At 33.7% G+C, this 55,830-nt stretch carries 67 protein-coding genes (2 of these 67 running past the window's edge); 46 read left to right on the forward strand and 21 right to left on the reverse strand.

Going from position 1 to position 55,830, the window contains the following annotated elements; genetic code table 11:
• The 10 genes in view from tkt to bcp are tightly spaced (at most 60 nt apart) and all read left to right on the forward strand, a layout consistent with a single transcriptional unit that may run on beyond the window.
• Positions 1–241, forward strand: partial view of a transketolase gene (gene tkt, locus FJR48_RS01520; RefSeq protein ID WP_277872384.1) — the end only. It extends 1,712 nt beyond the left edge of the window; 241 of the gene's 1,953 nt are visible here — the last part of the coding sequence; its start codon lies off the left edge, out of view; its stop codon occupies positions 239–241.
• 38 nt (positions 242–279) lie between these two features.
• The gene (locus FJR48_RS01525; RefSeq protein WP_152306416.1) at positions 280–957 is read left to right on the forward strand and encodes a Crp/Fnr family transcriptional regulator; all 678 of its coding nucleotides are present in this window, start codon (positions 280–282) and stop codon (positions 955–957) included.
• A gap of 60 nt (positions 958–1,017) precedes the next feature.
• Positions 1,018–1,878 carry a menaquinone biosynthesis prenyltransferase MqnP gene (mqnP, locus tag FJR48_RS01530; RefSeq protein ID WP_152306417.1) on the forward strand — a complete coding sequence of 287 codons (861 nt, stop codon included), beginning with the start codon at positions 1,018–1,020 and terminating at the stop codon, positions 1,876–1,878.
• Positions 1,875–2,402: a hypothetical protein gene (locus FJR48_RS01535; protein WP_152306418.1), complete on the forward strand. Its 528-nt coding sequence runs from the start codon at positions 1,875–1,877 to the stop codon at positions 2,400–2,402. The genes mqnP and FJR48_RS01535 overlap by 4 nt, the downstream gene beginning before the upstream one ends.
• Positions 2,402–2,929 carry a DUF6115 domain-containing protein gene (locus FJR48_RS01540; RefSeq protein ID WP_152306419.1) on the forward strand — a complete coding sequence of 176 codons (528 nt, stop codon included), beginning with the start codon at positions 2,402–2,404 and terminating at the stop codon, positions 2,927–2,929. Before FJR48_RS01535 ends, FJR48_RS01540 begins: the two co-directional genes overlap by 1 nt.
• Positions 2,930–2,949: 20 nt before the next feature.
• Positions 2,950–4,122, forward strand: coding sequence for an FtsW/RodA/SpoVE family cell cycle protein (locus FJR48_RS01545; protein WP_152306420.1), 1,173 nt, complete (start codon positions 2,950–2,952; stop codon positions 4,120–4,122).
• On the forward strand, positions 4,119–5,141 hold the full coding sequence (gene murG, locus FJR48_RS01550) for an undecaprenyldiphospho-muramoylpentapeptide beta-N-acetylglucosaminyltransferase (RefSeq protein WP_152306421.1): 1,023 nt from the start codon (positions 4,119–4,121) through the stop codon (positions 5,139–5,141). The genes FJR48_RS01545 and murG overlap by 4 nt, the downstream gene beginning before the upstream one ends.
• Complete coding sequence (locus FJR48_RS01555; RefSeq protein WP_152306422.1) at positions 5,134–5,733, forward strand: DedA family protein; 600 nt, start codon at positions 5,134–5,136, stop codon at positions 5,731–5,733. The genes murG and FJR48_RS01555 overlap by 8 nt, the downstream gene beginning before the upstream one ends.
• A 5-nt stretch (positions 5,734–5,738) precedes the next feature.
• Positions 5,739–6,194, forward strand: coding sequence for a DUF420 domain-containing protein (locus FJR48_RS01560; protein ID WP_152306423.1), 456 nt, complete (start codon positions 5,739–5,741; stop codon positions 6,192–6,194).
• Between the two features lie 21 nt (positions 6,195–6,215).
• The gene (bcp, locus tag FJR48_RS01565; RefSeq protein ID WP_152306424.1) at positions 6,216–6,683 is read left to right on the forward strand and encodes a thioredoxin-dependent thiol peroxidase; all 468 of its coding nucleotides are present in this window, start codon (positions 6,216–6,218) and stop codon (positions 6,681–6,683) included.
• On the opposite strand, the gene FJR48_RS01570 is transcribed toward bcp, so the two are convergent.
• Positions 6,680–8,263 (reverse strand): DUF3373 family protein, encoded by a 1,584-nt coding sequence (locus FJR48_RS01570; protein ID WP_152306425.1) that lies wholly within the window; start codon positions 8,261–8,263, stop codon positions 6,680–6,682. The genes bcp and FJR48_RS01570 overlap by 4 nt on opposite strands.
• 330 nt (positions 8,264–8,593) lie before the next feature.
• Here FJR48_RS01570 and rpsB point away from each other — a divergent pair, with 330 nt between their 5' ends.
• The 10 genes from rpsB (at position 8,594) to FJR48_RS01620 (ending at position 18,302) form a co-directional block, all read left to right on the forward strand.
• On the forward strand, positions 8,594–9,391 hold the full coding sequence (gene rpsB / locus FJR48_RS01575; protein WP_152306426.1) for a 30S ribosomal protein S2: 798 nt from the start codon (positions 8,594–8,596) through the stop codon (positions 9,389–9,391).
• A gap of 2 nt (positions 9,392–9,393) precedes the next feature.
• Positions 9,394–10,449, forward strand: a complete 1,056-nt coding sequence (tsf, locus tag FJR48_RS01580; protein ID WP_188108599.1) for a translation elongation factor Ts — start codon at positions 9,394–9,396, stop codon at positions 10,447–10,449.
• Positions 10,450–10,527: 78 nt separating this feature from the next.
• Positions 10,528–11,172: an ABC transporter ATP-binding protein gene (locus tag FJR48_RS01585; RefSeq protein ID WP_152306428.1), complete on the forward strand. Its 645-nt coding sequence runs from the start codon at positions 10,528–10,530 to the stop codon at positions 11,170–11,172.
• Between the two features lies 1 nt (position 11,173).
• A complete protein-coding gene (gene fliR / locus FJR48_RS01590; RefSeq protein WP_152306429.1) occupies positions 11,174–11,938 on the forward strand; it encodes a flagellar biosynthetic protein FliR in 765 nt (254 codons plus the stop codon).
• A gap of 36 nt (positions 11,939–11,974) precedes the next feature.
• Positions 11,975–13,564: a DNA topoisomerase IV gene (locus FJR48_RS01595; RefSeq protein ID WP_152306430.1), complete on the forward strand. Its 1,590-nt coding sequence runs from the start codon at positions 11,975–11,977 to the stop codon at positions 13,562–13,564.
• A complete protein-coding gene (gene gmk / locus FJR48_RS01600) occupies positions 13,554–14,174 on the forward strand; it encodes a guanylate kinase (protein WP_152306431.1) in 621 nt (206 codons plus the stop codon). Before FJR48_RS01595 ends, gmk begins: the two co-directional genes overlap by 11 nt.
• An 88-nt stretch (positions 14,175–14,262) precedes the next feature.
• Entirely contained in the window at positions 14,263–14,496 is a 234-nt protein-coding gene (locus tag FJR48_RS01605; RefSeq protein ID WP_152306432.1) for a Sec-independent protein translocase subunit TatA/TatB, read from the forward strand.
• 3 nt (positions 14,497–14,499) lie between these two features.
• Positions 14,500–16,116, forward strand: a complete 1,617-nt coding sequence (gene argS, locus FJR48_RS01610) for an arginine--tRNA ligase (RefSeq protein WP_152306433.1) — start codon at positions 14,500–14,502, stop codon at positions 16,114–16,116.
• Between the two features lie 92 nt (positions 16,117–16,208).
• Positions 16,209–17,315 carry a multiheme c-type cytochrome gene (locus FJR48_RS01615; protein ID WP_152306434.1) on the forward strand — a complete coding sequence of 369 codons (1,107 nt, stop codon included), beginning with the start codon at positions 16,209–16,211 and terminating at the stop codon, positions 17,313–17,315.
• Positions 17,316–17,321: 6 nt separating this feature from the next.
• Positions 17,322–18,302 carry a DUF438 domain-containing protein gene (locus tag FJR48_RS01620; protein ID WP_152306435.1) on the forward strand — a complete coding sequence of 327 codons (981 nt, stop codon included), beginning with the start codon at positions 17,322–17,324 and terminating at the stop codon, positions 18,300–18,302.
• A gap of 2 nt (positions 18,303–18,304) precedes the next feature.
• Here FJR48_RS01620 and FJR48_RS01625 read toward each other — a convergent pair whose 3' ends face one another.
• From FJR48_RS01625 to ahbA, 4 genes are read right to left on the reverse strand one after another with little or no spacing between them, the layout of a single operon-like run.
• Positions 18,305–18,598, reverse strand: coding sequence for a hypothetical protein (locus tag FJR48_RS01625; protein ID WP_152306436.1), 294 nt, complete (start codon positions 18,596–18,598; stop codon positions 18,305–18,307).
• Positions 18,595–18,756: a hypothetical protein gene (locus FJR48_RS12140; protein WP_188108600.1), complete on the reverse strand. Its 162-nt coding sequence runs from the start codon at positions 18,754–18,756 to the stop codon at positions 18,595–18,597. The genes FJR48_RS01625 and FJR48_RS12140 overlap by 4 nt, the downstream gene beginning before the upstream one ends.
• On the reverse strand, positions 18,753–19,148 hold the full coding sequence (locus FJR48_RS01630; protein WP_152306437.1) for a hypothetical protein: 396 nt from the start codon (positions 19,146–19,148) through the stop codon (positions 18,753–18,755). The genes FJR48_RS12140 and FJR48_RS01630 overlap by 4 nt, the downstream gene beginning before the upstream one ends.
• Before the next feature lie 8 nt (positions 19,149–19,156).
• On the reverse strand, positions 19,157–20,155 hold the full coding sequence (gene ahbA, locus FJR48_RS01635; RefSeq protein ID WP_152306438.1) for a siroheme decarboxylase subunit alpha: 999 nt from the start codon (positions 20,153–20,155) through the stop codon (positions 19,157–19,159).
• A 142-nt stretch (positions 20,156–20,297) separates the two neighbouring features.
• Between ahbA and FJR48_RS01640 the strand changes: the two genes are divergently transcribed.
• Both FJR48_RS01640 and FJR48_RS01645 read left to right on the forward strand, forming a co-directional pair.
• Positions 20,298–20,876 (forward strand): precorrin-2 dehydrogenase/sirohydrochlorin ferrochelatase family protein, encoded by a 579-nt coding sequence (locus FJR48_RS01640; protein WP_152306439.1) that lies wholly within the window; start codon positions 20,298–20,300, stop codon positions 20,874–20,876.
• On the forward strand, positions 20,866–21,243 hold the full coding sequence (locus FJR48_RS01645) for a hypothetical protein (RefSeq protein WP_152306440.1): 378 nt from the start codon (positions 20,866–20,868) through the stop codon (positions 21,241–21,243). Before FJR48_RS01640 ends, FJR48_RS01645 begins: the two co-directional genes overlap by 11 nt.
• A 5-nt stretch (positions 21,244–21,248) precedes the next feature.
• Here FJR48_RS01645 and FJR48_RS01650 read toward each other — a convergent pair whose 3' ends face one another.
• The 5 genes from FJR48_RS01650 to FJR48_RS01670 all read right to left on the reverse strand — a co-directional run bounded on the left by FJR48_RS01650 (position 21,249) and on the right by FJR48_RS01670 (position 25,321).
• The gene (locus FJR48_RS01650) at positions 21,249–22,484 is read right to left on the reverse strand and encodes a hypothetical protein (RefSeq protein WP_152306441.1); all 1,236 of its coding nucleotides are present in this window, start codon (positions 22,482–22,484) and stop codon (positions 21,249–21,251) included.
• Positions 22,485–22,491: 7 nt separating this feature from the next.
• Positions 22,492–22,833, reverse strand: coding sequence for a hypothetical protein (locus FJR48_RS01655; RefSeq protein ID WP_152306442.1), 342 nt, complete (start codon positions 22,831–22,833; stop codon positions 22,492–22,494).
• 24 nt (positions 22,834–22,857) lie between these two features.
• The gene (locus FJR48_RS01660) at positions 22,858–23,163 is read right to left on the reverse strand and encodes a metal-sulfur cluster assembly factor (protein WP_152306443.1); all 306 of its coding nucleotides are present in this window, start codon (positions 23,161–23,163) and stop codon (positions 22,858–22,860) included.
• A gap of 63 nt (positions 23,164–23,226) precedes the next feature.
• The gene (locus FJR48_RS01665) at positions 23,227–24,432 is read right to left on the reverse strand and encodes an MFS transporter (protein WP_152306444.1); all 1,206 of its coding nucleotides are present in this window, start codon (positions 24,430–24,432) and stop codon (positions 23,227–23,229) included.
• Positions 24,425–25,321 (reverse strand): glycosyl transferase, encoded by an 897-nt coding sequence (locus FJR48_RS01670; protein ID WP_152306445.1) that lies wholly within the window; start codon positions 25,319–25,321, stop codon positions 24,425–24,427. The genes FJR48_RS01665 and FJR48_RS01670 overlap by 8 nt, the downstream gene beginning before the upstream one ends.
• A gap of 101 nt (positions 25,322–25,422) precedes the next feature.
• Here FJR48_RS01670 and FJR48_RS01675 point away from each other — a divergent pair, with 101 nt between their 5' ends.
• Complete coding sequence (locus FJR48_RS01675; protein WP_152306446.1) at positions 25,423–26,052, forward strand: Crp/Fnr family transcriptional regulator; 630 nt, start codon at positions 25,423–25,425, stop codon at positions 26,050–26,052.
• Positions 26,053–26,113: 61 nt separating this feature from the next.
• On the opposite strand, the gene FJR48_RS01680 is transcribed toward FJR48_RS01675, so the two are convergent.
• Positions 26,114–26,515, reverse strand: coding sequence for a hypothetical protein (locus FJR48_RS01680; RefSeq protein WP_152306447.1), 402 nt, complete (start codon positions 26,513–26,515; stop codon positions 26,114–26,116).
• 519 nt (positions 26,516–27,034) lie between these two features.
• Here FJR48_RS01680 and FJR48_RS01690 point away from each other — a divergent pair.
• From FJR48_RS01690 to FJR48_RS01735, 11 genes are all read left to right on the forward strand, one after another.
• Positions 27,035–27,361, forward strand: a complete 327-nt coding sequence (locus tag FJR48_RS01690) for a hypothetical protein (RefSeq protein ID WP_152306449.1) — start codon at positions 27,035–27,037, stop codon at positions 27,359–27,361.
• Positions 27,362–27,399: 38 nt separating this feature from the next.
• Positions 27,400–28,053, forward strand: a complete 654-nt coding sequence (locus FJR48_RS01695; protein WP_152306450.1) for a c-type cytochrome — start codon at positions 27,400–27,402, stop codon at positions 28,051–28,053.
• Positions 28,043–29,464: a cbb3-type cytochrome c oxidase subunit I gene (locus FJR48_RS01700; protein WP_152306451.1), complete on the forward strand. Its 1,422-nt coding sequence runs from the start codon at positions 28,043–28,045 to the stop codon at positions 29,462–29,464. The genes FJR48_RS01695 and FJR48_RS01700 overlap by 11 nt, the downstream gene beginning before the upstream one ends.
• Before the next feature lie 11 nt (positions 29,465–29,475).
• Positions 29,476–29,628, forward strand: a complete 153-nt coding sequence (locus FJR48_RS12145) for a hypothetical protein (protein WP_188108601.1) — start codon at positions 29,476–29,478, stop codon at positions 29,626–29,628.
• 68 nt (positions 29,629–29,696) lie between these two features.
• A complete protein-coding gene (locus FJR48_RS01705) occupies positions 29,697–31,337 on the forward strand; it encodes a nitrite reductase (protein WP_152306452.1) in 1,641 nt (546 codons plus the stop codon).
• 215 nt (positions 31,338–31,552) lie between these two features.
• On the forward strand, positions 31,553–31,858 hold the full coding sequence (locus FJR48_RS01710; protein ID WP_152306453.1) for a c-type cytochrome: 306 nt from the start codon (positions 31,553–31,555) through the stop codon (positions 31,856–31,858).
• Positions 31,858–32,976: a radical SAM/SPASM domain-containing protein gene (locus FJR48_RS01715; protein WP_152306454.1), complete on the forward strand. Its 1,119-nt coding sequence runs from the start codon at positions 31,858–31,860 to the stop codon at positions 32,974–32,976. Before FJR48_RS01710 ends, FJR48_RS01715 begins: the two co-directional genes overlap by 1 nt.
• 4 nt (positions 32,977–32,980) lie before the next feature.
• The gene (locus FJR48_RS01720) at positions 32,981–34,114 is read left to right on the forward strand and encodes a cytochrome D1 domain-containing protein (protein ID WP_188108602.1); all 1,134 of its coding nucleotides are present in this window, start codon (positions 32,981–32,983) and stop codon (positions 34,112–34,114) included.
• Positions 34,114–34,857, forward strand: coding sequence for a uroporphyrinogen-III C-methyltransferase (cobA, locus tag FJR48_RS01725; protein ID WP_152306456.1), 744 nt, complete (start codon positions 34,114–34,116; stop codon positions 34,855–34,857). Before FJR48_RS01720 ends, cobA begins: the two co-directional genes overlap by 1 nt.
• A complete protein-coding gene (locus FJR48_RS01730) occupies positions 34,844–36,346 on the forward strand; it encodes an oxygen-binding di-iron domain-containing protein (RefSeq protein WP_241856081.1) in 1,503 nt (500 codons plus the stop codon). Before cobA ends, FJR48_RS01730 begins: the two co-directional genes overlap by 14 nt.
• A gap of 13 nt (positions 36,347–36,359) precedes the next feature.
• A complete protein-coding gene (locus FJR48_RS01735; protein WP_152306457.1) occupies positions 36,360–37,049 on the forward strand; it encodes a response regulator transcription factor in 690 nt (229 codons plus the stop codon).
• On the opposite strand, the gene FJR48_RS01740 is transcribed toward FJR48_RS01735, so the two are convergent.
• Genes FJR48_RS01740 through FJR48_RS01750 form a run of 3 tightly spaced genes read right to left on the reverse strand, consistent with a single transcriptional unit; the run spans position 37,046 to position 39,589 of the window.
• Positions 37,046–38,161 carry a multiheme c-type cytochrome gene (locus FJR48_RS01740; RefSeq protein WP_152306458.1) on the reverse strand — a complete coding sequence of 372 codons (1,116 nt, stop codon included), beginning with the start codon at positions 38,159–38,161 and terminating at the stop codon, positions 37,046–37,048. The genes FJR48_RS01735 and FJR48_RS01740 overlap by 4 nt on opposite strands.
• 40 nt (positions 38,162–38,201) lie before the next feature.
• The gene (locus FJR48_RS01745) at positions 38,202–38,900 is read right to left on the reverse strand and encodes a tetratricopeptide repeat protein (protein WP_152306459.1); all 699 of its coding nucleotides are present in this window, start codon (positions 38,898–38,900) and stop codon (positions 38,202–38,204) included.
• Positions 38,897–39,589, reverse strand: a complete 693-nt coding sequence (locus FJR48_RS01750; protein ID WP_152306460.1) for a L,D-transpeptidase family protein — start codon at positions 39,587–39,589, stop codon at positions 38,897–38,899. The genes FJR48_RS01745 and FJR48_RS01750 overlap by 4 nt, the downstream gene beginning before the upstream one ends.
• A 53-nt stretch (positions 39,590–39,642) precedes the next feature.
• On the opposite strand from FJR48_RS01750, the gene FJR48_RS01755 reads away from it, so the two are divergent.
• From FJR48_RS01755 to fusA, 5 genes are all read left to right on the forward strand, one after another.
• The gene (locus FJR48_RS01755; protein WP_152306461.1) at positions 39,643–40,266 is read left to right on the forward strand and encodes an N-acetyltransferase; all 624 of its coding nucleotides are present in this window, start codon (positions 39,643–39,645) and stop codon (positions 40,264–40,266) included.
• Positions 40,267–40,316: 50 nt separating this feature from the next.
• The gene (locus FJR48_RS01760; RefSeq protein ID WP_241856082.1) at positions 40,317–41,636 is read left to right on the forward strand and encodes a Na+/H+ antiporter NhaC family protein; all 1,320 of its coding nucleotides are present in this window, start codon (positions 40,317–40,319) and stop codon (positions 41,634–41,636) included.
• A gap of 126 nt (positions 41,637–41,762) precedes the next feature.
• Positions 41,763–42,137, forward strand: a complete 375-nt coding sequence (rpsL, locus tag FJR48_RS01765; RefSeq protein ID WP_152306462.1) for a 30S ribosomal protein S12 — start codon at positions 41,763–41,765, stop codon at positions 42,135–42,137.
• Between the two features lie 85 nt (positions 42,138–42,222).
• Positions 42,223–42,690: a 30S ribosomal protein S7 gene (gene rpsG, locus FJR48_RS01770; protein WP_152306463.1), complete on the forward strand. Its 468-nt coding sequence runs from the start codon at positions 42,223–42,225 to the stop codon at positions 42,688–42,690.
• 12 nt (positions 42,691–42,702) lie between these two features.
• Positions 42,703–44,793, forward strand: coding sequence for an elongation factor G (gene fusA, locus FJR48_RS01775; protein ID WP_152306464.1), 2,091 nt, complete (start codon positions 42,703–42,705; stop codon positions 44,791–44,793).
• A gap of 60 nt (positions 44,794–44,853) precedes the next feature.
• Here fusA and FJR48_RS01780 read toward each other — a convergent pair whose 3' ends face one another.
• Positions 44,854–45,081 (reverse strand): hypothetical protein, encoded by a 228-nt coding sequence (locus tag FJR48_RS01780; RefSeq protein ID WP_152306465.1) that lies wholly within the window; start codon positions 45,079–45,081, stop codon positions 44,854–44,856.
• Positions 45,082–45,153: 72 nt separating this feature from the next.
• Here FJR48_RS01780 and FJR48_RS01785 point away from each other — a divergent pair, with 72 nt between their 5' ends.
• The gene (locus tag FJR48_RS01785) at positions 45,154–45,813 is read left to right on the forward strand and encodes a hypothetical protein (RefSeq protein WP_152306466.1); all 660 of its coding nucleotides are present in this window, start codon (positions 45,154–45,156) and stop codon (positions 45,811–45,813) included.
• Here the strand turns inward: FJR48_RS01785 and FJR48_RS01790 are convergent.
• Complete coding sequence (locus tag FJR48_RS01790; protein WP_152306467.1) at positions 45,800–46,513, reverse strand: arginyltransferase; 714 nt, start codon at positions 46,511–46,513, stop codon at positions 45,800–45,802. The two genes, FJR48_RS01785 and FJR48_RS01790, sit on opposite strands and share 14 nt — an antisense overlap.
• 164 nt (positions 46,514–46,677) lie before the next feature.
• On the opposite strand from FJR48_RS01790, the gene FJR48_RS01795 reads away from it, so the two are divergent.
• Both FJR48_RS01795 and FJR48_RS01800 read left to right on the forward strand, forming a co-directional pair.
• Positions 46,678–47,610, forward strand: a complete 933-nt coding sequence (locus tag FJR48_RS01795) for an HD-GYP domain-containing protein (protein WP_152306468.1) — start codon at positions 46,678–46,680, stop codon at positions 47,608–47,610.
• A gap of 9 nt (positions 47,611–47,619) precedes the next feature.
• Entirely contained in the window at positions 47,620–47,949 is a 330-nt protein-coding gene (locus tag FJR48_RS01800; protein WP_152306469.1) for a hypothetical protein, read from the forward strand.
• Between the two features lie 40 nt (positions 47,950–47,989).
• Here FJR48_RS01800 and prfB read toward each other — a convergent pair whose 3' ends face one another.
• Positions 47,990–49,087, reverse strand: a complete 1,098-nt coding sequence (gene prfB / locus FJR48_RS01805; protein WP_152306470.1) for a peptide chain release factor 2 — start codon at positions 49,085–49,087, stop codon at positions 47,990–47,992.
• A gap of 65 nt (positions 49,088–49,152) precedes the next feature.
• Between prfB and panC the strand changes: the two genes are divergently transcribed.
• Positions 49,153–49,974, forward strand: a complete 822-nt coding sequence (panC, locus tag FJR48_RS01810; protein WP_152306471.1) for a pantoate--beta-alanine ligase — start codon at positions 49,153–49,155, stop codon at positions 49,972–49,974.
• Here the strand turns inward: panC and FJR48_RS01815 are convergent.
• The 4 genes from FJR48_RS01815 to flgB are packed head-to-tail and all read right to left on the reverse strand — an operon-like array spanning position 49,951 to position 52,989.
• Positions 49,951–51,756: a peptidoglycan D,D-transpeptidase FtsI family protein gene (locus FJR48_RS01815; RefSeq protein WP_241856083.1), complete on the reverse strand. Its 1,806-nt coding sequence runs from the start codon at positions 51,754–51,756 to the stop codon at positions 49,951–49,953. The genes panC and FJR48_RS01815 overlap by 24 nt on opposite strands.
• On the reverse strand, positions 51,722–52,033 hold the full coding sequence (fliE, locus tag FJR48_RS01820) for a flagellar hook-basal body complex protein FliE (protein ID WP_152306472.1): 312 nt from the start codon (positions 52,031–52,033) through the stop codon (positions 51,722–51,724). The genes FJR48_RS01815 and fliE overlap by 35 nt, the downstream gene beginning before the upstream one ends.
• Before the next feature lie 10 nt (positions 52,034–52,043).
• Complete coding sequence (flgC, locus tag FJR48_RS01825) at positions 52,044–52,538, reverse strand: flagellar basal body rod protein FlgC (protein ID WP_152306473.1); 495 nt, start codon at positions 52,536–52,538, stop codon at positions 52,044–52,046.
• 19 nt (positions 52,539–52,557) lie between these two features.
• Positions 52,558–52,989, reverse strand: coding sequence for a flagellar basal body rod protein FlgB (gene flgB, locus FJR48_RS01830; RefSeq protein WP_152306474.1), 432 nt, complete (start codon positions 52,987–52,989; stop codon positions 52,558–52,560).
• A 228-nt stretch (positions 52,990–53,217) separates the two neighbouring features.
• Here flgB and FJR48_RS01835 point away from each other — a divergent pair, with 228 nt between their 5' ends.
• The 3 genes from FJR48_RS01835 to FJR48_RS01845 form a co-directional block, all read left to right on the forward strand.
• Positions 53,218–53,652: a pilin gene (locus FJR48_RS01835; protein WP_430739320.1), complete on the forward strand. Its 435-nt coding sequence runs from the start codon at positions 53,218–53,220 to the stop codon at positions 53,650–53,652.
• Between the two features lie 168 nt (positions 53,653–53,820).
• The gene (locus FJR48_RS12425; protein ID WP_152306476.1) at positions 53,821–54,273 is read left to right on the forward strand and encodes a type II secretion system protein; all 453 of its coding nucleotides are present in this window, start codon (positions 53,821–53,823) and stop codon (positions 54,271–54,273) included.
• A gap of 6 nt (positions 54,274–54,279) precedes the next feature.
• Positions 54,280–55,830: the 5' portion of a primosomal protein N' gene (locus tag FJR48_RS01845; RefSeq protein ID WP_152306477.1), read on the forward strand. It continues 294 nt past the right edge of the window; the window shows 1,551 of its 1,845 coding nt (coding positions 1–1,551); the start codon lies at positions 54,280–54,282; its stop codon lies beyond the right edge, outside the window.

Genomic DNA, 55,830 nt, shown 5'->3' on the forward strand with positions numbered 1-55,830 from the left:
TGTAAACGTTGTATCTGTTCCTTGTTTTGATTTACTTATAGAACAAGATAAATCATATATAGACTCAATTATCCAAGAAGGTACTAAAAAAGTAGCTATTGAAGCGGCTCGCGGTATGGAGTGGTACAGACTTGCGGATGAGGTTATCGGGATGGATAGCTTTGGTGCATCTGCTCCTGCAGGAGAGTTATTTAAGAAATTCGGTTTCTCTGTAGATAGTGTTGTAGAAAAAATAAAATAATTTTCTCTTAAAGTTTTAACAAACAGGAGGGTTAGCTTATGTCTGAACAAAATGTAGTTCACGGTATCGTAAAAGATGAAGAGCTGACCCTTAACTTACCCGACTTAGTCTCCAAGAAAAAACTCATTAAATACCAACGCGGTGAAATGGCTTTTGACAGTTATGACACAATGAATTATTTTTATTTTGTAATGAGCGGAAAAATAAAAATATCTCAAATAAATTCAAAAAATGCAAAAGAACAAACTATAAATATTTTAACACGCGGTGATATGTTTGATACCGTAACATTACTTGATGGAAAAGAGCATGATTATATCTCTACCGTAATTGAAGAGAGTGAGGTTGTTGAAGTTCCAATAGCACATGTTAGGGAGTTAATAGAGAATGACAGTGCATTTAAGAGTTTCTTTTTTCCATATTTGGCAAAACAGATGCGCCAAATTGAAGACTTGGCGGTTGATTTATCTTTATATGACGTATATAACCGTTTACTTAGACTGATCGGAAGAAATATAGACAAAACGAAAAACGTAACAAAACTAAATTTAATTGATAATTTGTCACATGAAGAGTTGGCTTCTTTAGTCGGAAGTGTCAGAAAAGTGGTGAACAGAAATCTTCAAAAACTAAAAGAAGAGGGTGTAATAGAACTCTCGAGAAAACATATAAAGTTAAAAAATCTACAAGATTTATTAGAAAAATTAAAGTATTAGTTTTAAAGTTTAATCAATCTTTGGATAAAATATCTAAAATAGTATTTTATAGGAATTTATTTGCAAAAGTACATAGACAAAATAAAAGATTTTAACGAACTGGTAATGTTTGAGCACTCTATATTTTCATTGCCGTTTATTTTTATAGCTATGGTCGTGGCTGCGGATGGATGGTTTGGCTTTACGCTTCTTATTTTTGGAGTTTTAGCAGCTGTTAGTGCAAGAAACTTTGCAATGGGATTAAACCGTTTTGCAGACCGTGATATAGATGCAGATAATCCTAGAACCGAGAGTCGTCCGAGTGTGGATGGACGTATAGATGCGAGTAGCATCTTAATCTTCATAGCTGTAAATGCTTTTGTTTTTGTAGCGGTAGCTTATATGATAAACTCTCTGGCATTTTGGTTAAGTTTTCCTATTTTATTTGTGCTTGGCAGTTATTCATATTTTAAACGTTTTTCATCTTTGGCACATATTATTTTAGGTATATCTTTGGGACTTGCTCCAATCGCCGGTGTAATAGCCGTAAGTGCAGAGATAACTCCTTGGTCGGTTTTACTATCACTCGGTGTAATATTTTGGGTTGCGGGATTTGATTTGTTATACTCACTTCAAGATATAGAGTTTGATATACAAAATAACCTGCATTCTATCCCTTCAAAATACGGCTCGGATGCTACACTTTTTATATCTTCAATTTTTCACGGTTTAAGTGTTGTGTTTTGGGCAATGTTCGTATGGGTAGCATCACTTGGTGTTTTTGCATGGACGGCAGTAGTCCTTAGTGCTTTTATGCTTGGGTATGAGCACCATTTGGTGAGGAAAGATTTTACAAAGATAGATAGAGCTTTTTTTACGGTAAATGGATATCTTGGCATTTTCTTTTTTATTTTAGTAGTAATGGATAGGTTGGCAGTATGAGTGTGCGTTTAATTCCCGCTCCGATAAGTTTGGAGTTTTCAAAATTATCAGACGAAAAAAAAGAAGAGTATGCAAGAGAGTTCCAACAACTAAGTGACAGTGATGAAGATCCGATAAGCCAATGGCTGAAACTCGCAAAAGCCAGAGGTGAGACTCGCGATACGGATGATGTACTTTTAAATCTTATGGTTGAATTGCACAGAAAGATTGATAAGTTGGAGATGACCATAAAAGGCGATAAACCAAAAAGAATTGAACTTGACGTATCTGCAGATATCGACTCTATAGGGCATGAACATTTTCATATAAAAGAGCCTGTTTTAGAAAAAGGCTTAGAGTATTACGGTCGTATAACTATGCCTGTGCATCCAAAAAGAGATGTTGCGGTATATTTTAAAGCAGTAGATAACTCCTTAGCCGAAATTATTCAAATACATGAGAGAGATGCAAAAGAGTGGAGTTCATATCTGGCTGCCCGTGAACGTGTACTTATCCGTGAAGCAAAACAAAAGAAGGACTCTTGATGCCATCAGAGCTTTTAGAGTATTTTCAGTTAGAATATATCGTAGTGATTATGGCGGGAATTATCCTTTATCTGCTTTATTATGTTTACTCTAAGGATGCACTCTACAATAGAAATATCCACTCTATTGCATCTGTTGTAGAAGAGTTAAACAGAGAAATTTTTTATTTGAAAAAAAATACTAAAGAGTTAGAAGTTAAGAGTAAAGTGAATTCAAAGCACATGAGTGATGAAGAGATTTATCAAGAGATAGAGCGAAGCGTGTATGACTTAGTCCACCCTTTGTCTCAGGCACTTAAGCAGATGCAAGAGAGTGTAGATATGATTGAAGCTCAGGTTGATACTCGCGTATCAAACTTAGAGAGCGGTGTTAAACAGATATCGATTCCCGGTTCAATCCATGCAAATGATGACACAAAAGTAATCTCACTTTATAAACAAGGTGTTAATATTGAAACCATATCCAAAGAGTTGCATATTTCAAAAGCGGAAGTTGAATTTGTATTAAAAATTAATGAGATAAAGTAACAGTGTTATGGGTATGAATCTTGGCAGATAGAAAACTTTTTACATTAGTAGTAATTCTAATCGGTATTAGTATTATTTTAGCCTATAGTCTGTCTGCTTATACAACTATACTTTTTGGAGTCGGTGAATTTCATTTTGCGATTAGACAAAGTATTTTCGGTTTTATAAGTATATTGACTATTTGGAGTATAGCTCAGCTAAATCCCGATAAGCATCTGACACCTCTTGGATTTACACTTTTTTTTGGTTCTATTATTTTAATGATAGCTATGCCGTTTTTGCCCGAGTCTTTGGTTTCGGCAGTCGGAGGTGCTAAGAGATGGATTAAAATTTTAGGTTTCTCAATTGCACCAGTAGAATTTTTTAAAATAGGTTTTATATATTTTTTGGCATGGAGTTTTACGAGAAAACTAGGACATCACGACGGTATGGGACTTACAAACGAGTTTAAACGTTTTGCTCCTTATGCTTTAGTATTTATAGGTGTTATGTTTATTATTGCATTTGTTCAAAACGACTTGGGTCAAGTTGTAGTTTTAGGACTTACTTTACTGTTTATGTTAATGTTTGCAGGTAGTAGTTTTAGATTTTTCCTTACCTTACTCCTTGGGGCATTGATATTTTTCTTGCTTTTTATTTTTACGGCCGAGCACAGAATTTTACGTATAAAATCATGGTGGGCATCGGCACAAGATACCGTTCTTTCATTTTTGCCCGATATATTGGCAAACGAGTTAAGAGTTCCTACAGATGTCGTGCCATACCAGATAGGGCATTCACTAAATGCTATACACAACGGCGGTTTATTTGGAGTAGGTCTTGCAAACGGTACTTTTAAACTTGGATTTTTATCTGAGGTCCATACCGATTTTGTATTGGCGGGACTTGCCGAAGAATTTGGTTTTGCAGGGGTAGTTTTTGTTGTTTTTATCTTTATGTGGATAATAAAACGTATATTTACAATAGCAAATCGCTCAGATGATTCTCGTATCTATCTTTTTTCACTGGGAATAGGTCTTATGCTTAGTTTTGCATTTTTGGTAAATGCTTACGGGATTAGTGGGATTACGCCTATTAAAGGTATATCTGTTCCGTTTTTAAGTTACGGCGGTAGTGCGATACTCGCTTCCTCTATCGGGATAGGTATGATTTTAATGGCAAGTAAAAAAGTAAATCTGGAGAAAAAACTGTGAAGTTGTGTATAACCGGCGGTGGAACGGGAGGGCATCTTGTGATAGCGGAGGCTTTAGTAGAAGCTGCCGTTAAAGAAGGGCATCAGGCTATTTTTATAGGGTCACTAAAAGGTCAAGACAGAAAATATTTTGAGTCTAATTCCAAGTTTTCTCATGTTTATTTTTTAGATACAACGGGTGTAGTTAACCAAAAAGGATTTGGAAAACTAAAAGCATTATATAAAGTATTTTTAGCCTTTTTAAAATCTCGTAAGATATTAAAACAGCATAACATAGATGCTACATACAGTGTAGGCGGTTTTTCCGCAGCACCTGCATCTTTTGCGACTCTCAGTATGTTTAAACCTTTATTTATACATGAACAAAATGCAATTGAGGGTAGATTAAACTCTTTGTTAAAACCATATGCAAAACGTTTTATATCTGCGTATGACAGTGCATCTATTATACAAGGATATCCGGTGAAAGATGTATTTTTCAAAAATGCACGTGTAAGAGATGAGCTAAAAACAATTATATTTATGGGTGGAAGTCAAGGTGCTAAAGCGATAAACGATTTGGCACTCAGTGTAGCAGAGGAGCTTAAAAATAAGGGCATCTATATTATACATCAAGCAGGCGAAACAGATTTTGATAGGGTAAAAAACGAGTATGAAAAGCTAGGGGTAGATGCAGAACTTTATGCTTTTACGAAAGAATTGCCGAGTTTAATTACAAAAGCTGATTTGGCAGTAAGCCGAGCAGGTGCTTCTACACTTTGGGAGCTAACGGCATCAGGATGTCCCGCTTTATATGTGCCGTATCCATATGCAGCAAAAGATCACCAGTTTTATAATGCTTCATTTATTGTTGAGAATGATTTGGGTTGGTGTGAGCGAGAGGGTGAAGGTCTTAAAACTAAACTCTTACATATTTTAAAAGAGCCTTTAAAAGAAAAAAGTCAGACACTTTTACAATACTCACATAAAGATGTGGCAAAAAAAATGATAGACGATGTTTTCAGGGTATTAAATGATTAGGGAATTAGCACAAGATTTAGTTGATTTAATCTTTGATTGGGGGTATCTAGGGATATTTTTACTAATGGCAGTCGAGTCGTCGTTTATACCGTTTCCTAGTGAAATAATTATGGTTCCTGCCGGTTTTTTGGCAGCCGAGGGCAGGATGAGTATATCTATGGTAATGTTAAGCGGAGTGGGCGGAAGTTTACTTGGTGCATTTATAAATTACTACTTGGCACTTCTGCTGGGTAGAAAAATATTGCAAAAATACGGTAAATATTTTTTTATTAAAGAGAGTGCCCTCTCTAAAATGGATAAGTTTTTTGAATCACACGGAGCAATATCAACTTTTACGGGAAGATTATTACCGGGCATCCGTCAGCTGATATCGATACCTGCGGGATTAAGCCGTATGAATATAGCCGTTTTTTCTGTTTATACAGCTTTAGGTGCAGGAATTTGGGCGTTAATATTGACTTTGCTTGGATATTTCATAGGTCAAAATCAAGAGTTGATTAGCCTATATCTTAAGCAAATTACTTATATTATCCTAATCAGCTTAGGTATAATAGGATTTATGTATTATAAGTATCAAAAAAATAAAGGATAATTTAGATGAATTATATGTTTGAAAATGGTTTTTTAGGCACAAGAGCTCCGTTTTTTATGGACTTTGTAACAATTATTGTAGCTTTTTTACCATTTTTAATGATGGTTGCAATACTTTTTGCAAAAAGAAAAAAATATAAAATACACCAACTAGCTCAATACACGTTGTTTGTAACATCTTTAATAGTAGTTACATATTTTGAGATGGGTGTTAGAATCGGTGGCGGCTTTGATGCTTTTATGAAGGGAAGCAGTGTATCGCACAATTATGCATTTATAGTATTAATAGCCCATATTATAATAGCAACTATTACACTTTTTGTCTGGGTAATGGCTATTACAAGAGCAAAAAAATATTTAAGAGAAAACAGGCATGTGAAAATAGGTAAAATAACTTTTAGCGGAGTGGTTCTAACCTCTTTAAGCGGGATATGGGTTTATCTGCTTTTATTCGTATATTAATTATAAAAAGGAAAGTTAATAATGTTGAAAATCGATGAAAAAATGCCGGAGTTTTGTCTTCCAAATCAAGATGATGTAGAGATATGTTCTCGTGATTTAAAAGGAAAGTGGATGGTTTTGTACTTTTATCCAAAAGACAATACTCCGGGTTGTACTACTGAAGCGTGTGAATTTACACAAGCTTTGCCTGATTTTAGTGACTTGGATGCAATTATTTTAGGCGTAAGTGCCGACTCTACAAAAAAACATCGTAATTTTATAGAGAAAAAAGATTTAGGTATTACACTGTTAAGTGATGAAGATACCTCAATGATGCAAAAATTCGGTGTATGGCAACTAAAGAAAAACTATGGAAAAGAGTATATGGGGATTGTGCGTTCAACATATATTATAAATCCCGAAGGAATAGTAAAAGCGGTTTTTGAAAATGTACGTGTAAAAGACCATGTTGCCAAAGTGAAAGAAGAGCTAAAAGCTCTTCAGGGTTAATACGAATATCTTATGTAAAATCTAATGTCTTGTGCTTTATCCACAATCATCGGTAGCATAGCTTGTGACGCGGCATCTCCTGCCGCAGCTGCCGTTTTAATCTTGTCTATCTCCATAGATGCTCCGCTTGTTGCTCCAAAGAAACCGTTGCTTCCGGTATATTTGTAATCTATATATGTAGCACGTATTTGCATACTTAAGTATTTTTCTACAAGATATTCCGTAAAATAAGCTTCATAAGCATTACCGCGAGCAGCAACTTTAGAACCGATATTTGTATCTTCAGCATATGTAATACTTCTAAAATATCTGCTTCCGTGGTTAAACTCCAAGCCCCAATTTCCGTCTTTGCTTATAAGAGAAGGAAATTGAGCCCCAATCCAGTAAGAATAACCTGTTTTGGAATCTCCTGTTTGTGTAGCTCCGTTTTCATCCGTTGCACCGTAAAGCATACGTTTATTGTCTTTTGGATCGGTTTTAGTGTAAGCTCCACTTATAAAAAAAGTACTCTCGTCTAAAAAATCACTCCACTCATTTCCGATACCTTTAAATAAAAGATTAGCCGTAAAGCTATGCATACCCCCGACCGTATCAAAGCCTAGAGTTTGATCTGTTGGGCTTACGGAATCTATAAGGTTATTGGCATAATAGTATTGCGTATTTAATGAATACTGACCGCTATTGAAAGGAACAAAGATAAGGCCGAGCAAATCAATTTCAGGTATATCGGTAGTCTCGGCATACGGCGCATATGAAAATTTAGGTGCTGCATTGCTTAAACCGCGACCTGCACAAAACTTTACATATGTACCCCACTCTTTTGAGAGAGTAAATTTTGAACTTAATCCGTCAAATTCAACATTTACCGTATGAGCCATAGGGGATGAACTTATATCGTTATCGCGGTAGTTTATAAGATGACCGTTTGTAGATGGACGACGACCTATACTGAATGTCCAAGGTACGTCTAAAGATGCAAAAGTATCATTTTTATAAAAAAAGTAAGCATTTTTAAGTCTCATATTTCCATCATATGCATTTTCGTTTGTAACCCAGTCAAAATTTTCATACGATGATGAAGCAGGATTGGATGCACCGCTTCTAGCTCCGTATGCTTTTTGATATGCAACTTGGGCACGAAAACTTAGTTCATTGTTTGCTTTCCAAAACATATTTATCCATAAGCGGTTAGTCATAAGAGCATCGTTTTTGGCTTTACTTTTATCAGCCATCGTATATTTGATATTATCTAAAGTAAAACGATAATCTGCCCCAAATTTTAGGCGATTACCGCTTGTAGCTTTATTTAGTTGGGAGATTTTAGAATCAAAGAATTCTAATGTTTCTTCTAAATCGTCATCTTCCTCTTCTATTGAAATAGCTTCTTCTTCATCTGTATCTTTTTCAGCCATTTGTGCTTCAGGCTCAGAATTCTTTTCTTTTTTTAGAGTTGCTACTTCTTGTTTTAGCATCTGCATCTCTTTTTGCATAGCTTCAAATTTTTCATACATGGATTGTGCGTAAACATTCGTACTTAGTAAAGTAGCAGTTACAAGAGATATAACGAGTGGCTTTTTCATTTATTTACCTTTATGAAAAAAGTATTATGTAATATAATACTTTTTTATACTTCATAGCAAACTATACAAAAAAAATATAAAAATAATTTTAAATTGTGATAAAAATGTAATAAAAGCTATAAATATATATAAATCAAGCTTTAATTAAATGTTTTTTTAGTATAATTGCGCGATTTTTCTTCTGCAAAGCACAAGGAAATATTAAACAGATTGTGTCAAAAAGCTAGTGCAACTCTCTATTTTTAGAAAGACCTGTCCGACATTTTCAAAGAAAACTAGTAAAAATTCTGGCTCCGCAAAAAGAAGACGGAAGCCTTTAAAGGACCTTATATGGTAACTATGAAAGACCTATTGGAGTGTGGTGTACACTTCGGACACCAAACTCGTCGTTGGAACCCAAAAATGAAAAAATACATTTTCGGTGTTCGTAAAAATATCTATATTATCGATTTACAAAAAACTTTACGTTATTTCCGTAACACATACCAAATCGTTGTAGATGCAGCAGCTGAAGGACAAACTGTTCTTTTCGTTGGTACAAAAAAACAAGCTCGCGTTTCAGTTCGTGATGCAGCTATCGCTTGTGGTATGCCGTATGTAGATAACAGATGGTTAGGCGGTATGCTTACTAACTTTCCAACTATTCAAAAATCTATTCGTAAACTTGATGCTATCACGGAGATGCAAGAAAACGGTCAAATCGATCTTTTAACTAAAAAAGAAGCTTTAATGCTTTCTCGTACAAAAGAGAAATTAGAGCAGTATTTCGGTGGTATCCGTGATATGAAAAGATTACCTGATATGATGTTTGTTGTAGATGCCGTTAAAGAGCACACTGCAGTTTTAGAAGCAAACAAACTAGGAATCAAAGTTGTAGCTCCACTAGATACTAACTGTGACCCTGACGTAATCGATTATCCAATTCCGGGTAATGATGATGCTATCCGTTCAATTCAACTATTTTGTAAAGAGATGGCTGAAGCTATAAATGAAGGTAAAGCATTACGTGATGGTCAAAGTGAAGATGCTGAAGCTAAAATAGAAGAAGCACAAGCGGAAGTAGCGGCAGAAGAAGCTCCGGCTGAAGAAGAAGCTGCTAAAACAGAAGAAACTACAGAGGAAGCATAATCATGGCAGTTACAGCAGCACAAGTAAAAGAATTACGCGCAGCTACTGATGCGCCGATGATGGATTGTAAAAAAGCATTAGTTGAAAATGACGGAGACATGGCAAAAGCGACTGAGTGGCTAAAAGAGCGTGGTATCGCTAAAGCTGCTAAAAAAGCTTCTGAGCGTGTTGCAGCTGAAGGTCTTGTCGGACTTAAAATTGCTGATGATTTTTCAAAAGCTACCGTAGTTGAGATTAACTCTGAAACTGACTTCGTTGCAAAAAATGAAGGTTTCCAAAACCTTGTTCTTAAAACTACTGAAGAAGTATATTCAAACAATCCTGCTGATGTAGATACAGTTATGTCAACAGAATTCGGTAGATACTTCACAGAAGAAACAGCTAAAATCGGTGAGAAAATCGAACTTCGTCGTTTTGGTACATTGGAAGCTGAAGATGATACTATTGCGATGAACGGTTATGTTCACTCAAACAACCGTATCGCAGTTATCGTTAAAGCTAAATGTGATTCAGCTAAAACTGCTGAAGGTATGAGAGACGTTATGAAACAAGTTGCAATGCACGCATCTGCAATGAAACCTCAAACTCTTTCATTTAAAGATTTTGACCCTGCGTTTGTAGAGTCTGAAACAAAAGGTAGAATCGAAGCTATCAAAAAAGAAAACGAAGAGTTATCACGTTTAGGTAAGACTCTTAAAAATGTTCCTACATACGTTTCAATGATGCAACTTACTGATGAAGTTATAGCTCAAGCAGAAGAAGATATCAAAGCTACGTTAAAAGAGCAGGGTAAACCTGAGCAAATTTGGGACAAAATCGTTCCTGGTTCATTAGCTCGTTTTATCGATGACAATACTACTTTAGATAAAGAGCAAGCTTTACTTGATCAAACTTATGTACTAGATGATAAAAAAACTGTAGCAGAAGCTGTTGAGGCACATGCAAAAGCTCTTGGCGGAACTGCTGAGATTGTTGATTTTATCCGTCTTGAAGTTGGTGAAGGTATCGAAAAAGCTACTGATGATTTCGCGGCAGAAGTTGCTGCACAAATGGGTTAATGCCCTTAATTAGACTTTCTAATTTCTTTTAAGGCTGGGACTTCGGTTCTAGCCTTTTTTTTTTGCTATAATTCATGCATGAATTTATTAAAAGCAAATAACCTTTCGCATTCTTTCGATACTGAACTTTTTTCAAACGTTTCATTGAACTTAGATGCAAAGCAAAGCATGGCTATTATAGGTTTAAGCGGAAGCGGAAAATCCACTCTGTTAAATATACTCTCGACATTATTAGTACCAAGTGAAGGGGAAGTTTATCTTTTTGGTAAAAACGTAACCTCAATGAAAGAAAAAGAGTTGGAACGTGTTAAGAGAAAAGACCTTGGGCTTGTATTTCAGCAACACTATCTTTTTCGCGGTTTTTCGGTTGAAGAAAATCTTGAAATATCTGCAATTTTATCTGATGAGGATATTGATAAAAAGTTATTAAAGAGATTAGGGGTAGAAAATACGCTACAACAAAAAGTTACAGAACTCTCAGGCGGACAACAGCAACGCATCTCCATCGCCAGAGTTTTAACAAAAAAACCTAAAATTCTTTTTGTGGATGAACCTACGGGAAACTTAGATAACGTAACAGGAGATGAAGTTAAAAAAATCTTTTTTGACTATATAGATGAAGAAGAAGCCGGAATGGTGCTCGTTACGCACAATGAAGAGTTTGCAATGGATTGCAATATAGTATATAAACTACAAAACAAAGAGTTAGTTAGGGTTAAGTAAGATGTCCTGGGCGCAAGTTTTCACTCAAGATTACGTAGTCGGTTTTATACTTTTATTTTTTAGATTTGCCGCTATGTTTATGGCAGCGCCTATATTTTCACACCAAAATATTCCTCAAAGTATAAAAGCGGCTTTAGCTTTTGTATTTGCAATCGTATTTTACTCATCAATGCCCCCGTTGGATATTCCGTTAAATATTTTAAGTGTAATAATTGCAATACTTAGCGAGGTATTATTTGGTTTAGCCATAGGGGTAGTCCTTCAAGTGGCTTATAACGTTATAACATTTGCAGGTGGGCAGATATCGTTTATGATGGGCTTTTCCATGGCAAGTGCTATTGACCCTCAGACCGGTGTTTCGATGCCTATAATTTCACAGTTTTTATCTCTTCTTGCACTTATGGTTCTTTTATCTATAGATATGCATCATTGGTTGCTTTTATTTATAAATGATTCATTATCTCAAATTCCACTCGGCGGATTTTTAATGCAGGAAAATTTATTTAGATATACGATTGAAGCATCTTCAAAAATGTTTTTGGTCGGATTTATCATAGCATTTCCTATTATAGCTCTTACATTTTTACAAGATGTTATTTTTGGGATGCTTATGAAAACAATGCCGCAGTTTAATCTTCTTGTAATCGGGTTTCCTATTAAAATCGCATTTGCGTTTATAGTATTAATAGCGATACTTACTTCTACGATGTTAGTATTTAAAAGTCATGTTCAAGAAGCTTTTAACTATCTGGAGATACTTTTTTAGGTTTTTTTTGATACAATAACTACAAAGGAAAAAGTCTTGAAAATTTTACTCTTAAATGATAATCCGGTTGTAAATAAATTAGTAACTTTAAGTGCTCAAAAAACTTCTGATGAAGTAGAAATAGTCGCAAATATTGAAGAAATATCTGCAGGCTCATATGATTTAGTTGTTGTTGATGATAGTATGTTTAGCCAAGAGTTGATGCAGGAACTAAAAGAAAAAATCACATATACTAAATCTTTATATATTTTTGCAAAAGACGGACAAGCAGAAGAAGGTTTTACTTCTACGCTTAAAAAACCTTTTTTACCTACGGATATGGTAGAACTTTTCTCAAACTTAGGTCGTGATGAGGAAGTTGAAGAAGACGATAATGAACTTGATGAAATTGAAGAAGATGAAGAGATAAACCTGGATGAAGAAGACGCAATAAATGATGATTTAGAGCTAGACAGTATTGAAGATGACGGTTTAGACAAAGAAGATATGGAAGAACTTGATGCAGAGCTAGATTTAGATGATATTGAAGTTGAAGATTCACAAGAGCTTGATGCAGATTTGGATTTAAATGATTTGGAAGATGAAGACTCCGAAGATGATGAATTAAATCTAGACGATTTGGATGAGGAAGAAGATTTAGAATCTATTTTAGATAAAGATGAACTTCAAGAGGTACAAAATCTTTTGGAAGAAAATGAAGAAGATATTGAAGATGAAGATAAAACTCTCGATGAAGATTTAGACTTGGACGAATTGGATTTAGATGAAAAAGAAAATGCCGAGAGTGACGAAGAGTTAGACTTAGACGATATAGAAAGTTTTGAGGATGAAGGCTCGGAAACAGAGAGTGATGAGGCAGAGGAAGAAGATTTAGAACTAGATGAAGAGTTAAGTTTAGAAGATGAAGAAGTAGATGCTGAAAGTAACGAAGAATTAGATTTAGATGATATTGAAGATGCAGATAATACTCACGATGAAGAGTTAGACTTAGACGATATAGAAAGTTTTGAAGATGAAGGCTCAGAAATAGAGAATGATGAGGCAGAGGAAGAAGATTTAGAACTAGATGAAGAATTAAGTTTAGAAGATGAACATGATTTAAATTTGGATGATATTGAAGATGCAGATAATACTCACGATGAAGAGTTAGATTTGGATGATACAGAAGGTTTTGAGGATGAAAACTTAGAAACTGATAGTGATGAAGCAGAAGAAGATTTAGAACTAGATGAAGAATTAAGTTTAGAAGATGAGAGTATTTTAGGGGATGAAAATTTAGAAGAACTTATAGAATCAGCTGAAGAGGAATTAACGGAAGAGGAGTTAAATTCCGAAATAGATATGGACGAATTTGCTTCTTTAACTGCAGATAGTTTAAGAATGGCAGTCGGAGAGATGAACGAGGATGACTTAGAAGCAGAAGAAGCACCAAGCGATATAGAAACGACTTTAGATGAAGAAGAACCTGAAATTCCTGCAAATACTAATATAGAAGCAAATAATGATGGTGTAGAATCACTTAAAAAACTTCTAAAAGCTTTAACCAATGAAGACGTAGCCGCTTCAATGAAGGGTATGAAAATTAATATAAATATAGAATTAGGCGGCGATAAAAGTGAATCATAAAAGTGGTGCTATATTAGTACTTTCAGGCCCAAGCGGGGCAGGTAAAAGTACACTTTTAAATGAGATAATTAATGATGTAGGGGAGTGTTATTTTTCTATTTCAACTACAACCCGTCCTATGCGCGAAGGGGAAATAGACGGTGTTCATTATCATTTTGTAGATGAAAAAGAGTTCGAAAAAGATATAGAAGAAGAGATGTTTTTAGAATATGCCCATGTCCACGGTAACTACTACGGTACATCCATAAAACCGGTAAAAGAAGCTTTAAAAGACGGTAAACTTGTTATATTTGATATAGATGTGCAAGGTAATACCGTTGTAACTAACAGACTTGGGGATATTACAACCTCCGTTTTTATTTCTCCACCTACACTCTCAGAGTTAAAGCATCGCTTAGAGGCTAGACAAACAGACTCACAAGAAGTTATAGACAGACGTATAAAGATGGCTAAAAGAGAGATCCAACGTATAAGTGAATATGATTTTTTGATAGTTAACGATGATTTAGATAAAGCAGCTCAAATTTTAAGAACGATTGCTAAAGCGGCAAGATTAAAAATAGCAGGTAATGAGATAAACGAATTTGCTCAAATGTGGGAAGATATTTAACAAACTCGTAATATAATACACGATAAGAGTATTTACAGCAAAAAAAAGATATACTCACAGAATTTAATTTTAAAACAAGGAAACAACTATGGGAATGCCTAGTGGAACAGAACTACTTATAATTTTTGGAATAATTGTATTGTTATTTGGTGCGAAAAAAATACCTGACCTAGCTAAAGGTCTTGGAAAAGGTATCAAAAACTTCAAAGCAGAGATGAAAGACGACTCTACGGAAGTTGCATCAAATGAACCTAAAAAAGTTGAGGGTTCAGAAGAGGACTCGACATCTACAGAAGCTCCAAAAAATACTACACAAGCGTAAGCCTTGAAACAACGTGTACAATCATATCTTCACGACAAGTTAGGTCGTGAAGTAGTTTTAGAAAAACCGCGTGACCGTTCTTTTGGTCATTTTGCCACCCCAATCGCTTTTTCACTTGCTAAAGAATTAAGAAAATCACCGATGGTTATTGCTGAAGAGCTTGCTTCTTCTTTTGATGAGAGTAATGAAGTTTTTTCAAAAGTTGAATCTGTAAAAGGTTATTTGAATTTTCGTTTGAGTGAAGATTTTTTAAACGAATATGGTTCGTGGGCTTTGGATAACTCTCAAATGTTTGGAACTGATGAGAAAAAAGAAAAAATCCTTTTAGAGTTCGTTAGTGCAAATCCGACAGGACCGCTTCATATAGGACATGCCCGTGGAGCAGTTTACGGTGATACGCTTTATCGTTTGGCAAAACATTTAGGTTATGATATCACGGCTGAGTATTATGTAAACGATGCCGGTAACCAAATAGACTTACTGGGTCTATCTATCCAACTATATGCAAAAGAAAACATACTAAAGCAAGAGGTTGAATATCCAGAGAGTTATTATCGTGGCGAGTATCTAGATGCATTGGCTCGTGATGCTATAAAAAAATTCGGCGAAGAAATAATCACGGATGAATCTCGTCAAAAAGAGCTCGCTATTTGGGCAAAAGACGGAGTAATGGAGATTGTTACAAAAACTTTAGCCGATACAAATATCTTTTTTGATACTTTTGTAAATGAGTCCTCTTTGTATGATGACTGGGACAGAGTTATGTCTAAAATGGCAAACAACGATGCAAATGCCATTTATGAAAAAGATGAGAAAATCTGGCTGGCATCTGAAGTTAAGGGTGATGATAACGACAGAGTTGTAGTTCGTGAAGACAAACGTCCAACTTATCTTGCGGGAGACATAGTTTACCATAACCAAAAATTTGAGCGCGGGTATGATCACTATATAAATATATGGGGTGCTGACCACCATGGGTATATTCCGCGTGTGAATGCAGCTATCGAATATCTTGGATACGATTCAAATAAATTAGAGGTACTGCTTTCTCAGATGGTTAGTCTGTTAAAAGACGGTGAGCCGTATAAGATGAGTAAACGTGCAGGTAACGTTATACTTATGAGTGATATAGTAGATGAGATAGGTGCAGATGCATTACGTTTTATCTTTGCATCTAAAAAGAGCGACACCTCTTTGGAATTTGATGTAGAATCACTAAAAAAACAAGATAGCTCAAACCCTATCTTTTATATACAGTATGCTCATGCGCGCATCAAAACTATAATCTCAAAAAGTGATTTAAGTGAAGATGATATCATGGCTGCGTCACTTAAAGGTTTTGATGAACAGGCAGATACCCTGCTATTTGATGCATTATTGCTTCCTGAGGTAATCGAAGATGCATTCAGCTCACGTCAAGTTCAAAAACTGCCTGATTATCTACAGTCTTTAGCGGCATCTCTACATAAATTTTATTATGATGTTCGTATAATAGGGCGTGAAGATGAAGCAAAACTGCTTAAACTTTTGATGGTAGTTGCACTCTCTATTAAAACAGGTCTATCTTTAATGGGCATAGAAGCAAAAGATAGAATGTTTAAAGATGACGAAGCTAATTAATAAGAGGTTTTTTGTCCTCTTATTGATACAAATCAAGTAAAAATATTTATTCTTAGATAGAATTCAACCTATATCAAAAATAAGGTTTAGGTATGAAAGTTTTACTTTATATTTTATCTATTACTACAATTCTTTTTGCATCTACACACGATACGGCTGCATGTAAAAAATGTCATCCGTTAATAGCACAAGAGTTTGAGAACTCAATGCATAAAAAATCATCTATATATGATGACAAAATTCATAAAGCCGTATGGGATAAACACCCCGCATCTGCCAAAGGTAATTATAAATGTGCAAAATGCCATACTCCAAACGCTAAAGAAGCTAAGGCTCAAAAAGAGGGTATTTCATGTATAAGTTGCCATACTATTTCAAATGTAGAAAAACACGCCCAATCAAATAAAAATATTTATTCCGGTGAGAAAAAGAAGTTTTACTCTGCTGAGATTGGTAGAGAAAATGAAAAAGTAATTTATAAAAAAGAGAGTTCACTTTTTGGTATGAACGTTACAACTACGGGTTCTGCATACCATGATCTGGATTATACAAATGAAAATTTTTATAACGCAAATGTATGTATGGGTTGTCATTCACATAAACAAAATTCACATGAGTTTTCAGTATGTACAACAGAAGAAGAGGGTGCTAAGGATAAAAAAACAAACTGTATAACTTGTCATATGCCAAAAGTTGACGGCTCGGCTACAACGGTTCGTATAAGCAAACAACACTCTTTTCACGGATTTGCAGGTGCTCACACAAAACCTCAAATGCTTAAAAAATACGTAGAATTCGGATTTGAAAAAAATTCAAACAGTTTTGAAATTATTGTGCATAATAAAGCTCCGCATAACTTGATGACACATCCTCTAAGGGTTGTACAATTAAGAGTAAATCATATTAGAGATGCAAAATCTACGGCATTGAAAACCCAAACTTTTGTAAAAGTAATCGGTACCGAAGGTAAACCTTCTATGCCTTGGTTGGCTACCGAAGTTGTTAAAGATACCATGATTAAAGCTAATGAAAAACGTAAAGTAAAATATGATAAAAAATTAAAAAGCGGTGATACGGTAGAAGTTATACTTGGATACTATATAGTAAATCCAAAAGCTGTTGAAAAGTTAAATTTACAAGATGACAAAGCAGCTACCGAATTCAAAATTTTAAAAAGTCAAAATATAAATATAGAGTAGGCAATAATGAGTGAATACTTAGGAAATAACCCATATTCAAATTTACCGGAGGGTCATCCGGTCAGAGTTTATTTAGAAGAAAATCAGTATATCAGAGAACTAATATCGGCTATTAATTCACTCGATATAGGAGCTGAATATGAAGAATTTGAGAAACTTTTTGAGAAACTTTGCTTAGTTGAAAAACATTTTGCAAGAAAAGAGAATCAGCTTTTTCCATATTTGGAAAAATACGGTTGGACATCGCCGTCTCAAAATATGTGGGCATTTCACGATGATATACGTGCAATTATAAAAGTAACCAGGACTCTTGTAAAAAATAAAGAATTTCAAACTCTTATGATGTCGTTGCAAAATCTTTTTAGAAATCTAGATCATATAATGCAGGTTGAAGAGGGAAGACTTTTACCAAATGCACTAAATATGTTAGAAGATGATGACTGGTTGGAGATGTATGAAGGTGATGAAGAGATAGGTTGGATGTTTGATACTCCGCCAACTCCATATCCTGCAAAAAGTGAAGAGTATGTGCATCCATCACAAGACACTAAAAAAAGAAAACTACCTTTTTCACTTGATGGAAGAATTGATTTAGACCAAGGTCATATGTTGCCTGAACAAATAAATCTGCTTTTAAAGTTTATGCCTGTAGATATTACCTATGTAGATGAAAATGATATAGTGATTTTTTATAATCGCGGGGATAACAGGGTGTTTCCTAGAAGTGCAGGAATAATAGGACGTGAAGTAAAATTCTGCCATCCGCCAAAAAGTGTGGATCAAGTGCTTATGATATTAAGAGAGTTTAAAGCCGGACGTCGTGACGAAGCTGAGTTTTGGATAGAGTTTAAAGGCAGATTTATACATATAAGATATTTTGCTATCAGGGATGATGAGGGAACATACAAAGGTGTTATAGAAGTATCTCAGGATGTTACGGATATAAGGGCTCTAAAAGGTCAGCAAAGACTACTAGACTGGGAATAACCCTATTTTTTAGGGTTGTTTTTTTGATAACTCTGCATAATGCCCAGCATCTCATAGATTGAAATTTCTTCACCTGCTTCTTTAATTAGTGCATCGGTATCCGGAAATTGACCTTGAATCTTTTTTATATCTTCATAACCTTTAGGTTTAATCTCACTCATAGCCATATTAATGCCGCCTGCCCACATTAAAATTATCATTATCCAGACAATTTTTTTAGCATTTGCATATACACCAATAAAATGAAAAATAATACTCAAAATAAAAGCTGCAAAAAGTATAATACTTAAGCTCATTTATTTAACCTTTCTCCTCTTGGTTTCATTTTTACATCTACATCTTCAAACATTTTATCTCCAAAGCTTTTAACACCTAAAGTTCCGCCTATCATTAAAATGATAACAAGAGTAAGAAAAATAAGTGCAACGCCAAAACGTTTTAAAAAAGCAATCATTTAGTTACTTCCGGTACATCATCCAATATATGTTCTATACATCTTGAAGTGTGAAAGCTCCTTGTATGATTATCCGAAACAAATTCATCGCCTTCAAGTCTCCATTCTAATTCTTTAGATATCAAAACCGAACGAGATATGGTTCTTTGCATTTTGTTTTCACAAATTACTGTTTCACCGTTATTAAATATCTCTTTAACACCGGCCATTCTTTTAGTAGTTATATAGAAGTGAGAACCTATCATTATAATTAAAAATCCACTTACCAAAATCATTCCACGTTTAAATGCAACACGCGGTACAAAATCTCTAGTTGTTACAAAAGCCGTAACAGCGAGTATAAAAAGACCTATTACTATATATGCAATTTCTAGCTCAAAAAAAAGTTCCATTTTTATCCTTATTTATATTTTTCTTCCCAAGCTTCAAAAGCCGGTGTAAAGTATTCTATACGAACCTTTTTAAATTCACGTGAACTATAAAGAGGCATATATGATCGGTTCTCTATCTCCTTAGACATCTCTTCTATGATAGAGTTTGTTTCATCCGTAGTTTTGCCGTGAACCATGGTAAAAAGATTATATGGCCAATTTTGGTATTTAGGACGAAGGTAACAGTGGCTTACTGCGGAGAATGCAGCAGCTTTTTCTCCGATATCTTCACCTTTTTTACCTTCATCTACATCCCATACAACCATGGCATTAGCGTTAAAGCCAGCTTTACGGTGATTTAATATAGATGCAAAACGTCTCATTATACCCGCATCTTGAAGCTCTTGCAATACTTCAAAAAATCTATCATATGATATATTTAGTTGATCTACTATATTTTTAAAAGGCTCACCGGTAATTTCTATATCATATTGAGCCATGCGGATAATATCGTGATGCAAAGGTGTTAGCTCTATATCTTTATGTACTACTTTTTTAACTTCTTCTTTTTTCTCGTCTTTTCCGGTTGTATTTAGTTTTACGTTGATTTTAAACAGTTTAAGTGTAGGAAGCATAATATAATCATCTGCATTTGTTAGTTTAGCTAACACTTCGAGAGTCTTTTCTAATCCGAATTTGCTATCAGGTGCAACTGCCAATGTGAACCAAATATTAAAATCATGGTTTCTCTCATAATTATGTGAAATACCAGGATGAGAATTTATAATTTTAACGGCAGAATTGATAAGTTCAGGTTTAACTTTAAATGCTACCAGAGACGACTTATATCCTAGCCTCTTGGTGTCAAATATAGCAGATGTTTGACGAATAATTTTATTCTTTTTTTCTTCCTTTAGGATGTTTAAAACTTCATCTTCACTTATACCGAGTTCATCTGCTATTACTGCAAACGGTTTAGCAACCAATGGAAATTTTTTTTGAATCCTTGATAGTATTTCATCTTTCATTAAAAGCCTTATTGTAATTTATATTTAAAGTTTTATTATTATACATTATGATTGTAATCAAAATTAAAATATAAGCCATTGATACAAATCAATTATATAATTTATCAGAATATGCTATTATACTAAAAAAAGAAGGTTGCTTGTGGCATATTTTCCTGCGTTTTTTAAATTAGACAATAAAAAAATTTTAATAGTCGGCGGTGGTTATATCGCTTATGAAAAATTAGATCATCTATTAGACTTCACAAAAGATATTTCCGTAATCGCATTGGAACTCTCCGCTGATATGAAAAAATTAATTGAAACAAATAATTTAAGTTACGAACAACGTGCTTATAAAGTAGGAGATATTAAAGATTTTGCAGTTGTTATCGTTGCAGTAGATGATATACCTCTTCAAGCAGATATATTTAAAGAGTCTAAAAAATATAACTGTTTATGTAATGCAGTCGATTCGGTAGATTATTGCGACTTTATTTTCCCTTCTTATATCAAAAAAGACGATTTAACCATAGCAGTATCTACTTCAGGTGCATCTCCTGCTATGGCAAAACGCATCAGGATGTATCTTGAAGATACAATCCCAGACAGTGTAGGCGAGTTTTTAAAAGAGATGAAAAAGTTACGTAGCACACTTCCTAAAGGAAAAGAAAGAATGAAGATGCTTGATGAAAAAGCAAAAAAATATATACAAGGTTGGAAAAATGGTAATGAATCCTAAAAAAGGTTTAATGTTTGGACTGTTATTTGGATTTTTAGTTTTGGGATTTTTGGCTATGCAAAGAGCAACCCCGGAGGCTAAAGAGGATAGAATATATAAAGCTGTAATAAAATACAGTCCATATCAACTTGAAAAAAGACTCGGTGGTTTAACTATTATAAATACTGTAACAGGGACAAAAGAAAAACCGAGTGCCGCAGAGGTTCTTCTTCGTAAAGATGAACTGGATAAAAAATGGGCGAAAGAACATTTAAAAGTTGAAAATAACGATGTTATAATTCTTGGAGATAACAACCAAACTGTTGTAAAAATATTTATAGAGAATGCTAAAGAGAGAAAATTTATAAAAAGTTTTTTTGGGATTTAAGAGTACTAACTCTTAAATCTAATCATATATATTATATCTTTTAAAACAAATAAGCTTCCAACTGATAAAAAGCTAACTCCGCTATAAAAAATTTCATTTGATGCAAACAATATCCCTGCAGTAGATATAATAATACCTAAGGCATTAAGCCAAAACTGAAGATTTGCACTCTTTTGAGGAATCATATCTGCAAGCATAGGGACTTTTTCTTTTCCTACAAGCGGTGAAAATCTTTCATACCATACTAAAAAAGGTACTATTTTATATAGATGTCCGATAATTAAAAAACTAACGTATCCACCAATTAGTAACCATCCTATAGAGATAATAAGATTCTCACTCGGAATTAAAAGATATAACATTGCTAAAATTAAAGCTGCAAGTAAAGATATATAAGAAAAAATAAGCGATATAAAATATATGTCATTTTCGATTCTAACTCTTTTTTTATATATAATATATACTTGGTAAAAGTATAATGTAGATGCAATAATGCTTAGGATATATCCTATAGTATCTAAAATAGCAATATCAAGTATGGGAGACAAAGTTATAGAAGTAACTCCTAGGGATAATGTAAGTAGTGCACTTTTAACATAGTCCCAGCTAAAACCGTGGGAGAGCCAAAACATAGGTAGTAGAATTAAACTCATACCCATAATCGTTACACCGACATAACCTACAAATACTAAAAATATATGTGCATGAAGTAAAGCTGGTATATCTACAACGATAACACCGGCATATCCTAATGCCATTATTATTCCAAATATCATACCTACAGCTAAAAAAATATTTGCTATAAGTACACTAATTATTACAAAGTTATATTTTTCAACCTTTTTAATTGTTAAAAATGTCTCAAATAAAAATACTGATAATGCTATTAAAACGGTAAGTCCGCCAAAGGGCAATAGTATAGGTACAAAAACAAAACCTATAGCCATCAAAATTGTTCCGATTAAAAGAAGAGGATATATTATGTAGTATAAATCAACTGCAAAATGACCGACTTCAAGTACTACAGGAACAAGTTGAGCCATTGCACCGAAAATTACCATCATTACAAAACCGAGTAAAAAAAGATGCACCCATGCAAGTAGATTAGGTTCTACACTTTGAATCGTTGTAGTATCAAAGGTAAAAAGTAAAAAAGTGCTAAGAACGAAAACAACAGCACCTATAATAAAGTATGGTGCTATAAGTTTAAACGGCGGTGCAAAATCAGTTGATACTGCCAAAGTTTATTTATCCGTTACAAGTATTTGAGGCAAAATCAGTAGTAGCCTCTGCACCGTCTTTTCTGGTAAAAACGACTTTTACGTTTCCGTTATCAAGATCCTGAATAACATAGTTAAATTCAGCATCTATTTTTGGAAATAAACCACCCGGAGATTTATGATTAATCATAACAAGTGCACTGTTTTCATCAAGCAGTCTAAGACCTGCCATAGCATTTACCATAGGATCCGGCGGTGTACACATACTAGTATCGAACTGATAAACATCCACACCTTCATTTGTATATTTGAAAAAATCAACAGTAGAACCTGCAACATCTATTTTTTGAGCATCATTAGGTAAACTCATTTTTTATCCTTTTATTATTTTAAATTACATTCCGCCAAGTTTTGCTTTTACTTCATCTGTTGCCATGGATATGTTCCACTCAGGCTCCCAAACAAGTTCCACATCAGCTTCTGCTACACTAGGCAGTTCTCTCAAAACAGCCTCTTTTACCCATTGCACAATCATTTGATGAAGAGGACAAGCTTTCGTACTTAAAGTCATAGTTACTAAAACCTTCATATCTTCATCACATGTTGCATCGTATATTAGTCCCATTTCGACAAGGTTAAACCCGACTTCCGGATCATTAACGGTTGAAACAGCTTTAAAAATTTGCTCTTTTGTTACCATAAATTAGTGCCTTATTTTTGAGAGATTATAACTAAGAGGATATACAAAGGTCTTTGATATATATCAATCTTTTAGTTTTAATGAGAAGTAAAATGAAAAAAGTAACAAAATTATTGTGAAAATGTATAAAAATGTGTATCCAAACAGGTGCAACAAGATTCCGCCAAAGAAAGAGAAAAATATTCCAAAGGAGACTATATTTATATGCAAGGCTACATATACGGGTCTTTTATCTTCGGGGGCAATAGAGAGCATCAAGTTCCCGGATGCTATACGGTTTCCGTCGATTGCCGCTCCGATTAGAAAAAAGATTAACATATATTCAAAAAGCGTAGATGCACTAAATGCTATAGTTATAGCAGAGATTAAAAATATAATAGATATGTTTGTCGTAAGTTTGTTTAAACCTCTTGAACTTAATGCTCCCCATAAAAAATTACTAAGTATCGCTCCCGCCATTTGGGTCGTTATTAAACTTCCTATTGCTACACCGTCCAGATCTATTTTGTTTTGCGCATCCAAGATTATAAATGGTAATGACAGTAAGTAGCCGTAAGCTAAAAAAAATGTTTTAAGTTGGTTTTGTAGTTTTTTGTCCGTTTTTAAGATGCCCAGTGCATTTTGTAAAAACAGGCTAAATTTTTTTTCTCTCTTTGATACTTTTTCTTTTTTTGGCTCATCAATAAGTGCAAATGAGATATAACCCGCTGCCATAATAAATGAACTTATAATAAATAAAATTCCAAAACTAAGGGGTGCATCATATGTATGTAGTATATATCCGGCAAGTGAACCGCTTAGCAGTCCTCCAAGTCCGCTAAAAAATTGTCTGTAAGACATAGTTTTACCGCGAAATTTATGGGTAAATATTTTTGCGATTATATCTTTAAAATAGATTGCTCCAAATCCGGCACTAAAGGAAAAGAAAAATAAACCAATCCCTATACAAAATAGTGTAAATGTCGGATAATCATCACCGAAAATAATGATATTTACACCAATTAAAAACCATGATATAAAGCGTATAAAAAAGACACGGCGTATATATGGCATCATATATTCATAGCTTTGTGCTTTAAATGCTGCAAAAAGCTGAACGAGTATTGCACCGCCCCTTAGAAGTGCTGCAAAAAAACCTACAAGGATAGAACTGCCCCCGAAATAATTAACTATAAGGGGCAGTATAGTTGAAGGTTCTGCTATAGTAGTACCGATACTTAGAAAAAAACCATGTGAAATATTTTTTACATGGTTTGAATTTTTATCCATTTAAAAGCTCAAAGCCCTCATCTATGCTTTTTACTTTTTGGGCTATAAAAAGATATATGGCTGCATTTAGTTTAGCTAGTTTTATAAACTCTTCACTAGGATTTTTAATCTGATTTAGAGATTCTTCAAAACTTATTTCATCCCAGGACTTTGTATAGTTTATTCCATAATATGCAGGATCAATTATAAATTCATCAGTTCCACTCTCACTACCTATCCACATTCTACCTTTGCTAAAAAGCTCAGGTGTACCTTCATTCCCTTGTATAAGTGCAAACCTTTTATATCTGTCTGAAAATATTTCAACATATTTTTTTACATATGGTTTATGAAATACACCTGTAATTGCAAAATCACTTTTAGCCACGTGTGGCAGTTTTTCTATAGTATTAAAAGCAGTTCTGAGTCCTAATCTCATTCTAATCTCTGTTAAATCACTCATATTTTTAAAAAAATCAGCCCTGTCAAAATATTTGATACCGTTTGGTAATTCTAAGGATGTACAAACTTCTTTAGTTGTAATACCGTGTTTTGCAGGTTGAAGTTCATCACCGATTACAATTAAATCTAAACCTGAGTTTTCAAGCTCTTTAGCTACAAGAGGAAAAATATACGGATTTCTCCTTTTTCCGTCAAACGGATAACCAAGTTCTATAGAATCGGGAATTTCAGTATATTTTATTAGTTCATCGCAAGCATTGAGTGCCCCTCTAAATTCATCTACCGTTTCAGGTTTAAGTCTCCATCCAAGTAAAAAAGCCGATATTTGTTCTGGATGAACGGATTGTTCGAGTATCTGTTTCATCATATCTATAGATTCTTCATATGTTAAATCTCTATTGCCTTTTGGTCCTGTTCCGACTGCATGTATATACTTTCTAAAACTCATAATATACCTCATAAAAAAAATATTAAACATCATATAATTACTTAACTTAACTTACACTATAGATTTACTTAAACTTAAAAAATAAATTATATAATGTTCCCATGAAAACTCAACTACAAAATATAGTTCTTTTTGATAATCTGGATGAAGAAACAATCCTAAACATTGAGAGCTTTACAACTGAACATAAAGCAAGTAAAGATGAACTTCTGTTTTATGAAGGCGATGATTCTAAATACTTATATCTTTTAACAAAAGGCATAGTAAAACTTTATAAAACTTCATCTCAACATAAAGAGATAGTTTTAAAATATTTTAATTCCAACGAATTAATAGGTGAAGTTGCAAATTTTGAACATATACCTTATCCGGCTACTGCTAAAGCTTATACAGATGTCGAGTATTTAAAAATAGATTTTGACAAATTAAAAGAGGTAATTTTAACATCACCTGTTTTATCTCTTAGAATGCTTACATCTTTAATATATAAAATAAAAAATTTAGAAAATCTAATATCTACAAACTTGGTTTTAGATTCTAAAGAGAGAATAGCTAAATATCTTTATTCTCATTCCGAAGATTTTTTTGAAACCAAAAATATTATAATTGCCGAGGTACTTGGAGTTTCTCCTGAAACATTGTCTAGAATTTTAAAGTTTTTTAAAGATGAAGATATCATAGATGTCAAAGATAAAAAGATAGATAAACAAAGACTTGAAGAATATTTTTAGAGAATTATTTATATACAACTTGATTTAAATATATTTAATCAAGTTGTATAAAATAGTTTATTTAGTGTCCAGATGAATTTTTCTCAGCTTCATCTTCTATAGCATCACGTAAATCTGAAATATCAGAATCAGAAGTTTCACTTCCTTTTTCAAATTCAATACATCTTTCACGCTCAAAGAATTTTAAAGTAGCAGAGTACGTTGTGTCTCCGTCAATTTTTTCAGCTATTACTCTATCGCTTTTGAATTTTGTTATGCTCCAGCCAGAATTTTTAGCAGCACTCTCGACAATCTCTTCTAAAGAATTTTTATTACTATTATCAAGATATAAAGTACCCTCGGGATGTTTTTCTTTTTCTACTGAAATACCTGCAGATGTATTCGGCGAAGCTCCAATACAACCAGTTAAAAATACAAATGGGACAGCTAAGATTAAAGCGACAGACATAAAACCTTTTTTCATTACACACTCCTTAAGTTTAAAAGTAATTATATGATATAATAACGCTCATAAAAAGGAATTGATGCAAGTCAATTTAAATATTAAATAAAAAATTAAAAAAAAGTTTTAAAAATGGTTTTAGATATCGTAATAATTTTGGCAATGTGTTTTCCTATGCTGCTTTTTACAGTGTATCCAGGTTTAAAGTTAGGTGATTATTTGGAGCAAAAGCACGCTATCAGCGAGGCTTCTAAGCGAAAAGTAGTCATTATATTTACAGTTGTTTTTACCGTAACACTCTCCTCTTTGCTATACTATATATAATAATACTAAACAAAAATAACTTGACAATATTATGACATTATCATAAAATATTGTTGTTTTTTTAACATTGTTTCATAAGGTAACAGATACTCTTAATAGAAACTTAAAATAATAATTAAATAAAAAAATTGATTTAAGTCAATAGAAGCAGTTTTAAATAGTGATAAACTTCATATGATTCTGAAGAACTAAAAATGAATCTAGAGGAGTAAAAAAATGATTGAACCAGCTATAATTAGACCGGAAATTGCCTTGAATGATTTCTTGCCAATCTTTGTCTCTTCTGCGTTTGTTTTAATATTTGGAGGTTTCTATGTTGGTATATATACGGCTGTAAAAGTTAATTTACTTAAAAAATGGACAATGCCTATTGGGTATTTTTTTTGGGTGTTAACAGCATACTGTTTATATATAATGGGAAATTTAATGCATGTTGGTGAGTTTACGGCAAAAGCATTAGTTGTTGCTGCTTTTGGGCTGTTATTACTTCCACATGCAGTCTATTACATGCAAGATAGTGTTCATGAAGAAAATGAACATTAATTTAAGTATATATTCAACTATAAAAATAGGAGGGTACAGTGGCTAAAAAATCTGTATGGAGTGACAATCGTTTCTGGCAACGTTCAGCAGCGTGGATTACAGGATTTGCATCAGTATTATTAATTTGGTTGACATTTGATACTATGGCTCAAATTTCAATGGGTACTGACGCTGATTTAAAAAATGGCGTAACTAAAAGGGTTCCAGGACCTACGGTTATTAATTATAAAATCACTTACGAAATGGACACTAAACGTGGTCATGAAGTTCCTGTGATTGGGGAAAAAGAAAAGTTTTTTGGACGTGACGACTGGTCTGAGGAAGAAGCGGCTGAGCTTCTACACTTGGGTAAACTAGGTTCACAAGCTAAAAACTGTATGAACTGTCATACATTACTTGGTAACGGTGCATATTATGCTCCGGATTTAACAAAAGCATGGTTAGATCCGGCATGGGGACCAGAAGGTTCAATGCAAGCAATGACAGGAAAAGATACAAAAGAAGAAGCTATGGCTGAGTTCTTGCAACATCCATCGACTTATCCGACTCATGCTCGTATGATGCCAAATCTTGGTATTACGGCAGAAGAGGCTAAAGGTTTGGTAGCATTTCTTAAGCATATGGCTTCAATAGATACTAATGGATTCCCAAGAAACTTTGGAAGAATGCAAGGAGCAGTACATGGCAAATAATATAACATCAGAGTCAAAACAGTTAGCTACATGGTATTTTACATTTGCAGCTATCATATTTGGTGCACAGTTACTATTTGGTCTTGTTGCAGCTATCCAATATGTAATGCCGGGCTTCTTATTTGAAATTATTGATTTTTCGGTTGCTAGAATGATACACATTAATGCACTTGTTGTATGGATGGTATTTGCAATGTTTGGTTCAGTTTATTGGTTATTACCTGATGAAACAGGAATTGAGACAGTTGGTATTAAACTTGGTAAATTATTATTCTGGATTTTCGCAGCAGCTATCGTTGTTGTTGTATTAGTATATCTACTTGTTCAAGTTGGACCGGCAGATGAAACTACAATCTGGTTTATTAATGAGGGTCGTGAATATATCGAAGCTCCAAGATGGGCTGATTTTGGTATTGTTGTTGTAGCTCTTGGATTTGTTGCTAATCTTTTCTTAACAGGAATGAAAGGTCAACGTTCAGGAATCGTAACGGTATTAATGGCTGATATGATTGCTTTCTCAGGTTTATATCTATGTGGTATGTTCTTTACTGACAATATCTCTATGGATCAATACTGGTGGTGGTGGGTAATCCACTTATGGGTTGAAGCTACATGGGAAGTTTTTGTTGGTGCGTTGGCAGCATACGGTCTTATCACTATTATCGGTGCACACCGTAAAGTAGTTGAAATGTGGTTATGGATCGAGGTAGCTATGCTATTTGGTTCAGGTATCCTAGGTCTAGGTCACCACTACTTCTGGATCGGTACACCTGAATATTGGTGGGAAATCGGTGCATTGTTCTCGGCGTTAGAGCCATTACCGCTTGTAGCTATGTTTATCCACGTACTATATGATTGGGGTAAAACTCAAGGTGGTCAAGATGCAACAGGTAAGGAAGTTTCTGTTATTACAAATAAGCCTGCGTTTACTTGGTTTGTTTTAAATGCATTTGGTAACTTCCTTGGTGCTGGTATTTGGGGATTCTTCCATACATTACCACAGGTAAACTTATATACTCACGGTACGCAATTTACATCGGCTCACGGTCACTTGGCGTTCTTTGGAGCATATGCGACTATTTTACTTGGTATGATGTACTTAGCAATTCAAGGCTCAAACGGTATTAAAGTTCTTAAGCATACTAAAGCTTCTATTTGGGCTGTAAGTTTAATTACATCAGGTGTAGTTGGTATGACCGTAGCGTTAACAATTGCGGGATATGTTCAAGTACTTGTGTCTCGTGCACAAATGGGTGCTACATGGGCTGCTTATTTTGACGGTCAATCCGGTATGTGGTTTGCACAAGCTATGGATTGGAGACTTGTTATGGGTGCGGTTACGTTCCTAGGTTTCTTATTCTTAATAAAAGATTTTTTAAGTACTGGTAAAAATCCGGTACATGAAAGATAAGGAGAAATATTATGTTTGAACCAATGGTAGATGTAGTACCAAGTTTTTTTGCTTGGTTAAATCAAGGTCCACTTACTCTAACTATCTTTCTTCACACTGTGATTGTACTTCCAATGATTTGGATTTACAAACAAGAGAAAGCTCGTTTAGAGCAAGAGGGTTAATAGGTCATTTAGTTTGCAGGGCTCCATTGGGGCCCTCGCTATATCTTTATTTTAGAAGGAGAAATAAAATGAGATTAAATAAGTTAGTTATGTCAGTTGCTGCTTTAGCAGTAGTTTCATCAGGTTTATTTGCTGGAACATCTAACATGGATGTTGAAAAAGTATTTGAAAAAGAGTGTCAAGGTTGTCACGGTCCAAATCACGAAGGTGGTGTTGGTTCTGATTTACGTCCAAAAGTTATCAAAGATAAAAACTCTTATGCATTAGCAGAGGTTATCTTAAACGGTCGTCCTGGTACAGCTATGCCTCCATTTAAAAATAAGTTTTCTAAAGAAGATGCTGATAAAATGGTTGATTACCTACAGCACTTTAAAGGTAAAAAAGTTAAACAACTTACTTTAGATAATGTAAAAGCTGGTTGGAAAACATTAAATGATAGAATGAAATTTTTCAAAAAATATCCACACGCTGTAGATGTTAAGAAAAATACTGATATTTGTTTCGTAACAGAGCGTGATGCTTCAAGAGTTGCGTTCGTAGATGGTACAAACGGTAAAATTCTTTCTAAGCATGAAGCTGGTTTCGCTGTTCACGTAACAGTTACAAATAAACGTCAACCTCGTTATGCATACTCTGTATCTCGTTCAGGTTTAGTAACAATGTTTGACCTTAACACTCCGGGTCAGCAAAAAATTGCTCAAGTACAAGTTGGTGAAGAATCACGTGGTCTAGCGGTATCTCCAGACGGTAAATACCTAATGGCTGGTAACTATACTCCGGGTGGTGCTATTTTAATGGATGCTATGACTCTTGAGCCATTAAAAGTATATCCTACTTCTTCGGTAATCGATCCTGATGGAAACATCGGTTCTTCTCGTGTAGCTGGTATCTTTGATACTCCATACGGTCCGTATATTGCATTTGCACTTAAAGATGGTGGTCACGTTTATATCGTAGATTACTCTAAACCTGATTTCCCAATCGTTGGTGATATTCCAAATATCGGTAAAATTCTTCACGATGGTTTCTTAAATGAAGGTAAAGAGATTGGTAGATATTTATTTATCGCTTCTCAAGGTTCGGATGTTGTTGGTGTAGTTGATTTTAAAACTAAAGCTCTAGTTACTAAAATTTATACAGGTCCTGCATCTAAGCCACACCCAGGTCAAGGTTCTTCTTGGTTCCACGAAGGTCTTAACCAACAACTTGGTGCTACTGTTAACATGAACTTAGGTCAAGTAACTATTTGGGATGACAACTTTGATGTTGTACGTCAAATTCCTATCGGAGGCGGTGGTTTATTCATCGGTACATCTGAGCATACTCCTTTCCTATGGGCAGATAATGTATTAGGTAGTTCTGCTGTTTGGAATCAAGTTCACTTAATTAATAAGCAAACTTTAGAATTAGACAGAATTATTACTGTTGGTACTAGTAAAGGTACAGTTACAGACCCTGTAACTCACAAAACTCTTTATAGCTGGAATGTTCCAACTGTAAAAGGTAAAGACGGTAAAGCTGTAACTCCTCGTATTTTACACGCAGAGCCTGCAAATCACGGTCACTGGACTATGATTTCTGAGTGGAATACTGGTCGTATCGGTATTTATGAAGCTAAAACTGGTAAATTTGTTAAATATATCAAAGGTTTAACAACTCCTACTTTTACTTACTCTATCGAGCATAGACAAACTATTCCAGGTGCTTAATAGCACTTTTCTCTCCTTTTGGAGAGAAACCTCTTCACTTTAAAAAATCATATATTGTTTCAAAATGACAAACTTCATTTAAAATCTATAAAAAATTGACAAATGTTGTCAAAATTGATTAAAATCAACAAATATTCTGTAATAATAAGATATTCTTTAATTATATAATTAATAATAAATCCTTTTTATGGATTAAGAATAAGATAGGAAAAAATATGAAAAAAATTGTTGTAATATTAATCATGTTATCTTCGTTACTGTATTCAAAAGATTTAGACGGTAAAAAATTATTTGAGACCCATTGCTGGGGTTGTCATCATCAAACAGCAGTAGCTTTTGGACCTCCGTTTAATGAAATTGCTTCTAAAAGAACTAAAGAAGAAATTCAAGCCTATATAATAAGTCCGGAATCCATGTATAAATCATTTGGTTATAAAAGAACGGTAATGACGCAGTTTAATCTTAGCGATGCAGAAGTAGAATCGTTAAGCAACTATATTCTTTCTTATAAAGGTAAATAATGTTTAGATTAACAAACTTGATAAAATCGGTGGTAGAAGATCAAAGTCCCAGAGTTTTAGACGGTGCAATAGCAATATGGAACTTTACAAACAGATGTAATCTTTCATGTTTGCACTGTTACTCGAAATCAACTTTAGATGAAGTTGATACTTTGACTACGCCACAGATTAAAAAAACGATTTTAGAAATGAAAGAAAACGGGATTAAATTCATTATATTTTCCGGCGGCGAACCTTTAACTAGAAAAGATTTGTTTGAAATAGCTGATTTTTGTAAGGAAAACGAAATTATTACATATCTATCCAGTAACGGATTATATTTTACAAAATCAAATATTCAAAAAATCGTAGATACTTTTAATTATGTGGGCGTATCGATTGACGGAGATGAAGAGACACATGATTATTTTCGTGGTTTAAAAGGTGCATTTAAAGAAACTTTAAAAGCTGTTAAACTAGCTAATTCAACAGGCTCAAAAGTCGGTATCCGTTTTACTATGACAAAAGATACTATAGGTTCACTTGAATATATCTTTGATATGGTTGAGAAAGAGAATATACCAAAAATATATATATCGCATCTAGTTTATTCGGGACGCGGATTAGATAACCTGAAAATGGATTTAACAAAAGAGCAAAGAAGAGAAGCAGTTGATTTTATATTAGATAAGGCATTTCAGTATCACAAAGAGGGACGTGATATTGAAATAGTTACCGGAAATATGGAGATGGATGCAGTCGTGTTCTTAGAGAGATTTGCAAATGAGTATCCAGATTTAAAAGAGAAAATGAGAGAGCGTCTTGTTTCATGGGGCGGAAATTCTGCAGGTAGAAAACTATTAAATATAAATAGTGAGGGTGATGTTAGACCTGATCCGTTTTTCCCGATAACTATAGGAAATATAATAGAGCAAAATTTTAGTGATATTTGGCAAAAAGGAGAATTGTTAGAACAGTTAAGAAAGCATCCAAGAAAACAGATTAGCGGTATATGCAGTGATTGTGAACAGATAGATATCTGTAACGGAGGAAGTCGTGCTCGAGCTTATGCAATAACAGGAGATTTATGGAGTGAAGACCCATCATGTTATTTAACAAAAGAAGAAAGAAGGAGATAGTATTATGATAAAAAAAATATTTTACACAGTGACTTTGGTCTCATCGTTATTAATAAGTGCCGAGGCACAGAGTATTAACCCTATTAAAGCTATGCTTAAGACGGATGAGAAAATTTTTGTGGTTGAGAGAGAAAGTGAATCATTAGCTGTAATTGAAAACGGCATACCTTCAGGACATATAAAAGGTATGCATAATATGAATCACGGTGTCGTTAAATTTGTCGGTAAAGACGGATACGTAATAAGCCGAGACGGATATGTAGTTAAGTTTGATCCGGAGAGTGAAAAAATTTTAGCAGAGCGTAAAACAAGTGAGAGTGCTATAGGTTTTACGATAAATGAAAACTATTTAGCGGTTGCAAACTATGCAAAAAAAAGTGTAGATATACTTGACCGTGATTTAAACCCATTGCAGTCTTTTAATACAGGTAGTAAAAACGTAGGTATAAAAATATATAAAAACTATCTTATCTTTTCTCAAATGGATAATGACAAGATTACTGTGCTAAAAGATACCAATGAAGGAAAAGGAAAACCGAATTTTGTTATTCATAAAGAGTTTGAAGATGTAGGTGTGATGCCTTTTGATGCGATGATAAAAGATAATAACTTTATAACTGGTTTTTTCCAAAGTGAGCATTTTGGCGTAGTTGACTTAGATACTATGAAATATTCAAAAATAAAAATAATGTTAGAAGACAGAAAACCTGTTTTAAAAGTACCTCACTTCGGGTTTTGGTCAATTGGCGGAGGGTATGTATTTATCCCTGCAGTCGGTAATAACAAAGTTATGGTATATACACCTGATTTTAAGCATGTTAAAAATATAGAAACTGAAGGACTTCCTGTATTTACTTCATTGTCTCCTGATAAAAAATATTTAGCCGTAACTTTTAGCGGGAAAAAATTTCCGGTAATTCAGATTATAGATACAAAAACATTAAAAATTATCAAAAGATTTGAGTTTGACGGAAAAGTTCTACATTTAAGATGGTCAAAAGCTAAACCGAACTTATATGTATCAGTAAACGATACAAATAAAATAGCTGTTTTAAATACTGACGGTTGGTGGTTAAGCAGAGAGATATTCCAAATTAAAAAACCATCGGGTATATTTATTTATGAAGGAAAAAAATAATGGGTAACGTGTATTTGACAGGGGCAGGTCCCGGTGATGTAGAGCTTTTAACTCTTAAAGCTGCTCGTGTGATTAAAGAAGCGGATGTAATAATATACGATCGTTTAGCCAATCCGGATATCTTAGAGATGTCCAAAGACGGCTGTGAGTTCGTTTATGTCGGAAAAGAGGATGGTCGTCATATCATGCCTCAAGACGATATAAACGAAGTGATATATCAAAACGCCCTAAAACATGAAAATGTTGTTAGGTTAAAAGGGGGTGACCCTTTTGTATTTGGTCGTGGGGGAGAAGAAGCGGCATACCTACAAGAAAGAGGAATCGGATTTGAGATAATTCCAGGTATTACATCGGCTATATCAGCTCCTGCATATGCGGGGATTCCTGTTACGCATCGCGGAGTTGCGGTTAGTTTCAGAGTAGTTACGGGGCATGAGTCACCAAATAAAAAAGTTTCACAGATTCCATGGGAGAATTTCCGTACGGATGACACTATTGTATTTTTGATGGGACTTCATAACTTGCCAAAAATTACTAAAAAACTTAAAGAGGTAGGAAAAGAGGGGAGTTTCCCTTGTGCCGTTATATCAAAAGGTACTACTAAGGAGCAGTCGGTTGTAGTAGGTACACTAGATACTATAATTGACTTAGCTAAAGATGTTCCGACACCGGCACTTATCGTTGTTGGAAAAGTAGTTGAATTACGTAAACAGTTAGAATGGTTTAAGGGTGAAGAAGCATAATTATAATGAAGCTATTGAGATAGCCTCAAATATTTTTTGGGTCGGGATGCAGTTAAAAAACGACCCGTTTCAATGTCATCCGTATCTTATAAAAAATCAAGATGAATCTATACTGGTAGATCCCGGTTCTATGCTTGAATTTTCTGAGACTGTAAGAAAAGTTAAATCGCTTGTAGATATAAAAGATATAAAATATATCATATTGCATCACCAAGATCCAGATTTAGCAGCAGCAGTTCCAGAGATTGAAAAACTAATAGATAGAGATGATTTGTATATAGTTACACACTCAAGAATGTCTGTTTTGATAAAACACTATCTTGTCACTTCCAAATATTATAAGATAGATAAAAATGACAATAAATTAGTAACTGACAACGGATTTGAGTTAGAATTTTTAACTACTCCGTATTGCCATTCGCCTGGAGCATTTGTAAGTTATGAACCAAAAACAAAAACTCTATTTTCGGGAGATATTTTCGGGGGAATAGAAGAGAGTTGGGATTTTTATGCAGATGAGACTTATTTTGAAAAAGCTAAGCAGTTTCATCAGGAGTATATGCCGAGTCGAGATATATTTAATTATGCATTAAAAAAGATAGAAAAACTGGATATAGATTTAATAGCCCCGCAACACGGTTCTGTTGTTCAAAAAAAATATATAAAAAACCTTATTGAAGATATGAAAAATCTTGATTGTGGATTGTATATTGAGGAAAAATATAACCGTGAACTTTTAGATACGATTGATGAATTAAAAGAAAAAGAAAAAACCATACAAGAACGTGACCGTCAACTTTTTGCACAATCAAAGCGTGCAGAAATAGGCGAGATGATTGGAAATATTGCACATCAGTGGAGACAACCTTTGGCTATTGTTAATACGGTGGTGGCAATTATGGAAGAAAAAAACCAAGCCGGTGCCCTTGAAAAAGATGAAATTAATGAAAAATTAAAGAGTATAACAAAACGTATGGAGTATATGTCCGATACGATAGAGGACTTTATTAATTATTATAAGCCCGATAAAGAAAAAACTATGTTTAATATATCAAAGGCTATAGATAAAGCTTTAGGTATAGTAGATTTTTTAACAAAAAAGAAAGATACGGACGTAAAAATAAACCTAAAAGTAGATAAGAGCTTAGAGACGTACGGTTTGATGAATGAATATGTTCAGGTCATAGTAACAATACTCTCAAATATAAGAGATATCATTGTAGAGAAGATGATTGACACTTTATATATAGATATATCTCTATATAAAGATTCAGGCTTTAACGTGCTTAGTATCTCTGATAATTGCGGGGGTATCAGCAAAAAAAATTTATCAAAAATATTCGACCCGTATTTTACCACTAAACATCAATCTATAGGAACAGGACTTGGCTTATATATAGCCAAGATGATAATTGAGGACAATATGGGTGGTGAACTAAGTGCACAAAATAAACTTAACGGTGCAGTATTTACAATAAAAACAAGGTGATAAGGATTTTAAAATGGAAATGCAAAAAATAAAAGACATATCTATATTATTAGCAGAAGATGAAGAAGAGTTAAGAGAATTTTTAAAAGAGTATCTACAAATTTTCTTTACAAAAGTTCATACGGCTGAGAGTGGAGATGAAGCTTATAAACTGTATGAAGATAAGAAGCCCGATATTATTATTACCGATATAAATATGCCCTCAATGGACGGACTTACTTTAATATCAAAAATTAGAGAAGAAGATAAAGATACAAAAATAATAGTTATGAGTGCACATTCCGAGGAAGCAAAATTATTAAAAGCAATAGAGTTGCATCTGGAGACTTACCTGATAAAACCTATAAACGCAGAAAAATTAAAATATGTATTATTAGAAGCGGTGGAAAATATCAGAAAAGCTATTAAAAGAGTTTATTTATCTGAAAATACATACTGGGAGATGCAATCCCAAACTTTATATCAAGACAACATACCTGTATCCTTAAAAGCTAGAGAGATACTAGTGTTAAATATGTTATGCTCAAACCCTAATCAACCTATAAGTCCGCAAGATATTTTTTATGCTATATATAAAAACGATAAAGATAAAGAGTTCTCTTCGGATTCTATTACCTCTCTTATAAAAAGATTACGAAGTAAAATTCCTAAAGAGAGTTTAACTAATGTATATGGAGCGGGATATAAGATAATTCCGGTTTAATAAACCATTATCGATTCACTCGCACCTATGTAAGGTTTTATAAGCTCTTTTGTTTTTATATCTAGTTTTTTAGCAATTTTTGGATTTACTATATAGCTTATCCAAGTAGTAGTAATCTCATCGCCTCTTTGCAACTTTATGTCATAGCTTATATTAACTGAAGTTGCCGCTTTAAGGTTTTGATTTATTTTATATCCGACAGCTTCATGTGGCATTGATGGATTGTCTTTAGCATCTTTTAATACAATTATAAAAGTAGCTTTTTTATCTTCAAGAGGTGAATCTTTGAAGTTACTCCAGATAATTTTACCATCTCTTTTAACAACTGTTTTGGCAAATTTTAATCTCATAGGATGGGTAATAATAGAGTGACCCATTTTATTTGATATTATCAGGTTTATTTTTTCATCTTTATAGCTTAGTTCGAGTTTTACGGCTTTTTTAACCATCTCATTTGAATGTACACCCAAGAATTCATGAGATTTATAGCTTTCTCTTAAACCTTTATTTTTTTTCTCGATTGTCCCCGGAGTTGATGGCATATGACACCCAATACAGTCACTGGTTTTATCATACTGATTTTTTGTATTACATACTTCAAAGCCGTGAGAATTTTGTTTATGTGAGTGACAACCCATACAAACTTCCGAATTTTTATATATTTCGTTGTTTTTTGAGTGGTGTTCATTACTTTCATACGGTTTCTTTAAATTTCCAAATACTGTGGGTTTTTTCTCACCGTTATAGTTTGAAAAGTTAATTTTATGGGCTTTTGAATCGTAGATTTTACTGATTTGATGACAAAAAAAGCATGATACGCCGTCTGTTTGTCTATAGCTTTTAGGATTTGGTTGTTCTTCTCCGCTCATAACTGCTCTGAGGTTTTTAGTAGCAGGCATATGACAGATTGCACATTTATATTTATCTTTATTTACGGCATTTTTTACTTTTGCATGTATTTCATCTTTAAAAAGAGATGATTTGTGATGCATTGATTTTGCGTGTTCTCGATATATATTCTCATGACATTCATTACATGACTCTGACGAAGGATATTGATTTAGTGAAAAAGAGAAGCTGTATAGTAACAGCAAAGAAAGAATAATTTTCATAACTTACTCCAAATTGTAGTATGAAAATTATATCTTATAATTAATATTTTTTCAAATTATGCTTATCCCAAAGTTCTTTAGCAAGTAAATTACCGGTATCTATTGATTTTTTTGCCCATTTTTTTGCTTTTATAAATTTTTCCTGTGTGCAGTATATTTCAGCTAACAAATAATATGCATCCACATCACCGTTTTGTGCATTTTTTTCAAGCCAAAAAGCTGCTTTGTCAAGTTTTAATAGCTGCATATATATACGACCGATATTTTGCACGGACGGTTCATAGCCTTTTCTTGCACTTATTTCTAAGAGTTGAGAGCTTTTTGTTACATTCTGGTCAACGCCCTCACCCTTATAATACATTAGTGCTAAATTATATTGAGCTTTTGGATTTTGCAGATCACTTGAGCGTTCCAGCCAAAAAGCTGCTTTTTTTAAATCTTTTTTGGTATTTAAACCGCTAAAATACATCATGGCTAAGTCAAACTGAGCCTCAGCATCAGCATTGTGTGCAGACTTATCCAGCCACTCCATACCTTTGATTTTATCTTTTTCTGTCCCGATGCCGTTAAAATACAGATAACTAAGTGCATTTTGAGAAACGCTGTTTCCCTCTTTTGCTTCTTTAGTATATAGCTCGAAAGCTTTTTTATACTCTTTTGCTTTAAAAGCTTCAAGACCACTATCATACGCAAATAAGCTAGCGGATAATACTAAGGTTAAAAAAAGTTTTTTTATCATTTAAATCCTTCCAAGTTTAAGTTTGGATATTGTTTTTTTACTTGATTAAGATGCTCTTTTGCTACTTGAATAAGAATAGGGTCTTTTTTAGAATCCAACCAAATTGCAAGTTCTTTTAAATCTTTATAGCTCATAGATGTGCATCCGGCAGTAGAAGCGTCTTGGGCTTTTTGAACATGCATAAATATGCAAGAACCTGCATATGGTTTTTTAATATCATTATGACCGACTACAATACCGAGTTTGTATTGGTCATCATCCCGCTTCATATACTCAAAACTTTTAGCGTCTTTATCTACAAAGTTTAGCACAGAGTTATAATATTTAGATTGAGCATCGTCAATACAGGTGTATTTTTCATCAACTTGCATATAGTCCATTTTATAGTTGTCATCTTTTTTTTCATAACCAAACAGATAAGATAGTTTAAATACACCTATCGGTGCTTTTTTGTCTCCCTCTTTTTTATCCGGTTCTTTAACATTTGTTTTAAATGTTGATATGCCTAGACCGTGAGCTAAACCGTTTTTTCCAATATTTACATCTATAGGACTGGCAACTTTTTGATTATCTTGATATCGTTGCAGTTTTGCTTTGGAGCTGTGTATATTTTCTGCCACAACCAGCACAATTTGAGAGGCACAAGCAAATATATGTAAATTTATGATGATTAAGAAAGTTTTTAGCATAAGATATGTTACTATTACTAAAATATGAAAGAGATTAATTACGGAAAAATATTATGAGCATAGGTATTTCCAAGGCATCAAAAGAGGATGCCGGATTTTTAGCACAGATGATTCTTCAAAGTTCCAGAGCTGAAAAAAAATTTGGTATATATGATTTGGTTTTTGGAGTTAAAAAAGATGAAGAGTTGTTAAAATATTTAGAAAGACTAATAGTTACAGATACTAAAAACCATTGTCATTACAGTAATTTTTTAATAGCAAATATAGATTCAAAACAAGTCGGTACACTTTGTAGTTATGAGCCTCGAATATCTACACACGATGCATTTAAAAGATCATTGCAGGAGATAGGTTTTGAAGGTGATATAAGTGAATATGAAGATATATTGAACGTATGTAACTTTGCACAAAATAATCGTACATTGATTTTTGATTTTATGGAAGAGTTGGAAGGTTTTGTTGATGTCGGTATTTTAAAAGCATTAATGCAAAAGAGTTTACTTACGGCTAGATTAAAGGGCTATAGAATAGCACAAACAATAGTAGAAATTGGATCGCTTGAAACTATACTGCTTTATAAAAAACTGGGTTTTAGAGAAGTAAAACAAAAAGAGTGTGATTTATATAAAGAAAAATTTGGACGTATGGGTCTTGCACTTTTAGAGATAGAGTTTTAACCATAGAACCTACTTTTTTATCAGTTATCCCTTCTCTTTTTGCCATTGGTTTGGCATTAATAACAAGAAATGTTAATTTATCCTTATTTAGCGGAATAGTGCTTGGTATTTTCTTTTTAAGCAACTATTCGATTTTACAAACATTTATTCAAATATATGAACTTTTTTATCAGCTTCTTAGTACTCCTTGGGTTTTAAAAACATTGGCTTTTGCTATTCTTGTGGGTTCAATAATGGAACTGATTGAAAAAAGCGGTGGGATAGGCGGTTTTGTAGAATATCTTGAAAATAAAAAAAAGCTTGTAACTTCCAAACGCTCTGCTTTGATGCTTAGTTATATAGTAGGGGTCGTAATATTTGTCGAATCTTCTATTACGGCACTTATAAGTGGAGCTGTAGGGAAACCTCTTTGTGATAAATATGAGATTTCAAGAGAAAAGCTTGCTTATGTATGTGATTCTACATCTGCACCGATTAGTTCACTCATCATATTAAACGGATGGGGTGCTTTGCTGCTTGGTTTAGTGTTAACCCAAATAGAGACAAATGCATTAAACATAAGTGCTGTTGAATTGTTAATAGATTCCGTATTTTATAATTTTTATGCAATATTTGCATTGTTTGTTACTTTTATCTCTATCTGGTATGGAATAGATATCGGTCCGATGCAATATGCTACGTATAAAAAATTTGATATTAAAGAGAATAGTTTACATAAAAGTATGTGGTATATGATAAGCCCAATATTTTTAATGGTCTTACTAGTTTTTTTATTTTTATATATCACAGGTGATGGAAGTATATTTAAAGGAAGCGGTTCAAGTTCTATTTTTTATACAATGCTCTCAACTTTATTATTTATAAATATATATTATTTTTTTACTAAAAATATGAGTTTTAAAAATATACAAATACATTCACTTGTAGGGGCTAAAAAACTTTTTCCGATAGCTTTGATTTTGTTATTTGCTTTTGCTTTGGGTGAAGTGAGCTCAGAGTTAAAAACAGGCTTGTATTTAGCATCCTTGGCAAGTCAAAATTTAAATCCGGTATTTTTAGGATTTATTATATTCTTGTTAAGCTCGATTATATCTTTCTCAACGGGAACCAGCTGGGGTACATTTTCTATAATGATACCAATAGCGGTTCCTATGGCAATAGGGGTAGATGCCAATATTGCTCTTGCAATAGGTGCAGTAATATCTGGTGGTGTATTTGGAGATCACTGTTCCCCTATCTCCGATACTACTATAATATCCTCTCTGGCAACTGAGTGTGATGTAGTCTCACATGTAAAAACACAACTTCCATATGCATTGATATCAGGAGTATTGGCTTCTGTATTTTTTATAATCTTCTCATTATCTTAGCAATAGATTAAATAAACTCTTAAAATAAGCTTACTTTAATTAGAATTTTAGTATTATTGCGCGTTTATAACTCCCTGAACTTCAGTGAGTTACATTCTACTGGAAAAAATTAAGTAAAGGAAAACAATGCCTACAATCAATCAATTGATTCGTAAAGAGCGTAAGAAAGTTGTTAAGAAATCAAAATCTGCAGCGCTATTATCTTGCCCTCAACGTCGTGGTGTATGTACTCGTGTTTATACGACTACACCAAAAAAACCAAACTCAGCTTTAAGAAAAGTTGCAAAAGTTCGTTTAACTTCTGGATTTGAAGTTATTTCATATATCGGTGGTGAAGGTCACAACCTTCAAGAACACTCAATCGTACTAGTACGTGGTGGTAGGGTAAAAGATTTACCTGGTGTTAAGTATCACATCGTTCGTGGTGCACTTGATACTGCCGGTGTTAACGATAGAAAAGTTGCTCGTTCTAAATACGGTGCTAAAAAACCTAAAAACTAGGTTTAACTAATTAGTTCAAGCTAACTACAGGGTATGAAAATATCTTGAGTAAATTTGAAAAAATTGAAGATAAGGAAAATTAAAAATGAGAAGAAGAAAAGCTCCCGTTCGTGAAATTATGCCTGACCCGGTATATGGAAGCAAAGTTTTAACGAAATTTATTAACAAAATTATGTTAGATGGTAAAAAATCAACTGCTGAGAAAATTATCTATTCAGCATTAGATATCATCGGTTCTCGTGGAGAGAAAAGTGGAATTGATACATTCAATGATGCTATTGAGAACATCAAGCCTATTATAGAGGTAAAAAGTCGCCGTGTTGGTGGTGCTACTTATCAAGTTCCAGTAGAAGTACGCCCGGTACGTCAGCAATCTTTAGCTATCCGTTGGTTAGTTGATGCTGCTCGTAAAAGAAATGAAAGAACAATGGCTGAAAGATTAGCTAACGAGTTTATGGATGCAGCAACTGACAAAGGTAGTGCATTCAAGAAAAAAGAAGATACTTACAAAATGGCAGAAGCTAATAAAGCATTTGCTCACTACAGATGGTAATAGGAAACTAAAATGGCAAGAAGTCACAAACTAGAAGACGTAAGAAATATCGGTATTGCTGCTCACATTGATGCGGGTAAAACTACAACAACGGAAAGAATTCTTTTCTATACCGGTGTTGAGCATAAAATCGGTGAGGTTCATGATGGTGCTGCTACTATGGACTGGATGGAGCAAGAGCAAGAGCGTGGTATTACTATTACATCTGCTGCAACAACTTGTACATGGGATGGAAAACAAATTAACATTATCGATACTCCTGGTCACGTTGACTTTACTATCGAAGTTGAGCGTTCTATGCGTGTACTTGACGGTGCCGTATCAGTATTTTGTGCAGTTGGTGGTGTTCAGCCTCAATCAGAAACTGTATGGAGACAACGTAACCGTTACGGTGTACCATCAATCGTATTCGTAAACAAATACGATAGAACCGGTGCAGACTTCTACGAAGTTGAGCGTCAAATTCGTGAGCGTCTAAAAGGTAATCCGGTTCCTATACAATTACCTATCGGTGCTGAAGATAAATTTGAAGGTGTTGTTGATTTAGTTCAAATGAAAGAGATCGTTTGGGATGAAGATGCAGCAATGGGTTCTGCATATCATACACAAGACATCCGTGCTGAGTATCAAGATAAAGCTGAAGAGTACCGTGAGAAAATGATCGAAGAGATCGCTTCTGTAGATGGTCAAGAAGAGCTTATGGAGAAATTCTTAGAGGGTGAAGAGATCTCTAACGAAGAGATCAAAGCTGCTATTAAAGCTGCTACTATCGGTATGCATATTGTTCCAATGACTGTTGGTACTGCATTTAAGAACAAAGGTGTTCAAACTTTACTTGACGCTGTTGTTGATTACCTTCCTGCTCCAACTGAAGTTGCTGCAATTAAAGGTACTAAGATGGAAGATGAGACTCAAGAAGTTGCAGTTGAATCATCTGATAAAGGTGAATTTGCATCTTTAGCATTCAAAATCATGACTGACCCGTTTGTTGGTCAATTAACTTTCATCCGTGTATATCGTGGTTCACTAGAATCTGGTTCATACGTTCACAACTCTACTAAAGATAAAAAAGAGCGTATCGGTCGTATCATGATGATGCACGCTATTAAACGTGAAGAAGTTAAAGAGATTTACGCTGGTGAAATCGGTGCGGTTGTTGGTCTTAAAAATACTACTACCGGTGATACTTTATGTTCTGAAAAAGATAAAGTTGTTCTTGAGAGAATGGACTTCCCAGAACCGGTTATCTCTGTTGCAGTTGAGCCAAAAACTAAAGCTGACCAAGAAAAAATGGGTATCGCTCTAGGTAAACTAGCTGCTGAAGATCCGTCTTTCCGTGTACATACTGATGAGGAAACTGGTCAAACTATTATTTCTGGTATGGGTGAGTTACACCTTGAGATCATTGTTGACCGTATGATGCGTGAATTTAAAGTTGAAGCTGAAGTTGGTGCTCCACAGGTATCTTACCGTGAAGCTATTACAACTGAAGTTGATAAAAACTATAAATACGCTAAACAATCAGGTGGTCGTGGACAATATGGTCACGTTGTATTCAAAATGAAACCTGCTGAAGCTGGTTCAGGTCTTGTATTTAACAACGATATTAAAGGTGGTGTTATTCCTAAAGAGTACATTCCTGCTATTGAAAAAGGTATGGAAGAATCTATGAAAAACGGTGTACTTGCAGGTTATCCGATTGAAGATATCGAAATCACACTATATGATGGTTCTTACCACGATGTGGATTCAAATGAGATGTCTTTCAAAATAGCTGCATCTATCGGTTTCAAAGAAGCTGCTCGTGAAGCAAATGCTAAGATCCTTGAGCCGTTAATGAAAGTTGAAGTTGAAGTACCTGAAGAGTATATGGGTGATGTTATCGGTGACCTTAACCGTCGTCGTGGACAAGTTAACTCTATGAGTGACAGAAGCGGAAACAAAATTGTTGATGCACACGTTCCATTATCAGAGATGTTTGGTTACTCTACGGATTTACGTTCATCTACTCAGGGTCGTGCTACATACTCTATGGAATTCGATCACTATGAAGAAGTTCCAAGAAATGTATCTGAAGAGATTATCAAGAAAAGAAACGGTTAATATTTAACCTTTTCTTAGAGTTTCACAAAAAGTGAAACTCTTCTTTACTCCTATTAACTTTTATTTTTTCCTTACAAGTTTTACAATATATCTAACAACAAATCTTAAAAAATACAATATTAAATATACGAAAAATGTATATAAAAGAGGATGTATATAGTTTCCTTTTTCTTGCATTAATCCAAGTCTTGCCGTAGGATGACTTAGTAGATCAGGGTGCATGAGCACAACTAGCAGTGTTAAAAGTGCAGTGTATATTATAAGTTCTTTTTTTAGTATTTTAATCATGCGAATATTTTATTAAATATGTACTTAGTTGGTACTAAATTTGCTACAATTTCAAAAAAATTTGAGAAAAATATGAAAACAATTTTATTTATAGTGTTATTTACATTTGAACTTTTTGCACTCAATCCAAAAGTTTATTCAGTATTGGGCGATCAGCTTTATGATAATTTAGAGAATATAGGTAAACTTCAAGATATTAATGAATTTAAGATGTATAGTAAAAAAATTCAAGAGTATTATCTTGATGTAAAATCCGTTAGAAAAATAGGTTTTATGATTGACAAAGGTAATTCCGAAGCTTCTAAAACAGAGTACTTAAAAGAGCTTAGAAAACTCTCTAAAACAAATGATTTTTTTATAAAGTCCGTAAATTCGGTTTTTCAAAAATCTTTAAAAGATGAAGACAGTGATTTATTTTTAAAAATGCTAAATTCAGGTTTGCTTGATAGTGATAAATATAAGCAAGAAATAAAAAGATATTATTACGAACATAAAGATGAGATAGATATTAAAGGGACTGTTATTGAGCGATTTGTAAATGAAGATATAAAAAACAAAAAAAGAGTTTATACCGGACCTTCCAAAAAAGAACTTCAAAAAGCAAAAATTGAGAGAATAAGAGCTAAAGACAAAGCTAAACAAGAAGCAATTGCCAAATCTATAGAAGAAGAACTTTTAAAGAAAAAGAAAAAGATTAGAGAAGAACAAAAAAAAGAACTTAAAACCAAATAAGCTTATCTTCCTCGTTAGGTCTTCCTTCCAAGGTTAAATACGGTTTATAATATGATTTATACGAGAGTGAAGGGCAGTCTTTAACATAGTACCCCATATATATCCAGTCAATATTTGATTCTTTTGCAAACTTAATTTGCATATACATGGATAGTTTTCCAAGGGCATATTTTTTATAATCGGGATCATAGTAAAAATATATTGAAGATATGCCGTTTGGTAGTATATCGATTAAATCTACACCGATTAGTTTATCCTCGTCAAAATATAAAACCTCATAACCAAATTCATTTGCACCGCTTACAAAAGAATTATAGTAGCCTTGGGCAGTTGTCGGAGTATGTTCCCAACCTTTTTTATCTTTCATATATTTATGATACTTTTCAAAAAGCTCAATATGTTCTTGTGTCAAAGTAGGTTTTTGAATATATGATTTAATATGTTCGGCTTTTCGCATCTCTCTTCTTTGAGATTTTGAAAAAGTGAAGTTTCTGACATCTATTTTAATACTTTTACATTCATCACAGCCTTCACAAATCGGGCGAAAATACATTTTACCAAAACGTCTAAATCCACGTTCTATAAAATCCTGACATTTCTCCCCCGAACAATTTTCAATAATTTTATAATGCATAGTCTGTTCGAGATTATCAAGATAAGAACATTTATCATGTATAGAGAATTCTTTTAGTATATTCATAGTATGATTTTGACATAGCATCTATTAATGTTGACTTATTATTTTTAGTAAGTTAATTATGTTTTTAATGATTAATATGTAATATCTCTTAACATTAGTTTAATATAATATATGTAGAATTTTAGGAAAATATATCCTAATGCTTAAAGTAATGAGGTTTTTGAATGGAAAATGGAAATTATATTTTAATAGATAAAAGTATTATTGCAGAGGGTTGTGCGTATGACTTTTCCATATATTATTTTCATAATAAATCAAAGATAAAAAAATTACAAAATAAAGGTGTTGTCATTGATAGTGACGACCTATTGTACTTTGAACAGGCAAATAAACTATATGTACATGCACATGAACATTCATCGTATAAAAAGTTCATGCAGGAAAATTTTGTAGGCAAAAGTGGTAATCCCGTAAGTTTTGCAAGTAAATTTAACTCAATATATAAAAATGCTTCTAAAGCGTTAAACGATCTGTTTGATAATCCTGAAAAACTTAGTAACTATAAAGAATCAAAAAAAATTGTAAATGAATTGGTAGAGAGTGTTTTAGATGATGATTTTGCTATAAAATCGTTAATGGAGATAGCTACGCATGATTATTACACACATACACATTCCATAAATGTTTCCATATACGCTTTAAGCTTGGGTAATTTTTTGTCTTTATCGACCAAAGAACTAGAAGAGTTAGGAGAAGCTGCCCTGCTACATGATTTGGGGAAAAGCAAAATAGACAGTAATATTATTAATAAAAAGGGTTCACTCACTATCCAAGAATTCAAAATTATGAAAAAACATCCATCTTTTGGAGTAAGTATAGGTTTAAAACTTGGCATAAAAAATAAAAATATACTTGAAGGGATAAAGTACCACCATGAAAAAATGGACGGTTCGGGTTATCCAAACGGCTTATATAACGATGAGATACCTCTTTATGCTAAAATAATATGTATATGCGATATTTTTGACGCCCTGACAAGTCAGAGAAGTTATAAACAAGCTATGACCTCATATGAGGCGCTAAAACTTATGAAAGTTGAGATGAATAGGCATATAGATTTAAAGCTTCTAAATAAGATGATACTGATGTTTAAGTAAGGATTTAAAATGGAATTTTTTAAAAAATACCAAACGATAATTTTTAGGAGTTTAGGGGTCCTTCTTTTGATTGTGTCTATAGCTGCTTTTTTTTGGACTGCACCAAAAAAAGGTTTTACTGAAAATGAGATTGCAGCTGCAAATGTTGCTAGAATGGAAGCCAGGATGGCAGGGCAAAATTCAGGTGTTGCTCAAAAAGAAAAACCAAAGCATAGTCCGTTTTTAAAAACTTATAAAGATACTCAAGCCAAACAGTTGCGTTATGCACTTATTGTAATGATGATAGCCGGAATCGGGTTTTTAGGGTATAGCTTTCTGAGTAAGAAAGAAGAGCAGTAAATTTATAAATTTTATACTTCTAGCGTAGGCTAGAAGAAACTTAGCCTTTATTTTGAGAGATAAGTACACCCTCTATAATTGCATCTATATCACCGTCTAATATCCCGCTCACATTTGAGTAGGCTTCATTACTTCTGGTATCTTTGACTTGTTGGTATGGTTGCATAACATATGAGCGTATCTGATGACCCCAACCTATCTCACTTTTTGCTACACCGTCTTGTTCTGCTTTTTGAGCTTCGAGTTCTAGTTCGTATAGACGAGATTTTAACATCTTCATAGCCGTAGCTTTGTTTTTGTGCTGACTTCTGTCATTTTGACACTGAACTACTACACCCGTCTCAATATGCGTAATACGTATAGCCGATTCGGTTTTGTTTACGTGCTGTCCACCTGCACCTGATGCACGGTAAGTATCTATTCGGATATCTTTATCTTCTATCTCTATTTCGATATTATCATCAATCTCAGGAGAGACCATTACCGATGAGAAAGAGGTATGACGTTTTGCATTTGAATCAAAAGGGCTTATGCGAACCAAACGGTGGATACCGTTTTCAACTTTTAAGTATCCATAGGCATTTTCACCTTTTATGATTATAGATACATCTTTTATACCTGCTTCCTCACCGACTTGATAATCAAGAGTTTCTACTTTAAATCCACGTCTTTCAGCCCAGCGTTTATACATACGAAGTAACATTGAAGCCCAATCTTGAGATTCGGTTCCGCCTGCACCTGGATGGATAGATAAAATTGCATTATTTGCATCACTTTCACCGCTTAAAAGAACTTCAAGTTCCATCTTCTTTATCTGCTCTTCCAAAATCGGTGCATCTTCAAAAAGCGACTCTATCGATTCCTCATCGTTTTCTTCTTTAGCCATCTCATAAAGCTCTTTTGCATCTTCGATAGCTTCATTTGCAATATTGTATTTTTCTAGTTTACGCTCACACTGTGTTTTTTCTTTTTGAATCTTTGCCGCATTTTTTGCATCGTTCCAAAAATCAGAATCATTTTCTAACTCTTCAATCTCTTGAAGTCTAATTTTTAACTTTTTTGGTTCAACTACTCCCGTAATATTTTCCATTTTTGTAGATAATGTTTTTAAAAGTTCCGTATATTCGTAGTTGTCCATTAAAAGTCCGTTTTTGAGTTTAAAAAATAGTATAATTTCGAAATTATAACACATTAGGTAAGAAAATGAAGATTATTTCAAACCCACATGAACTAAACGATTATGTAAAAAATTTAAATAAAACTATTGGCTTTATTCCAACTATGGGGGCACTTCACGAGGGACATATATCACTTATAAAAGAAGCTAGAAAAAATAATGAATTTGTAGTTGTATCGATTTTTGTAAACCCTACACAGTTTTCAAAAGATGAAGATTTAGATAAGTATCCCCGCAAAGATGAAGCAGATAAAAAAATATGTGAACTCTCAGGTGTGGATGTATTGTTTTTTCCAAATGCAAATGATATATATACAAAAGATGAAGTATCTTTGCAAGCTCCAAATGTACGAGGTTATGTATTAGAAGGTTATACAAGACCTACTCATTTTAACGGCGTACTAACAGTTGTTAATAAGCTTTTAAACATAGTTAATCCTACACGTGCTTATTTTGGTAAAAAAGATGCACAACAATTAAATCTTATAAGCTTAATGGTTAAACAGCTTTTTATGAATGTTGAAATAGTTGCCGTAGATACAAAAAGAGATTCGGACGGCTTGGCACTTAGTAGCAGAAACATTTATCTTTCAAAAGATGAGAGAAAACAGGCTTTAGCGATACCGACATCTTTAAACTTAGCATCTAGCATGATAAGCAAAGGTATTAAAGATACTAAAGAGATAAAAGAAAAAATGTTGGAACATTTAAAATTATTGGAAGTTTTTTATGTAGAAATCTTAGACAGAGAGTTTAATCAAGTTAAAGAAGTTGAACTCGGAAACTCTATTATATTAGTTGAGGCTAGAGTAGGGGAAACCCGCTTACTTGATAATATTTGGCTTTAAGTAACCGTTTTCTACCATTATATCGATAGCTTTTTTAAATACGGGTACGGAAGTCTGCGCGGCAAATTGACTTTTTTCGGGTTCAACTACAACCACACCCATTGTGTATTTAGTAGTTTCATCGTTTACAAAGCCCAAAAATGCAGTATTGTATCTATTTACATATCTTCCGTCTTCAACTTTATGTGCAGTCCCTGTTTTTCCTCCGACTTCCAGCCCCTCTGTTATAGTTTTAACACCGGTTCCTTTGTTTACCGTCTTGATAAGAATTTGTTTAACTCTTTGGGCGGTTGAGGGGTTTATAACTTGAATTTGTTCATGTTTTGGAATTTTTATCTCTTGTCCTAATTCATTTATAAAGCTATCGACTATTTGAGGAGTTACACTTTTACCGCCGTTGTTAAACACACTGTACGCGCGAATGAGCTGCATTAGGTTTGTATGCATTCCATAGCCGTAAGAACACGTAGCTTTGTAAATTTCATTATTTAATCTTGTAGCGCTTGGAATAGAGCCTTTTTTCTCATATATAATATCAGGAGTTGAAAGTTTGGAAAATCCAAATTTTTTTAACCCTTCATGAAACTCCATACCACTCATCTTCTGTGCAAGTTGTGCTATACCTATGTTTGAGGAATGTACTATAACGTTCTCAGCCGAAAGCCAATCAAATTCATGCTCATCCGTAATGATTTTACGACCTATTTTAAAACGTCCGTTATAACCGTTAACCAAGTCGTACGGATTAATAAGTTGCTTATCAAGCAGTAAAGCAAAGGTAACAGTTTTTATAACACTTCCCGGTTCAAAACTGTACTCGACCATTCCCGAGTTTAGCGATGGATAATCCTCTTTTTTTATATCTTTTGGAAGATATCTGTTTGAAGAAGCCAAAGATACGACCTTGGCAGTTTTAGTATCCATTATAGCTATCATTACCTCTTTAGCTTCTAACTCTTCTTTCATGCTATCAAGCATTCTTTCCATACGAATCTGAAGAGAAGCTTTGATGTTTAGTTTTATATTTAAGCCGTCTATCTGTTGTTTTGTAAAACTGTTTTTATTTAAAATGATATAACCGTTTACATCACGCTTACCTTGACTAAGTTCGTCTTGTCTTGCTTCAAGTTCGGCTTCAAAACGTTTCTCTAAGCCTTTGATTCCTTTGATTTTTGTATAACCGTCATTTTCTATTTTATGTGTATATCCTATAACCGGAGTAAGTAGTTCTTTATATGGATACTCACGACTCTCACCGCTTTGAATAATACTGAGACCTTGCATAGTCTTTATACCGGTTCTAGGGTTTTCTCTGCTCATAAATACTTTATAACGTCTAAGCTCATATGCGAGTTTTTTTAGGTACTGTGCATTTTTTTCTTCTATGTTATAGCTTAAAACAACTACACCTTTTCTTTTTGATAGCTTTTTTCTAATTTCGTTTGCTTTCATACCGGAATAGATGCTAAAGAGTTCAATAAAAAGTTCTTTTTTTTGCGGGTCGATAAAACGTGTATTTACTACTGCTTTGTATAGTTTAGTCGTAGATGCCAGCGTAAAACCGTCTGCGCTTAAAATATTTCCACGAATAGCATAAGATGTGTTTTTTGTATATAAAGAAGGTAGGCTTCTAGGTTTTAGAACATTTAAAAGCATTACACTTAAAAATATTAAAAAACCTATAGCCAAAAGGGTATAGAGTAAAAAAATTTTTTTACTCTTGTTCTTACTTTGTGCAGTCAATGTATTATAGCTGTGTACGTCCGAGCTCTTTATACGCACTTAATGCTTTGTTTCTAATCTCAAGCATCAGTTTCATATTTGTCTCGGCTTTACCGATTGCAAGGGCTGCTTGATGCAAATCTTTTACTTCACCGGTTGCTAAATCAGCTACAGCTTCTTCTTTTTTAACCTGAAGGTCGTTCATCTCATTGATAGCACCTTTTAAGTGCTCCGCAAAAGCTTCACCGCCTTTAGTGTCAAGTTTTTGTTTTTGTTTTAATAAGTCGGCAGTAGATGAGCCAAGTAATCCATCAACACCGTTTGTAACATTGCTCATAATCTACTCCTTATTGTAAAAGAGATATCGAAGCATTTGCCATATCTTTTGCAGCTTGAAATGCTGAGACATTTGCTTGATAACTTCTTGTAGCTTCTACTAAATCGGCCATTTCCACAACAGGATTAATATTTGGATATGCTACATACCCGTTTGCATCCGCATCCGGATGGTTTGGCTCAAATTTCATTTTCGGTTCACGATCGTCACGTGAAATTTTATCGACTACTACACTCATTATAGCAGGATTTACCTTTTTTCCAAATTCACCCTCGTTTAAAGGGTCTTGATATTTAGCCGAATTTGTTTCATCGCCGATAGCTTTGTTATAGTAATCGTTAAAGTTTATAGCTTTAAAAATTACCTCTTTACGTCTGTATGGACCACCCTCATCAGTACGAGTTGTTTGTGCATTTGCTATATTGCTTGAGATTGTATTTACACGAACTCTTTGAGCACTTAAGCCGTAACCGCTTATATCAAAACTGTTTAAAAAATTGCTCATCGTTTATCCCTTTTAATTATTAACTTAATTTTGAAGAGGCTTCTATTACACTTTTAAAAATAGCGCCGTCTTTTTTTATCGCATTTATTAAAGCGTTGAACATAATAGAGTTTTTACTCATCTCTGTTGTTTCAACATCCAAATCAACAGAGTTGCCGTCATTTCTAGCCATGTGACCATCACGATAAAAAGTGATAGGCTTATCCGTATTTGTAGGTTTCTTAGGTTCTAAATGTTTGTCCGATGTTTGAGCCATTTGAAGCTTACCTCTGTCATCGTGCATAATTTCTGCTTTTTTTTCTGCCAGATATTCTCCAAAACGGATATCGCGAGGGCGATAAAAAGGAGTATCTGCATTTGCAATATTAGACGATATCATTTTCTCACGAGCTGCACGGTAGTTTAATGCTTCTTTTGCTAGTGTTGCTGTACGGGAGACTGATATTGCCATCTTTTTTCCTTAATTTATACGATTAAATCTTGTGTTTATTACAAGCAAGTTTAATTCCACTTTTTATATATATCACTATAGTGTGATAATAATTAAATTTAAGTTTAAAATAATTAAGATTTAAGTAAATATTAATTTTTAAAGGAGCATAATACTCATTACGATTACAAGTGTAGTCAAATTTTCTTATTTATGAAAGGATCTCTTATGAAAAGATCTGGTTTTACAATGATCGAATTAATTTTCGTTATCGTTATCTTAGGTATTCTTGCTGCTGTTGCAGTTCCAAAACTTTCTGCTACTCGTGATGATGCAAAAATTGCCAAAGGTGCTGCAGCAGTTTCTACAGCTGTTACTGATATGGGTGCTTATTATACTGCACAAGGAAGTTTTGGTACAGTAGGTGATATGACTAATGTTTCTTTTGTTACTACAAGTAATGGTACAACTGACGCATCAGCTACAGATTTAAATGGTTCGGCTACTGTATATTTCAATGACTCTACAAATACTTCATGCCTTTCATTTACGGCTTCTGCTACAGATGGAAACTTAACAGTCTCTTCAGAATCAAATAGCACGGCAGAGTGTAGAGGAATCAATGCTGCTACAAAAGATTTAGCAATAGTGCATCAATTTGGTGGAAGCTCTGTTAAATGGTAATAATTTAATCTATTGTTTAATAAAGTTCTAATTTATTCCCATATTAAAATTGGGAATAAATAATCATAAAATATATTCTCTTCAATTCTCGAACTTAAAAAAAATCAACTAAAATAATGATAATATTATAAATATAAAATGCTAAGTTATGTTTAATAGGAGATATTAATGAAAAAAACAAAAAAAAATGGATTTACTATGATAGAAATGGTTTTTGTTATAGTTGTACTTGGTATATTAGCAGCTATAGCTGTACCAAGATTTGCTGTAACAAGAACAGATGCTCAAATTTCTAAAGGTCGTTCAGATATTGCTTCCATTCGCTCTGGTATTATTAATGAAAGACAAACAAGGATTATTCAGGGTGACTCTTCTTGGATTTCAGATATAAATTTAGATTTAAATAATACATCAACACTTTTTGGTGGAGTATTAATGTATGGAATTCCTTCAGAAGATACCGAAGGTCATTGGTATACAGCAACGGCTGGAAACGGTTCTTATATTTTTAAGAGTGAAGGACAAGATGTAGTATTTACTTATGATGATACTACTGGAATATTTACATGTAACAGAACACATGCTACATATGGTGAAGCATGTAAACACCTTATAGATTAAAAATAATTGAACTACTACAAAATTTCACTTTTAAACTCCCCGATTGGGAGTTATACTTACCATTTTGATAAAAATATAGATATTGGCTGCAAAGTATCTGTAAAACTTCAAAATAGAGAAACTTTTGGCGTAATAATAGAGTCATGTGAAAAACCTGATTTTGAAACTTCAGAAGTATTAGAAGTTTTAGATGAGTACTACTCTTCAAATCAATTAGAATTAGCTAAATTTATATCTTCTTATTATATCTGTTCATTAGGTGATGCATTAGGTATTATGGTTGCATTTGAAGATGATGAGATAAAAAACATATCTTCAGATACTAAGTCTTATGAAAATATAGAACTATCACAAAAACAAGAAGCTGCATTAGAGTTTTTAAAAAAACATACAGTATCTTTACTTTTTGGTGATACGGGTAGCGGTAAAACAGAGATATATATGAAATATTTTGAAGATATTTTATCTCAAAATAAGCGATGTATATTTTTAATGCCTGAGATCTCACTAACACCGCAGATGGATGAGAGACTTAAAAAACATTTCGGTGATGAAGTGGTGATGTACCATTCAAAACTCACACCTAAAAATAAAAAAATCGCACTAGAGAAGATAAGAAACGGTGAAGCAAAAATAATAGCAGGACCTCGTTCAGCTTTGTTTTTACCGATAAAAGACTTAGGTCTGATAGTAGTGGATGAGGAACATGACGACAGCTATAAGTCATCTTCAAGACCGCGTTACAATGCAAGAGATATAAGCATCTATATGGGACAACTTTATAATGTTCCTGTAGTGCTCGGAAGTGCTACGCCTAGCTTGACAAGCTATGTAAAATTTCCTCATGTAAGATTAAAAGGCGGACACTTTAGCTCAGAGAGGGAGTTTATTTATGAGCGAAGTGCCGAGTCATTAAGTCCTATGATTTTAAACGAACTAAAGTCTATACTGGATGCAAAAAAACAAGCTATAGTCTTTATACCTACTAGGGCTAATTTTAAATACCTTGTATGTAATGATTGCGGACACTCTTATGAGTGTGCTTTTTGCTCGATTGGTCTAAGCGTGCATAATAAATCAAATGCATTGAAGTGTCATTATTGTAACTATACACAGGCCATACCTCAAAAATGCTCCGAATGTGGAAGTACTACACTTGTAAGTAGCCGTTTAGGAACCGCTGAGGCTGTTAAAAGTTTAAATGAAGAGTTTACAGATGCAAATATAGAACAGTTTGATCGTGATGTTATAACGAGCAATACAAAACTAAAAAAAGCACTTAAACGCTTTAGAGATAAAGAGAGTGATATATTGGTCGGTACTCAGATGCTAAGCAAGGGTCATGATTATCACGGTGTGACTTTGGCGGTGGTGTTGGGGATGGATAATCTTTTAAATATGCCGGATTACCGCTCACGTGAAAAGGCACTTTCCTCTTTACTTCAAATAGCTGGACGAAGTGGAAGAAAAGAGGTCGCAAAAGTTTTAGTTCAAAGTTTTAACGAGGAGTTTTTCAAAAACTACCTAGACTCATATGAGAGTTTTTTAGATGAGGAA

The organism is Sulfurimonas lithotrophica, assembly GCF_009258225.1.
Lineage (GTDB): Bacteria > Campylobacterota > Campylobacteria > Campylobacterales > Sulfurimonadaceae > Sulfurimonas > Sulfurimonas lithotrophica.

What these genes read in the sequence shown, in the direction of transcription:
- FJR48_RS01525 (WP_152306416.1), top strand. Translation starts at nt 280, where the DNA reads ATGTCTGAACAAAATGTAGTTCACGGTATCGTAAAAGATGAAGAGCTG.
- FJR48_RS01535 (WP_152306418.1), top strand. Translation starts at nt 1,875, where the DNA reads ATGAGTGTGCGTTTAATTCCCGCTCCGATAAGTTTGGAGTTTTCAAAA.
- FJR48_RS01540 (WP_152306419.1), top strand. Translation starts at nt 2,402, where the DNA reads ATGCCATCAGAGCTTTTAGAGTATTTTCAGTTAGAATATATCGTAGTG.
- FJR48_RS01555 (WP_152306422.1), top strand. Translation starts at nt 5,134, where the DNA reads ATGATTAGGGAATTAGCACAAGATTTAGTTGATTTAATCTTTGATTGG.
- FJR48_RS01560 (WP_152306423.1), top strand. Translation starts at nt 5,739, where the DNA reads ATGAATTATATGTTTGAAAATGGTTTTTTAGGCACAAGAGCTCCGTTT.
- bcp (WP_152306424.1), top strand. Translation starts at nt 6,216, where the DNA reads ATGTTGAAAATCGATGAAAAAATGCCGGAGTTTTGTCTTCCAAATCAA.
- FJR48_RS01570 (WP_152306425.1), bottom strand. Translation starts at nt 8,263, where the DNA reads ATGAAAAAGCCACTCGTTATATCTCTTGTAACTGCTACTTTACTAAGT.
- rpsB (WP_152306426.1), top strand. Translation starts at nt 8,594, where the DNA reads ATGGTAACTATGAAAGACCTATTGGAGTGTGGTGTACACTTCGGACAC.
- tsf (WP_188108599.1), top strand. Translation starts at nt 9,394, where the DNA reads ATGGCAGTTACAGCAGCACAAGTAAAAGAATTACGCGCAGCTACTGAT.
- FJR48_RS01585 (WP_152306428.1), top strand. Translation starts at nt 10,528, where the DNA reads ATGAATTTATTAAAAGCAAATAACCTTTCGCATTCTTTCGATACTGAA.
- fliR (WP_152306429.1), top strand. Translation starts at nt 11,174, where the DNA reads ATGTCCTGGGCGCAAGTTTTCACTCAAGATTACGTAGTCGGTTTTATA.
- FJR48_RS01605 (WP_152306432.1), top strand. Translation starts at nt 14,263, where the DNA reads ATGGGAATGCCTAGTGGAACAGAACTACTTATAATTTTTGGAATAATT.
- FJR48_RS01615 (WP_152306434.1), top strand. Translation starts at nt 16,209, where the DNA reads ATGAAAGTTTTACTTTATATTTTATCTATTACTACAATTCTTTTTGCA.
- FJR48_RS01620 (WP_152306435.1), top strand. Translation starts at nt 17,322, where the DNA reads ATGAGTGAATACTTAGGAAATAACCCATATTCAAATTTACCGGAGGGT.
- FJR48_RS01625 (WP_152306436.1), bottom strand. Translation starts at nt 18,598, where the DNA reads ATGAGCTTAAGTATTATACTTTTTGCAGCTTTTATTTTGAGTATTATT.
- FJR48_RS12140 (WP_188108600.1), bottom strand. Translation starts at nt 18,756, where the DNA reads ATGATTGCTTTTTTAAAACGTTTTGGCGTTGCACTTATTTTTCTTACT.
- FJR48_RS01630 (WP_152306437.1), bottom strand. Translation starts at nt 19,148, where the DNA reads ATGGAACTTTTTTTTGAGCTAGAAATTGCATATATAGTAATAGGTCTT.
- ahbA (WP_152306438.1), bottom strand. Translation starts at nt 20,155, where the DNA reads ATGAAAGATGAAATACTATCAAGGATTCAAAAAAAATTTCCATTGGTT.
- FJR48_RS01645 (WP_152306440.1), top strand. Translation starts at nt 20,866, where the DNA reads ATGAATCCTAAAAAAGGTTTAATGTTTGGACTGTTATTTGGATTTTTA.
- FJR48_RS01655 (WP_152306442.1), bottom strand. Translation starts at nt 22,833, where the DNA reads ATGAGTTTACCTAATGATGCTCAAAAAATAGATGTTGCAGGTTCTACT.
- FJR48_RS01660 (WP_152306443.1), bottom strand. Translation starts at nt 23,163, where the DNA reads ATGGTAACAAAAGAGCAAATTTTTAAAGCTGTTTCAACCGTTAATGAT.
- FJR48_RS01665 (WP_152306444.1), bottom strand. Translation starts at nt 24,432, where the DNA reads ATGGATAAAAATTCAAACCATGTAAAAAATATTTCACATGGTTTTTTT.
- FJR48_RS01670 (WP_152306445.1), bottom strand. Translation starts at nt 25,321, where the DNA reads ATGAGTTTTAGAAAGTATATACATGCAGTCGGAACAGGACCAAAAGGC.
- FJR48_RS01675 (WP_152306446.1), top strand. Translation starts at nt 25,423, where the DNA reads ATGAAAACTCAACTACAAAATATAGTTCTTTTTGATAATCTGGATGAA.
- FJR48_RS01680 (WP_152306447.1), bottom strand. Translation starts at nt 26,515, where the DNA reads ATGAAAAAAGGTTTTATGTCTGTCGCTTTAATCTTAGCTGTCCCATTT.
- FJR48_RS01690 (WP_152306449.1), top strand. Translation starts at nt 27,035, where the DNA reads ATGATTGAACCAGCTATAATTAGACCGGAAATTGCCTTGAATGATTTC.
- FJR48_RS01700 (WP_152306451.1), top strand. Translation starts at nt 28,043, where the DNA reads ATGGCAAATAATATAACATCAGAGTCAAAACAGTTAGCTACATGGTAT.
- FJR48_RS12145 (WP_188108601.1), top strand. Translation starts at nt 29,476, where the DNA reads ATGTTTGAACCAATGGTAGATGTAGTACCAAGTTTTTTTGCTTGGTTA.
- FJR48_RS01705 (WP_152306452.1), top strand. Translation starts at nt 29,697, where the DNA reads ATGAGATTAAATAAGTTAGTTATGTCAGTTGCTGCTTTAGCAGTAGTT.
- FJR48_RS01710 (WP_152306453.1), top strand. Translation starts at nt 31,553, where the DNA reads ATGAAAAAAATTGTTGTAATATTAATCATGTTATCTTCGTTACTGTAT.
- FJR48_RS01715 (WP_152306454.1), top strand. Translation starts at nt 31,858, where the DNA reads ATGTTTAGATTAACAAACTTGATAAAATCGGTGGTAGAAGATCAAAGT.
- FJR48_RS01720 (WP_188108602.1), top strand. Translation starts at nt 32,981, where the DNA reads ATGATAAAAAAAATATTTTACACAGTGACTTTGGTCTCATCGTTATTA.
- cobA (WP_152306456.1), top strand. Translation starts at nt 34,114, where the DNA reads ATGGGTAACGTGTATTTGACAGGGGCAGGTCCCGGTGATGTAGAGCTT.
- FJR48_RS01735 (WP_152306457.1), top strand. Translation starts at nt 36,360, where the DNA reads ATGGAAATGCAAAAAATAAAAGACATATCTATATTATTAGCAGAAGAT.
- FJR48_RS01740 (WP_152306458.1), bottom strand. Translation starts at nt 38,161, where the DNA reads ATGAAAATTATTCTTTCTTTGCTGTTACTATACAGCTTCTCTTTTTCA.
- FJR48_RS01745 (WP_152306459.1), bottom strand. Translation starts at nt 38,900, where the DNA reads ATGATAAAAAAACTTTTTTTAACCTTAGTATTATCCGCTAGCTTATTT.
- FJR48_RS01750 (WP_152306460.1), bottom strand. Translation starts at nt 39,589, where the DNA reads ATGCTAAAAACTTTCTTAATCATCATAAATTTACATATATTTGCTTGT.
- FJR48_RS01755 (WP_152306461.1), top strand. Translation starts at nt 39,643, where the DNA reads ATGAGCATAGGTATTTCCAAGGCATCAAAAGAGGATGCCGGATTTTTA.
- rpsL (WP_152306462.1), top strand. Translation starts at nt 41,763, where the DNA reads ATGCCTACAATCAATCAATTGATTCGTAAAGAGCGTAAGAAAGTTGTT.
- rpsG (WP_152306463.1), top strand. Translation starts at nt 42,223, where the DNA reads ATGAGAAGAAGAAAAGCTCCCGTTCGTGAAATTATGCCTGACCCGGTA.
- fusA (WP_152306464.1), top strand. Translation starts at nt 42,703, where the DNA reads ATGGCAAGAAGTCACAAACTAGAAGACGTAAGAAATATCGGTATTGCT.
- FJR48_RS01780 (WP_152306465.1), bottom strand. Translation starts at nt 45,081, where the DNA reads ATGATTAAAATACTAAAAAAAGAACTTATAATATACACTGCACTTTTA.
- FJR48_RS01785 (WP_152306466.1), top strand. Translation starts at nt 45,154, where the DNA reads ATGAAAACAATTTTATTTATAGTGTTATTTACATTTGAACTTTTTGCA.
- FJR48_RS01790 (WP_152306467.1), bottom strand. Translation starts at nt 46,513, where the DNA reads ATGAATATACTAAAAGAATTCTCTATACATGATAAATGTTCTTATCTT.
- FJR48_RS01795 (WP_152306468.1), top strand. Translation starts at nt 46,678, where the DNA reads ATGGAAAATGGAAATTATATTTTAATAGATAAAAGTATTATTGCAGAG.
- FJR48_RS01800 (WP_152306469.1), top strand. Translation starts at nt 47,620, where the DNA reads ATGGAATTTTTTAAAAAATACCAAACGATAATTTTTAGGAGTTTAGGG.
- prfB (WP_152306470.1), bottom strand. Translation starts at nt 49,087, where the DNA reads ATGGACAACTACGAATATACGGAACTTTTAAAAACATTATCTACAAAA.
- panC (WP_152306471.1), top strand. Translation starts at nt 49,153, where the DNA reads ATGAAGATTATTTCAAACCCACATGAACTAAACGATTATGTAAAAAAT.
- fliE (WP_152306472.1), bottom strand. Translation starts at nt 52,033, where the DNA reads ATGAGCAATGTTACAAACGGTGTTGATGGATTACTTGGCTCATCTACT.
- flgC (WP_152306473.1), bottom strand. Translation starts at nt 52,538, where the DNA reads ATGAGCAATTTTTTAAACAGTTTTGATATAAGCGGTTACGGCTTAAGT.
- flgB (WP_152306474.1), bottom strand. Translation starts at nt 52,989, where the DNA reads ATGGCAATATCAGTCTCCCGTACAGCAACACTAGCAAAAGAAGCATTA.
- FJR48_RS01835 (WP_430739320.1), top strand. Translation starts at nt 53,218, where the DNA reads ATGATCGAATTAATTTTCGTTATCGTTATCTTAGGTATTCTTGCTGCT.
- FJR48_RS12425 (WP_152306476.1), top strand. Translation starts at nt 53,821, where the DNA reads ATGAAAAAAACAAAAAAAAATGGATTTACTATGATAGAAATGGTTTTT.